Genomic DNA, 55,946 nt, shown 5'->3' with positions numbered 1-55,946 from the left:
CGCCGGGTCGCCGCCCAGGCCGTTGGCCACACCGACGAGGATGGGGGTGCCGACCGCCCCGAAGCTCACCGGGGTGCTCTGGATGATCAGTCCCACCATGACCGCCGCCATCGCCGGGAAGCCCATCGCCAGCAGCAGCGGGGCGACCACGGCGGCGGGGGTGCCGAAGCCGGAGGCCCCTTCGATGAAGGAGCCGAAGAGCCAGCCGATGATGATGGCCTGCACCCGCCGGTCGGCGGAGATGTTGTCGAAGCCGGCCCGGATGGTGGCCATGGCGCCGCCCACGGTGAGGGTCGAGAGCAGCAGGAGGGCGCCGAAGACGATGTAGAGGAGCGTCACGGCCACGATCAGGCCCTCGACGGTGGCCGCGAGGACGCCGGCGAAGCTCATCCGCCACACGAGCAGCGCCACCACGACGGCGACGACGTAGCCCACCGGCATGGCGTACTTCGCGGGCCACCGGAATCCGGCCAGGAGCACGCCGACCAGGAGGATGGGCGACAGAGCCAGGAGGCTCAGCACAGCGAGGTTGTCCACGGAGAGGTCCTTTCTGACCGGGGTGCGGGGTGCGGGGAGACGTGCGGCGGCCCGGGCCCCTGCGCGGGTCCGGGCCGCCGCGGCGTGGTCGGTCGGCGGTGGCCGGGGTCAGATGGCCTTGCCCGGGTTCAGGATGTTGTTCGGGTCGAAGGCGCGCTTGATGCGGTGCTGGAGGTCGCGCGAGACCTCCCCGACCTCGGCGGTGAACCAGTCCTGCTTGAGCAGCCCGACACCGTGCTCGCCGGTCAGGGTGCCGCCGAGACTCCGGGCGAGCTCGAACATCCGGCCGAGGGCGTCCTTCGGGGCGCCCTGGGTGATGGACTCGTGCTCGGCGACGACGATCATCGGGTGCAGGTTGCCGTCGGCGGCGTGGGCGACCGTGTAGATGTCGACGCCGGTGTCCTGCGAGATCTGCTGGATCCCGGTGACGATCTCGGCCAGTCGGTTGCGCGGCACGCCGACGTCCCCGATGGAGGTGCGGCCCAGCTTCTCCAGCGAGGGGATCGCGTCCCGGCGGGCCTGGACCAGGGCCTCGGCCTCCACCGGGTCCTCGGCGATCAGGACCGATTCCGCGAAGGGCTCGATGGCCCGCAGCACCACGTCGCGCTCGATCTCGGCGCCGAAGCCGTCGGTCTGCGCGAGCAGGAAGGCCTCGCCGCGGCGGCGGTGGTCGGTGCCGGTGGCGAGGTCGATGGCGCCCAGGGTCGGCCCGTCCACGAGTTCGAGGACCGACGGGGTGGCCCGGGCCGCGACCACCGCCGAGGCCGCCGCCGCCGCCGCCGCGACGTCCCGGAAGTACGCGGCCACGGTGGCGGTGGCCACCGGCGCCGGCCGCAGCCGCAGCGTGGCCTCGACCACGACGCCCAGCGTGCCCTCGGAGCCGATGAACAGGGCGTTCATGTCGTAGCCGGTCACGGCCTTGATGGTCTCCGTCCCGGTCACCAGCACCCGGCCGTCGGCGAGGACGACCGTGAGGCTGAGCACCGACTCGCGGGTCACGCCGTACTTGGCGCAGCGCATGCCGCCGGCGTTGGTCGCGATGTTGCCGCCGATGGAGCAGATGGCGGTGCTCGCGGGGTCCGGGGCGTAGAACAGGCCGTACTCGCCCGCGGCCGCGTTGAGGTCGGCGTTGAGCACTCCCGGCTCCACGACCGCGATCTGCTCGACCGGGTCGATCCGCAGGATCCGGTTCATCCGCCGCACGTCCAGGACGATCTCGCCGCGGCACGCCGAGGAACCGGCCGCGAGGCCGGTGCCCGCGCCGCGCGGCACCACGGGGATGCGGTGCTCGTTCGCCAGGGTGAGGGTCTGGACCACGTCCTGCACCGACTCGGCCTGGACGACGCCGTCCGGCAGGGTCGGGGGGACGTAGCCCGAACGATCCGTCCGGACGAGCTCGAGCTCGGCGGGGTCCTGCGTGAAGCGGGGCAGCCCGGCGAGCGCCTGGGAGAGATGCCCGGTGGAGGTGTTGCTGGTCATCGGTCGCCTCCTTGCGACGATCGGCGCGGCCGCCGCCCGGGGCGCCGTTCCCGCCGGAGTGCGCAGGGACGACAGGTGCGGGCGGGCACCCGGTCGTGCTCCGGGGCCGCGGGAGGAGTGCGGCGCAGCGCGAGGGGCAGAGGCCGGGTGGTCGCGCCGAGGACGCCGGACCGAGGATCGACCCGACATTTACCGCATCGTGGAAACCTGCTTCTAACTAATGAAAACGGTAGGGAAAAATGTGATCCAGGTCAATGACATGCGTCACATGACGGCGCGGTGCGGTGCACCGCCGGACGGGTCGGCCGCCCGTCGGCGGGAGGCGGCCTCCCCGGGCCGGGCCGCGGCGGTGCGGAAAACCCCACCCGTAACAGGTGGAGAACGTCGCAGTCGGGAGGAGCCGGCCGACCGTAGCGTGAGAGCCATGAGCACACCGCACGAGACCCGGCCCCTGCCGCCCGCACCGTGGAGCGGCGCCGGGCACACCTCCGACCCCGGGACGGCGGCCGACGGCGCCGCCCACCGCGCCGCTTCCGGGTCCCGGCCCGCCGTCCCCGCCGGCGGCACCGGCGGCCGCGAGTGGGGGCCGTGGTCCGCCAGGACCCTGTTCTTCGGCGGCACCGACCTGGTGGTCGACGCCGCCCTCGGCACCCTGTGGCTGACCGCCCTCGTGTCCCTGGTCACCGCGGGCCTCGCCTCGCTCGCCGCCCTCGTGGGCGTGGTGCTGCTGGTCGCCGCGATCTACGCCGTCCGCGGGATCGAGTGGGTCGAGCGCCGCCGGACGCAGGCGGCGTTCGGGCTGCACCTGCCGGCCCCGCACCGGCGCCGCTCCCCGCGCGCCGACGGGTGGCGGATCCCGCACCAGTGGTGGCTGGACGTCTCCGACCCCGCGTTCTGGACCGGCCTGCTGCACCTGCTCCTGACCACGGTCCTGGGCTGGGTGGCGGTCGGCGCCCTCGCCGGCACCGGCGCCGCCGTGGCGCTGGCCCTGGCCCCCCTCTACGCCGCGGAGTCCAACCCGGTCTGGCCCTCCGAGCTGGTCGGCACGTGGCCGGACTGGGCCGTGGCGCTGGCCGGGATCACGCTCGCGCTGCTCGGGGTGCTCCTGCTCGTGCTCTCCGTGGCCGCCCACCGGGGCCTGTCCCGGCTGCTGCTGCGCGTGGACGAGGCGGCGGAGCTGCGCCGGCGGGCCGCCGAGGCCGCGGCGGCCCGGGAGACCGCCGTCCGCGGGGCCCGGACCGAGCGCTCCCGGATCGAGCGCGACCTGCACGACGGCGTGCAGCCGCAGCTGGTGTCCGTGGCCATGAACCTGTCGATGGCCCAGCGGCGGATCGACCACGACCCCGCCGGGGCGAAGGACCTCATCGGCGAGGCGCACGCCACGACGAAGGCCGCGATCACGGAGCTGCGCCGCCTGGCCCGGGGCTTCCACCCGGCCGTGCTGGAGGACCGGGGCCTGGACGCGGCCCTGTCCGCGGTGGCCGCCCAGTCGCCCGTGCCGGTCGCCGTGGACGTGCGCGTGCCCCGCCTGGCCCCCGAGACCGAGGCGGCCGTGTACTTCGCGGTCTCCGAGGGCCTGGCCAACGTCGTCAAGCACTCCGGGGCGGACGCCGCCTCGGTGCGGGTCGGGCTCGAGTCCGACCCCGCCGGGGGCACCCGGGTGGTCGCCCGGATCGCCGACGACGGCCGCGGCGGTGCCGTGGTGGTCCCCGGCGGCGGGCTGTCCGGGATCGCGGACCGGATCCGCTCCGCGGGCGGGCACTTCTTCCTCGACTCGCCCGCGGGCGGGCCGACCGAGCTGACCGTGGAGCTGCCGGTCGCCCGGGGGGAGGGATCCTGATGCGCATCGTCATCGCCGAGGACGCCGTCCTCCTGCGCGCGGGCCTGGTCCGCCTGCTCACCGAGGCCGGGCACGAGGTGGTCGCCGACGTGGACACCGCGGAGGGCCTGCTGAAGGCCGTCGAGCAGCACGAGCCGGACTTCGCCCTGGTGGACGTGCGGCTGCCGCCGACCTTCACGGACGAGGGGATCCGCGCCGCCGTCCTCGTCCGCTCGCAGCACCCGCGGATCGCGGTGCTCGTGCTCTCCCAGTACGTCGAGGAGCGCTACGCCTCCGAGCTGATCGCCTCCCGCCGGGACGGGCTGGGCTACCTGCTCAAGGACCGGGTGGCCGACGTCGACCAGTTCCTCGAGTCCGTGGGAACGGTCGGTGCCGGCGGCACCGTCCTGGACCCGGAGGTGGTCTCCCAGCTGCTGGTGCGCTCGCGGCACCGGCAGGACCTGGAGCTGCTCTCCCCGCGGGAGCACGAGGTGCTCGGGCTGATGGCCCAGGGCCTGTCCAACGCCTCGATCGCCGCGAACCTGTTCCTCACCGAGTCCTCGGTGGAGAAGCACATCCGGTCCGTGTTCACCAAGCTCGGCCTCGCGCACGAGGACGGCGGCAACCGCCGCGTCCGCGCGGTCCTGCGCTACCTCGGCTACCCCGACCCCGGGCCCGGCCACCCCACGTCCGTCCACCCGCCCCACCAGGAGTTCCGGCCATGAGCACCCACCCCGAGCACCCCGTCCCCGGGCAGCCCGCCGCCCACGACGCCGCCCACGACACCCCCCACGACCTCCCGCAGCGCCCCGCCCCGGACGCCGTCGGGCCGAACGAGCGCACCGCCTGGCTCGTCCCCACCGCCGTGCTCGGCGGCCTGGGGGCCCTGTTGCTGCTCGCCGGCGGCGGGGCGGCCATGGCCGCGTCGCTGTCGATCGAGGAGCGGCGGGTGGACACGACCGTGACCGCGCCCGTGGACACCGTCGCCGTCGACGGCCGCTCCGCCGTGGTCGAGGTCGTGACCGCCGACGTGCCCGATCTGCGGGTCGAGGCCGTGTACGCCGGCATCGGCCTGGACCGGGCGCCCGAGCCGCTGGTGCAGGACGGGCGGCTGACCGTGACGGCTCCCCCGACCGGGTCCTGGATCGGCACCGGCGGCGGGATGCAGGTGCGGGTCACGGTCCCGGCCGACGACGACCCCGTGGACCTGCGGCTCTCCGGCGACGCCGGGACCCTCTCCGCCCGGGGCGACTTCGGCGACGTCCGGCTCGACACCGAGGCCGGCGTGGTGCAGATGGGCGGCAGCGCCCGGAGCCTGTGGGCGGCCTCGGAGGTGGGCACCGTCCTGGTCGACGGCGCCCGGGTGCGCGAGGACGTGGACGTGCACACGGAGGTGGGGGCCACCGAGGTGCGGATCCTCGGCGACGCCCCGCGGCGGGTGGCGATCACCACCGGCGCGGGCGCGATCGAGGCCTCGGTCCCGGACGCCGAGTGGTGGACCCCCGCGGTGGCCGGCGCCGACGAGCGCGACCCCGAGGAGCTGACGGCGGCGACGGTCTGCGCCACGGTCCCCGAGGACCGCCCGTGCCTGTACGTCTCCTCGGAGGTGGGCGCGGCGGAGGTCACCTCCGGGGACCGTTCCCTGCGCCCGGCCGCCGGGTAGACTGGGCACGTTCGTCCGGGTCGGGCGCACCGGGAGGGGGGACGGTGCGCACAGTCTTCGAGGACACCCGTGAACCCCCTGCACTCCCCCTCCGCCCCCGTCGGCACGACCTCCGAGGCCCCGGTGGGCCATCCCGCCGCCCGCCGTGCGACGGAGTCCCCTGCCACCGAGCAGCCCGCCACCGAGCAGCCCACCGCCGAGCAGCCCACCACCGTGCCGACCGCCACCGTGCCGACCGCCGCCGTGCCGACCGCCGCCGAGCAACCCGCCGCGGAACGGGCCGCCGAGCGGCGCCGCGGCACCGGCCGCCGGGCCGCGCGACGCTCCGGCGGCCGCTACGGGCGGCTCCTCGAGCTGGGCGGCCGGGGCTTCCTGCCGATCGCCTTCGTGGCCCGCCTGCCCCTGGCCATGATCACCGTCGGGGCCCTGACCCTCGCCACCGCCGTCACCGGCTCCTACGCCGTGGGCGGGGCGGCCGCCGGCGCCGTCGGGATCGGATCGGCCCTGGGCGGGCCCCTGATGGGCCACCTCGCCGACCGGGTGGGCCAGCGGGCGGTGCTGCTGGTCTCGGCCCTCGCCCACACGGTGGCCATCGGCGTGCTGCTGGTCACCGCCCACGCCGGCACGGACCCGGCCGGGCCGGCCGTGCCGCTGCTCGTGGCGGCGGCGCTGCTGGTGGGCGCCACCTGCCCCCAGGTGGGCCCGCTCGCCCGGGTCCGCTGGCGCGGGCTGACCGGGGGCGACCGGCAGGAGCTGGACACCGCGCTGTCCTACGAGTCCACCGCCGACGAGCTGACCTTCGTGCTCGGCCCCGCCCTCGTGGGCCTGCTGGCGTCCCTGCTCGCCCCGTGGACCCCCTTCGTCCTGGCCGCCGTGCTGACCCTCACCATGGTCTCGTGCTTCGCCGTGCACCCCACGCACCGCGCGGCGCCGGCCGCTCCTCGACCGCGGCGCCGGGCGGCGGCCGCGCCCGGTCCCGGCCGGGACCGGGTCCTCGTCCTGCTCCCCGTGCTCGGGATGGTGGCCATGGGCACGTTCTTCGGGGCCGTGCAGAACGCGCTGAGCGCCTTCGGCGGCGAGTTCGGCGCCCAGAGCGCTGCCGGGCTGCTCTACGCCGTGCTGGGCATCAGCTCCGCGGCCGCGGCCCTGTCCGTGGCCTGGTGGCCGCAGCGCTTCCGGCCCGCCGCCCGCTGGGTGGCCAGCGCGGGCGCCATGGCCGTCCTGAGCCTGCTGTTCCTCCTGCCCGGCGACATCGTGCCGATGCTCGCGGTGCTGCTGCTCGTCGGCCTGCCCGTGGGCCCCACCATGGTCACGATCTACACGATCGGCGGGGACGTCGCCCGCCCGGAGCGGCTGGGCACGGTCATGACGATGCTGGCGAGCGGGGTGGTGCTGGGCACGGCCGTGGGGGCGGCGCTGGCCGGGCTCGTGGCCGAGACCGCCGGGCACCGGGGCGCCTTCGCCGCCGCGATCGGCGCGGCCTGCGCCATGGTGCTGATCAGCGCGGCGCTGGCCCTGCTCCGGCGCCGGGATCACTGACGGGCAGGACCACCTCGTTGCGGCGCAGCGGCGCCGGGGTGGACGGCGGGTCGAACGTGGAACCGGACGCGGTCATCGCGAGCTTCCGGGATCCCCGCCGGGCCTACACCAGCGGCGACTTGGGACGGTGCTCCCGGTTGCCGAGGCCCTCGCGGCCGTCGAGGTGGTCGACGAGCTGCCGGAGCGCCTCGAGCGAGCTCACGGTCTCGGACCACCCCGTCACCTCGCGGATCCGCGTGGTGTCCATGACGGGCACGGCGTCGGCGAGGTCGATCCAGCCGGGATCGGTGGGCTGCAGCCGCAGCCGGTAGGTGATCGCCACCAGCGCCCGGACGAGGGCCGGCGGAACGGGCAGGACGCGCTTGGCGCCGAGCACCTGGGCCACGCCGTCGGGACCGAGCACGGGCTCGGCCGCGACGTTGAACGCCCCGCCGGCGCGGTGCTGGATGACCCGCCAGAACGCGTCCGCGACGTCGTCGGTGTGCAGGGTCTGGAAGCGGAACCTCTCCGGGAACGGCAGCACCGGCAGGCGCAGCCGGGCGATGAGACCCTTGGGCACGAGGGCGCCGAAGAAGTAGTCCCCGATCTCGGGGGCGGCGCCGGCCTGGAACAGGAAGCCGGGCCGCAGCCGGGTCACCACGACCCCGGGGTGGGCCTCCTCGAACCGGTTGAGCAGCGCCTCCGTCTCGGCCTTCTGGACGTTGTAGTGGGAGGTGTCCACCCCGCCCACGGGCCAGGACTCGTCCACGCGGCGGTCCTTGGGGCCGCGGCTGTAGGCGCCGAGGGAGGACGGATAGACGACCTGGGGCACGCCGGCCAGGACGACGGCGTCGAGCACGTGGACCAGTCCGTCGACGTTGGTGCGGTGCATGAGCGCGAAGTCCCGGTTGGGGCGGATCAGCCACACCAGGTGGACCACCGCGTCCGCCCCGCGCAGGATCTCCGCGAGCCGGCCGGTGGACTCCTTCTCGGCGACGTCGACGGTGTGCCACTCGACGCCGTCGTACGGCTCGCCGTCCCGCTCCGGGCCCTCCCGGGAGACCCCGACGATCTGCGTGACCTCGGGGGCGGCGTGCAGCCGCCGCAGCAGGGCGGTGCCCACGTTGCCGGTGGCGCCCAGGACGACGATCTTCACGGCGCTCTCCCTCCCCGCCCGGACCTACTGGTCCTGGACGCGCTTGCTGCGGTCCTGCAGGCGGTTGATGTGCTTGGAGGCCTCCGCCTTCGTGAGGTCCGCGGGCAGCTCCTCCCCGGCCTCGCGGGCCAGCGTGTCCAGATAGCTGCGCTGGGCGCTGGTCATGGGCTCCTCGCCCGTGGCCCACTCGTCCGGGTCGCGGTCGAGCCCGCTGCCCGGCTCGGGACTGGAGGCGCCGAGGGTCTCCTGCTCGTCGGGGTCCGGGGTGCCGTTCGGGTTCTCAGTCATGCGCCCATGATAGTCATACCGCTTATGATGTCGTGCTGCGGCGGCGGCCCCGGCGCTCCCGGCCCGGACCTCCTCCCGGCGCGGCGGCCCAGTCAGTACGCTGGAGGACCGGCCCCGGCCGGCGGGGCCCGGCGGCGGACGGCGCACCCGGGCCGCCCGCGCGGACCCGCAGGACGCATCCGCACCCGCACCCGTACACGCACGAGCAGACGCACCAGCAGATGCACCAGCAGACGCGCAGAGGACCAGAGGAGAAGCAGATGAGCGAGCAGGTCGAGACCGGCGGCACCGAGGGGGCACGGCTGCAGGGGGACAAGCTCGAGGCCTACATGCTCGGGCACTACATGGGCGCCCTGTCCGGGGTGCGGCTCTTCGACGAGGCGGCCCGCACCTGGGCCGGCACCTCCTACGAGGACCGGTTCGCCCGGTTCGTCCGGGAGATCCAGGACGACATCGGGCACCTCGAGGCGATGCTCGACCGGCTGGGCGCCACCCGGCGCAAGGTGGCCAAGGGGCTCGGCACGGCCACCGGCATCGCGTCCCGGCTCAACCCGCTGAGCCGGATCCGGGAACGGGCGGGGATCGCCGCCCACGGGGAGCTGGAGATGCTGCAGTCCCTGGTGGTGGCCAAGCGCAGCATGTGGGTCACCCTGCTCGAGCTCGCCCCGTCGGATCCGCGCCTGGACGCCGAGGAGCTGCGGGGCCTCGAGGCCGGCGCCGCCGACCAGTACCACCGGCTGCGGGCGATCGCCGGGGAGACCGCCCGGGACCGGTTCCTCACCCGGGGCTGAGCCCGTGACCGGGAGCCCCCGCCCGGCGGCAGGACCCCCCGCGGCCGGGGCCGCCGGGGCGTGGGAGCAGCTGCTGGCCGGCCGGGTGGACCCCTCGGCCGGGCCGGAGCTCGCCGAACGCTACGGGCCCCTCGTGGCGCACCGGGGGCCGCTGGTGATCGCCCAGCTCGGGCAGAGCCTGGACGGGTTCATCGCCTCGCGCACCGGGCACGCCGAGTACGTGACCGGCCCCGAGGACCGGGAGCACCTGCACCGGCTGCGCGCGCTCGTGGACGCCGTGGTCGTGGGGGTCGGGACGGTCGCCGCCGACGACTGCCGGCTGACCGTCCGGGCGGTGCCCGGACGCCATCCCACCCGGGTGGTCCTCGACCCCTCGGCGCGCGCCCCGGCCGGCTCGGCCGTGCTCACCGACGGCGTGGCCCCCACCGTGTGGGTCGTGGGCTCCGGCGCCGCCGTGCCGGCGGAGCTCGCCCCGCACGTCGTCGTGCTGCGCGTGCCGGCCGCACCTCGCCGGCTGGATCCGCAGGACGTGCTGGCCGCGCTCGCGGCCCGCGGCCTGGACCGGGTGCTCGTGGAGGGCGGGGGACGCACGGTCTCGGGTTTCCTCGAGGCCGGGACGCTGCACCGGCTCTACCTCACCACCGCGCCCATGCTCATCGGCGACGGCGTGCCCGGCATCAGGTTCCGCGGCGCGGACCACCTCTCCGGGGCGCTGCGGGCCCCGGTGCGCCGCTTCCAGCTCGGCGACGACCTCTGCACCGAGCTGACCTTCCGCGCCTGAGCGGGCGCCCTCGCGCCCGGTGGACCGCCGGCGGGAGGTCGCACCCGGCGGTCCCGCAGTGTGACAACGGCCAGCTCACCCTTGACTCCCTCTCGACTCCACCTTATGTTTCGTCATACGGAATTATTATTCCACATTACGAACTAGAAGGAGTCACCATGAACGCCAGCCCGGCCTCCGCCGCCCACGCGTCCTTCTTCAGCTACACCGGCGCCGACTGCGACCCCGATCTGGCCCTGCCCCCGCACCCCGCGGCCCGCACCACCCCGCTGTGGGTGCTGGCGGTGTCCTCCGCCTGCGTCGGGGCCGCCGTGGGCCGCCTCTCGGCCCGACTCCCGTAGCCCGCCGCGCCGCATCGACCACCATCCCCGGGAACACTCAGGAGCACCCATGGCACCGCAGATCCGGACCGGCCGGCAGGCCCCCGACTTCACGCTCACCGACCACGAGGGCCAGGAGGTGCGGCTGTCCGGGCTGCGGGGCCGGAAGGTGATCGTCTACTTCTACCCGAAGGCCTTCACCCCCGGCTGCACGTCCGAGGCGTGCGACTTCCGCGACAACCTCGCCTCCCTCGAGGCGCTGGGCTGCACCGTGCTGGGGATCTCGGGGGACGACCCCGAGACCCTGCGGCGCTTCGCGCAGGAGCACCGCCTTCCCTACCGGCTGCTCTCGGACCCGGACGCGGCCACCGCCCGCGCGTGGGGCGCCTGGGGGGAGAAGACGGTCGGCGGGGAGACCCGGATCGGCCCGCTCCGATCGACCTTCGTCATCGGTGAGGACGGCACCGTCGAATCGGCGGAGCACAACGTGCAGGCCGAGGGCCACGTGGCCGGGCTCCGGCGCCGACTGGCCGGCTGAACGGCCGCCCCACAGCCCGGAGGCCCCTCCGCACGGTCCGGAGGGGCCTCTCCGGGCGGCACGTCGAACAAGCCCCGCGCGGCCCGATGGGACTCTCGGCGCCCCGACCCCCTCCGCTCACCCGCGGCCGGCGAACGGCATCCCGGAGGCGGTGAGCACGAGCGAGTTCACCGTGGCGGCGGCGGGGAGCTCGGCCATCATCAGCACCGCACGCCCCACCTCCTCCACGGGGAAGCTGGGCTCCGGGCGGAGGGAGCCGTCGGCCTGCAGGGCGCCGCCGTCCGTCCCCAGGCCCGCGAGCAGCTCCGTGGCCGCGTTGCCGATGTCGATCTGCCCGCAGGTGATCCCGTACGGACGGCCGTCCAGGTCCAGGGACCGGGTGAGACCGGTGACGGCGTGCTTGCTCGCGGTGTAGGCCGCGGACAGCGGCCGGGGGGCGTGGGCGGAGATCGAGCCGTTGTTGATGATCCGCCCGCCGCCGGGGCGCTGCCGCTTCATGATCCGGAAGGCCTCGGCCGCGCACAGGTAGGTCCCGGTGAGGTTCACCTGCAGGGTGCGCTGCCACTCGAGGGGGTCGATCTCGTCCACCTCCCCGCGCGGCCCGAAGGTCCCCGCGTTGTTGAACAGCACGTCGATCCGCCCCGCGAGGCGGGAGATCTCCCGGAAGGCCTCGGACACGCTCTGCGCGTCGGCCACGTCCATCGGCACGATCCAGGCCCCGGGGGCGCCCTCGGCGGTCTCCTCCAGGGGCTCCCGGCGCCGCCCGCTCAGCACGACCGCCCATCCGGCGGCCAGGAAGCTGCGCGCCACCGCCCGGCCGATCCCGGAGCCGGCCCCGGTCACCACCAGCACCCTCGCGGCCCCGCCCGTCTCCCGACCGTTCCCCACTGCGCCCTGCCGGTCCATCCCGCACTCCTCCCCGCCCTGACGGCGTCGCCGCTCCGCGGTGAAACGAAAGTTTCGCCGCGGTCATCTTCCTGCAAGAACTTGGTAACACGTGGATGGAAGCATTGACTTGCACCGTGTGATCCAGTTCACTGGGCTCAATGAAATATTTATTTCACATTGCGGAATCATGGAAGGGCTGACGGCGCAGCAGATGCATCTCATCGAGTTCAACTCCCTCCCCCGGCCGGAAGCGGTCGAGGCGATCCGGCCGGCCCTCGACATCCCGCGCTGGCTGGAGGCCGTGGCGGACGCCCGCCCCTACTGGCACCATGATGCCCTGCTCGGCAGGGCCCGTGACGCGGCGAGGCCGTTCAGCGACGAGGAGATCGACCGGGCGCTGTCCCACCACCCCCGGATCGGCGAGCGCCCCCAGGGCGACAGCGCGGAGGCCGGCCTGTCCCGGGCGGAGCAGCCGGCCGTGGACCCCTCCGACACCGAGGTCCAGCGGCGCCTGCGGGAGGGCAACCGCGCCTACGAGGAGAAGTTCGGCCAGGTCTTCCTCATCCGCGCCGCCGGGCGCACCCCCGAGGAGATCCTGCAGCAGCTCTCCGAGCGCCTGCAGCACGACACCGGGACCGAGCGCACCGTGGTCGCCGACCAGCTGCGCGAGATCGCCCTCCTCCGACTCGAAGGACTCGTCACCCCATGAGCTACGTCACCGCCCACGTCCTCGACTCCGTCACCGGCACCCCCGCCCGGGGCGTCGCCGTGGCCCTCGAGGCCGCCGACGGCACCTCCATCGCGACCGCCGAGACCGACGAGGACGGCCGCGTGCCCGAACTGGGCCCAGAGACCCTGGAATCCGGCGACTACCGGATCACCTTCGCCACCGGGCAGTACTTCGCCGGCAGGAACCAGCCGACGTTCTACCCGTTCGTGACGGTGAACTTCACGGTGCAGGCCGAGGAGCGGCACTACCACGTGCCGCTCCTGCTGAGCCCGTTCGCCTTTTCCACCTACCGGGGCAGTTGACCCAGGAGTTGGCGGGCCCGCCCGTCTTCGACCGCCCCGATCAGCTGACACCAGATCGCCAGGAGGAACGTCATGACCGACGTCGTCACCGAGCAGCCCACGGACACCGTCGTCCTGGGCAGGAACCAGTACGGCAAGGCCGAGAACCACGTCGTGCGCATCAACCGCGACACCGACCGCCACGAGATCCGTGATCTCGTGGTCACCTCGCAGCTTCGCGGGGACCTCGAGGAGGTGCACACCCGCGGCGACAACGCCCACTGCGTGCCCACGGACACGCAGAAGCAGACCGTGTTCGCCTTCGCCCAGCAGTACGGCATCGACTCCCCCGAGCAGTTCCTGCTGCGGCTCGCCGGCCACTTCACCGGCGAGTTCGAGTGGATCACGGGCGGACGCTGGGCCGCCCAGGAGTACGCGTGGAACCGGATCGACGACCACGACCACTGCTTCGTGCAGCACAAGGACGAGGTGCGCACCGCGGTGGTCGTCGCCGAGGGCGAGGAGCGCACGGTGATCTCCGGGTTCAAGGACCTGACCGTCCTGAAGTCCACGCAGTCCGGCTTCACCGGCTACCCGAAGGACAGGTACACGGTCCTGCCCGAGACCGAGGACCGGATCATGTCCACCGACATCGCCACCCGGTGGCGCTACAACACCACGGAGGTGGACTTCGACGCCGTCTACGAGGACGTCAAGCGGATCATCCTCACCAAGTTCACCGACCACTACTCCAAGGCCCTCCAGGAGACCCTCTACCTGATGGGCAAGGCCGTCATCGAGGCCCACCCGGAGATCGACGAGATCAAGTTCTCCTGCCCGAACAAGCACCACTTCGTGTACGACCTCGGCTTCTGCGGCCTCGAGAACGACAAGGAGACCCACTGGGCGGCCGACCGCCCCTACGGGCTCATCGAGGCCACGATCCAGCGCAGGGGCGCCGCGGAGCACGAGGCCGCCTGGATGGGCATCGCCGGCTTCTGCTGAGCCGGCTCTCCCCGGCGCCGCCGTCGGCGGCGCCGGGTGCGGGGTCCGTCGTCGCCGTCCGCGCACGACGACGACGGACCCCCGCGTCCTCCTGCGGGCGGCGCACCGGCCGCCCGCACACCCCGGTGCCCCCGCGGCGCCCACCGCGCACCGCGGTCCTCTCCACCTCCTCGCTCCGCCCCGGTCCCGCCCCGACGCCGGCACCGGGCCTCTCCCGTCACCAGGATCCCTAGGAGAACACCATGGCCAGGTCACGCACCGCCGAGCCGCCCGCCACCACCCGCGCCCGCCCGGAGGACGAGCACCTCGGCGTGGGCAGGAGCCTCGGGTACGGGCTGCAGCACGTGCTCACCATGTACGGCGGCATCATCGCGCCGCCGCTCATCATCGGCGGCGTCGCCGGCATGACGCCCCAGGAGCAGGGTCTGCTCATCGCGGCCTCGCTCTTCGTGGGCGGCCTCGCCACGGTCCTGCAGTCGTGGGGCATCAGGTTCTTCGGCTCGCAGCTGCCGCTCGTGCAGGGCACCTCCTTCGCCGGCGTGGCCACCATGACGGCCATCGTCCAGGGCGGCGGCGGCATCCAGGCGGTCTTCGGCGCCGTCATCGCCGCCTCCGTGATCGGCTTCCTGATCACCCCGTTCTTCGTGAGCATCATCCGCTTCTTCCCGCCGGTCGTCACCGGCGTGGTGATCACCTCCATCGGTCTCACGCTGTTCCCGGTGGCCGCCCGCTGGGCCATGGGCGGCAACGCGCAGGCCCCCGGCTACGGCTCGATCGGCAACCTCGCGCTGGCGGGCCTGACCCTGCTGATCATCATGCTGCTCTCCAAGCTGGGCAGCGCCGCCGTCTCCCGGCTGTCCATCCTCATCGGCCTGGTGCTCGGCACCGCCGCGGCGGCGGCACTGGGCATGGCCGACTTCAGCCAGGTGCTCAGCGGTGACATCTTCGCCGTCCCGCAGCCGCTGGCCTTCGGTCCGCCCGTGTTCGAGGTGGCGGCCATCCTCTCGATGTTCATCGTCATCCTCGTGACCCTCACCGAGACCACCGCCGACATCATCGCGGTCGGCGAGATCGTGGACACGAAGGTCGGCAAGAAGCGCATCGCCGACGGCCTCCGCGCGGACATGGCCTCCTCGGCCCTGGCGCCGGTCTTCAACGGCTTCACCCAGAGCGCCTTCGCCCAGAACGTGGGGCTCGTGGCCATCACCGGCGTCAAGAGCCGCTTCGTGGTCACGGCCGGCGGCTTCATCCTCGTGACCCTGGGCCTGCTGCCCGTCCTCGGCCGGGTGGTCGCGGCGGTCCCGCCGCCCGTGCTCGGCGGGGCCGGCATCGTACTCTTCGGCAGCGTGGCCGCCTCCGGCATCCGGACCCTGGCGAAGGTGGACTTCGGCAACGGCGCCAACCTGATCATCGTCGCCACCTCCCTCGGGTTCGGCATGCTGCCCATCGCCGTGCCCGAGATCTACGCGAACTTCCCGGCCTGGTTCGAGACGATCTTCCACTCCGGGATCAGCTCGGCGGCCGTGATGGCGATCCTGCTGAACATCCTCTTCAACGAGATCCGCACCGGCAATCCGCCGCGGGGCACCGGGTCGGTCTTCGCCAACGCCCCGGTGCGCGCCGTCCGCTACGAGAGCCTCGAGCACCTCCAGGACCACCTCCAGGAGGGCGACACCATCCGGGACGGCAAGCTCGTGGACTGCGACGGCAACGAGGTCCCCGTGATCACCGCCGCCGGCGAGATCGTCGACGCCCGGGTCTGCCGGACCTCGGCCGACCCCGGCGGATCGGCCGCGCCCTGACTCCCCGGCGCGGGCCCGCCGTCGACTTCCTGCGGCGCCGGGGTCCCCGGCGCCGCAGGGAGCCCGCCGCCCGGGCTCCGGTGCGCCGGGGCCGCGGCTCAGGCCCTGACGGGCATGAGCTCCGCGGCGATCGCCTCGGCCGCCCGGCGCAGCACGGGCACGGCGCGGCGGCCGAAGTCCTCGTCCACCCGGGACACGGGCCCGGAGACGGAGATCGCCGTGGGCGTCGGCGCCCCGGGCACCGCCATCGCGTAGCAGCGCACGCCGAGCTCCTGCTCCTCGTCGTCGATCGCGTAGCCGCGCTCCCGGATCCGCTCGAGGTCGGCGAAGAGCTCCTCGAGGGTGCTGATGCTCCTGGGCGTGGGCGTCGCCATGCCGGTGGCGGTGACGATGGCCCGGACCCGGTCGTCGGGCAGCGTCGCGAGCATGGCCTTGCCCACACCGGTGTCGTGGGTGTCCGCGCGGCGGCCCACCTCGGTGAACATCCGCATCGAGCGCTGGGACTGCGCCTGGGCGATGTAGACGACCTCCTGGCCGTCGAGCACGGCCATGTTCGCCGACTCGCCGAGCTCGCGGACCAGCTCGTCGAGCCGGCCCCGGGCCGCGGAGCCGAACTGGCGCCCGGCGGCCTCCCCCAGCAGGATCAGCCGCGGCCCGAGCGCGTAGTTGCGGTTGGGCAGCTGGCGGACGTAGCCGGAGGGCACCAGGGTGCGCAGCAGCCGGTGGATCGTGGGCAGCGGCAGCTTCACGGCGGCGGAGAGCTCGCTCAGCGACATCTCGCCGCCCGCGGCGGTGATCACCTCGAGGAGCTCGAACACCCGCTCCACCGATTGGACGCCGCCCGATGCAGGTCGTGTGGTCATGGTTGCGTGGTCCTCCGTCGGTCGTGGGCGGCTCGCCGCCGCCTCCGCTCCTGCGGGGCGACGTACTGTGACACGAGTCACCGACGAGTCTTGCCATCACTACAAGTCTTCCATAATATCCATAATACGGAATTTTCATTCCATTATGTGGCTGAAATTCCCGTCCCGAACTTCCACGGAGGAACCATGGCAACGCCCAGTCCCGGATATTCGATGATCCTGCGCGTGCAGGCGCCCGCCGGCCTGACCGTCACCAGCGAGCTCGCCGTGGCGGCGGCCACCGCGGGCGCGGCGGTGACCGCCCTCGACGTCGTCGAGTCCCACGCCGACCACGTGGTGGTCGACGTGAGCTGCAACGTCTCCGACGCGTCCCACCGGGACGAGGTGCGCGACGCCCTGGAGGGGATCGAGGGCGTGCAGGTCCGCAAGATCAGCGACCGGACGTTCCTCATCCACCTCGGCGGGAAGATCGAGGTGACCCCCCGCGTCTCGCTGCGCAACCGCGACGACCTCTCCCGCGCCTACACCCCCGGTGTCGCCCGGGTGTGCACGGCGATCGCGGAGAACCCGGCCGACGCCCGGCGCCTGACCGTCAAGCGCAACACGGTGGCCGTGGTCACGGACGGCACCGCCGTCCTCGGCCTCGGCGACATCGGCCCGGCCGCGGCCCTGCCCGTGATGGAGGGCAAGGCCGCCCTCTTCAAGGCCTTCGGCGACGTCGACGCGTGGCCGGTCTGCCTCGACACCACGGACACCGACGAGATCGTGCGGATCGTCAAGGCGATCGCGCCCGTCTACGGCGGGGTCAACCTCGAGGACATCGCCGCTCCCCGCTGCTTCGAGATCGAGGCGCGGCTGCGCGAGGAGCTCGACATCCCGGTCTTCCACGACGACCAGCACGGCACCGCCGTCGTCGCTCTCGCCGCGCTGTACAACGCCCTGAAGGTCGTGGACAAGCGGCTCGAGGACGTCCGGATCGTCGTCTCCGGGGTGGGCGCGGCCGGCCACGCCATCATCCAGCTGCTGACGGCCAACGGCGCCGGCGACATCGTCGCCTGCTCCCGCAACGGCGCCATCCACCGCGGCGAGCGCTACCAGGACCCGCACCGGCAGTGGATCGCCCAGCACACCAACGAGCAGGGCTTCTCCGGCAGCCTCAAGGAGGCGATGGCCGGCGCGGACGTCTTCATCGGCGTCTCGGCGCCGAACCTGCTCGACGAGGCCGACATCGCCGCGATGAACGACCGCGCCATTGTCTTCGCCATGGCGAACCCCGATCCCGAGGTGGCCCCGGGGGCGGCCGCGGAGCACGCCGGGGTCGTGGCCACCGGTCGCTCCGACTTCCCGAACCAGATCAACAACGTGCTCGCCTTCCCGGGCCTGTTCCGCGGCCTGCTCGACGCCGGGGCCACGGACATCACCACCGGGATGCTGGTGGCCGCGGCCCGCGCCATCGCCGGCTGCGTGAGCGACGACGAGCTCAACGCCGGCTACATCGTCCCGAGCGTCTTCGACCCCGCGGTCGCCCCGGCCGTGGCGGCGTCCGTGCGCGCGAGCGCCGAGGCCGCCGTCGACGAGCCGGCCGCCGAGCCCGCGCGCGCCTGACCCGCTCCCCGTCCGTCCACCGACCCACCCGCACCAGGAGGAACTGCCATGACCACCACGAACACCGTCGAGCACACCGTGCCGGAGGGCCTCGAGCGCGCCGGCGAGATCCTCACCGAGGACGCCCTCCAGTTCGTCGCCGAGCTGCACCGCCGCTTCGCCCCCCGCCGCGCCGAGCTGCTCGGCGCCCGTGAGCAGAACCGGCGCCGCGCCGCGTCCGCCGGGACCCTCGACTTCCTGCCCGAGACCCGGGAGATCCGCGAGGGGGACTGGACGGTGGCACCGGCCCCGGAGGCCCTCCAGGACCGGCGCGTGGAGATGACCGGGCCCGCCTCGCCCGCCAAGATGGCGATCAACGCCCTGAACTCGGGGGCGAAGGTCTGGCTCGCCGACCTCGAGGACGCCTCGAGCCCCACCTGGCACAACCAGGTGGACGGCATCCTGAACCTGCGCGACGCCGCCCGCGGCACGCTCTCCTTCACCTCGCCCGACGGCAAGGAGTACGCGCTGCGCCAGGACGCCCCGCTGGCCGTCGTGGTCACCCGCCCCCGCGGCTGGCACCTGCCCGAGTACAACGTCACGGTGGACGGGCAGCCGGCCTCGGGCGCGCTCGTGGACTTCGGGCTGCACTTCTTCCACACCGCCCAGCAGCTGCTGGCCAACGGCCACGGACCGTACTACTACCTGCCCAAGATGGAGTCCCACCTCGAGGCGCGGCTGTGGAACGACGTGTTCACCTTCGCCGAGGAGCACCTCGGCATCGACCACGGCACCGTCCGGGCGACCGTGCTCATCGAGACGATCCCGGCCGCGTTCCAGATGGAGGAGATCCTCTACGAGCTGCGCGAGCACGCCTCCGGGCTCAACGCCGGGCGCTGGGACTACCTGTTCAGCATCATCAAGTACTTCCGGGACGCCGGTGAGCGCTTCGTGCTCGCCGACCGGTCGACGATCACCATGACGGCCCCGCTGATGCGCGCCTACACCGAGCTGCTCGTGAAGACCTGCCACCGCCGCGGGGCCTTCGCGATGGGCGGGATGGCCGCGGTCATCCCGAACCGGCGCGACCCCGAGGCCACGGAGGCCGCGTTCGCCAAGGTGCGGGCCGACAAGACGCGGGAGGCCGAGGACGGCTTCGACGGGTCCTGGGTGGCCCACCCCGACCTCGTGCCGACCTGCCGGGAGGTCTTCGACGACGTCCTGGGCGAGAAGCCCAACCAGGTCGACCGGCTCCGCGAGGAGGTGCAGGTCAGCGCCGAGCAGCTGCTCGACGTCCCCAGCGCCGGGCGCACCAGCACGCAGAAGGAGCTGGCCGCCAACCTCTACGTGGCGATCCGGTACACCGCCGTGTGGCTGTCGGGCAACGGGGCGGTGGCCATCCACAACCTCATGGAGGACGCCGCGACCGCCGAGATCTCCCGCTCCCAGGTCTGGCAGCAGATCCGCAACGGCGTGGTCTACGAGGACACCGGGAACACGGCCAGCCGCGAGCTGGTCGCCGAGGTGCTCGAGCAGCAGAAGGAGGTGCTGCGCGGGGAGGTCGCCCCGGAGCTCTTCGAGCGGCACTTCGAGCCCGCCGCCAGGCTCATCGCCGACCTCGTCCTGGGGGAGGAGTACGTCGACTTCCTGACCCTGCCGGCCTACGACCTCATCGAGGGCCGGTGAGCGGGACGCGCACGAGCCTGCCCGCCTCGTTCGCCCGCCGCGCCGACCAGCTGCTCGAGGGCACCGACGCGGACCTGGAGCACTGCTTCCCGGGCGACGACGGGTCACGGCAGCCGCTGCACACCTGCTACGTCCCCGCGGACCTCGTCACCCCGGCCACCGCCCGGGAGTGGGGGGAGGCCGCGCTCGCCGCGGCCGCGGAGGCCGGCGGGCTCACGGCCCTGGCCGAGCTGGCCGGGGTGGAGGAGCACCTGCGCGAGGAGGTCGTGACCCGCACCGGGCGCAAGCTGCGGGAGGAGCCGATCGAGGACCTGCGCCTGGACCTCGAGGACGGCTACGGCGAGCGGCCCGACGCCGAGGAGGACGAGGCCGCCGTCGGTGCCGCCCGCACCGTGGCCGCGATGGCGCTCGCCCGGCACCGCGCGGACTCGCCGCAGCCGGCGTTCGCCGGGATCCGCTTCAAGTGCCTGGAGGCCGGGACCCGGGAGCGCGGGCTGCGCTCCCTGGACCTGTTCGTGACCGCCCTCGTGCGCGAGGGCGGCCTGATGGAGGCCGGAGCGGCCGCGGACGGGCTGCCGGCCGGGCTGGTGCTGACCCTGCCGAAGGTCTCCACGGTGGAGCAGGTCCAGGTGATGACCGAGGCCTGCCGCGCGCTGGAGGACGCCCTGGGCCTGGCGCACGGCCGGCTGCGCTTCGAGATCCAGATGGAGACGGCCCCGATGATCCTGGGGCTCGACGGCACGTGCCCCATCCCGGCGATGCTGCGCGTCGCCGAGGGACGGGTCACGGCCCTGCACTACGGCACCTACGACTACTCCGCCTCCCTCGGGGTGGCCGCGGAGTTCCAGTCGATGGAGCACCCGGTGGCCGACCACGCGAAGCAGGTCATGCAGGTCGCCGTGGCCGGGACCGGCGTGCGGCTCTCCGACGGGTCCACCAACCGGCTGCCCGTGGGCGATCCCGCCCAGCGGCGCGAGGCCTGGGCGCTGCACGCCCGCCTGGTCCGCCGTTCCCTGGAGCGGGCCCTCTACCAGGGCTGGGACCTGCACGCCCACCAGCTGCCGACCCGCTTCCTGACGAACTATGCGTTCTACCGGGGCTCGTTCGACGCGTCCGCGCACCGGCTGCAGGTCTACCGCAACCGCTCGGTGCCCGGCATCGAGGCCGCGGACGTCGCCGACGAGCCCGCGACCGCCCGGGCCCTCGCCCGGTTCGTCCACCGCGGCCTGCTGTGCGGCGCGATCGGCGCGGAGGAGCTGGCAGCGGCGGCCGGGCTGGACCACCGGGAGCTGGCCGCCCTCGCCCACCCCCGGCCGGCCGCGGCCGTCCCCACCCCAGGAGGCAACTGACATGACCGACCGCACCTACCACGCCCCGCACGGGGGGCACCCGGACCAGTCCCAGCTGCTCACCGACCGGGCGATGTTCACGGAGGCCTACGCGGTGATCCCGCGCGGGACCATGCGGGACATCGTGACCAGCCGGCTCCCGTTCTGGGACGACACCAGGGTCTGGGTGCTCGCCCGGCCCCTGTCCGGGTTCGCGGAGACCTTCTCGCAGTACATCGTGGAGGTCGCCCCCGGCGGCGGCAGCGACCGCCCCGAGACGGAGTCCGGCGTCGAAGGCGTCCTGTTCCTCATGGAGGGCACCCTGACCCTGACCGTGGAGGGCGAGGAGCACGAGCTGACCCCGGGCGGCTACGCGTTCCTGCCGCCGGAGTGCGAGTGGACCGTGCGCGGCACCGGCGACGAGCCCGCCCGCTTCCACTGGATCCGCAAGGCCTACGAGTACGTCCAGGGCGTCGAGGTCCCCGAGCCGTTCGTGACCTCCGACCAGGAGGTCGACCCCACCCCCATGCCGGGCACCGACGGCACGTGGGCGACCACCCGCTTCGTGGACCCCGACGACGTCCGGCACGACATGCACGTGACGATCGTGACCTTCGAGCCCGGGGCGGTGATCCCGTTCGCCGAGACCCACGTGATGGAGCACGGCCTGTACGTCCTCGAGGGCAAGGCCGTCTACCGGCTCAACCAGGACTGGGTGGAGGTCGAGGCCGGCGACTTCATGTGGCTGCGGGCCTTCTGCCCGCAGGCCTGCTACGCCGGCGGCCCGGGCCGCTTCCGGTACCTGCTCTACAAGGACGTCAACCGGCAGATGAAGCTGCGCTGATCCCACGGGCCGGCGCCCCCGGACCCCGCACCGCCCCTTCGCCGTGGCGGTGCGGGGTCCTTCCACGTGCGGGACCGACCGACGACACGCTTCCTTCCGCATCATGGAAAGTAGTTTTCACCGGGGCGTTGACCTGGCCCACGACACGTCGTAGCCTTTTCGTAGAACAGAAATATATTTCCACCATACGAAAGACGTGCTCGTCGCGTCGCACTCCCGACCCAGGAGGACCTGATGTCGTACACCGTGAACTGCTCCATCCTGCTCACCGATCTGCCCCTGCTGGAGCGCCCTGCCGCGGCCAGGGCGGCCGGCTTCGACGCCGTCGAGTTCTGGTGGCCCTTCGCGAGCCCGGTCCCCGCGGACCGCGACGTGGACGCCTTCGTGGCGGCGATCCGGGACGCGGGCGTGCAGCTGAGCGGGCTGAACTTCGACGCCGGCGACATGCCCGGCGGGGACCGGGGTCTCGTGTCCTGGATCGGCCGCGAGGCGGAGTTCGCCGAGAACGTGGCCGTGGTCGCCGCCATCGGCGAGCGGACCGGCTGCACGGCCTTCAACGCCCTCTACGGCAACCGGCAGCCCGAGCACTCCCCCGCGGCGCAGGACGCCCTGGCCGTGCAGAACCTCGTGGCCGCCGCGCAGGGCGTCGCGCGCATCGGCGGCACGGTGCTGCTGGAGCCGGTCTCGGGCACGCCCGCCTACCCGCTGAAGACCGCCCAGGACGCCCTGGACGTCATCACGAAGGTCCGGCAGGCCGGTGCGGACAACATCAGGCTGCTCGCCGACTTCTACCACCTGGCCGTCAACGGCGACGACGTCGCCGCGGTCATCGAGCAGCACGCGGCCGAGTTCGGGCACATCCAGATCGCCGACGCGCCGGGCCGCCACGAGCCCGGAACGGGTGAGCTCCCGCTCCAGCAGTGGATCGACCGCAGCCGGGCGCTCGGCTACTCCGGCCGCGTGGGCCTGGAGTACAAGGCCTCCCAGGAGGATCCCTTCGCGTGGCTCTCCGCCCGGACCGCGTCCCGCACCGGCGCCTGAGCCCTTTCCTTCCCGACACCATCAGCACCTCGAGGAGCGCACCATGACCAGCACCGCGAACGCCGCCGCCACCGGCGGCACCGCCCCCGCCGCCATCCGCAGCGTCACCGTCATCGGCCTCGGCATCATGGGCCTGCCCATGGCCCGGAACCTCGTCGCCGCGGGCTTCGACGTCGTCGGCTTCAACCGCTCCCCGGACAAGGTCGACCGGCTCGTCGAGGCGGGCGGCCGGGGCGCCTCCAGCGTGGCCGAGTCCGTCCGGGACGCCGACGTCGTGATCACCATGGTCCCCGACTCCCCCGACGTGGAGGGGGTCGTCACCGGCGAGGACGGCGTCTTCGCCCGCGCGAAGCAGGGCACGATCTGGATCGACGCGAGCTCCATCCGCCCGGACGTCGCCGCCCGGCTCGCCGAGGAGGCCGCCCGGGCGGGCCTGCGCCCGCTGGACGCCCCGGTCTCCGGCGGCGAGCAGGGCGCGATCGACGCGGCGCTGTCGATCATGGTCGGGGGCGAGGCCGCGGACTTCGAGGCCGCCCGGCCGGTCCTCGAGGCCGTCGGCAGGACGATCGTGCACGTGGGCCCCGCCGGTTCCGGGCAGACCGTCAAGGCCGCCAACCAGCTCGTCGTGGCCGGCAACATCCAGCTCCTCGCCGAGGCCGTCGTCTTCCTCGAGGCCTACGGGGTGGACACGAGCGCCGCCCTGACCGTCCTCGGCGGCGGCCTGGCCGGCTCCAAGGTGCTGGACCAGAAGGGCCGGAAGATGCTCGAGCGCAACTTCGAGCCCGGCTTCCGGCTCCAGCTGCACCACAAGGACATGGGCATCGTGACCGCCGCCGCCCGCGAGGCCGGGGTCACCGTCCCGCTGGGCGCCCTCGTCGCCCAGCTCGTCGCCGCCACGGTGGCCCGCGGCGACGGCGGCCTGGACCACTCCGGCCTGTTCAAGCTCACCGAGGAGCTCTCCGGCCGCTCCGGCCGCTGACCCACCCAGCCCACCGCCTCCCGGCCCGATCCCGGGTCCTGCCTCCAAGGAGTTCACCATGGCCAGAATGCGCACGGTCGACGCCGTCGTCGCCATCCTCGAGAAGGAGGGCGCCACCGAGGCCTTCGGCCTGCCCGGCGCCGCCATCAACCCGTTCTACTCGGCGATGCGCGCCCACGGGGGCATCCGCCACACCCTCGCCCGGCACGTCGAGGGCGCCTCGCACATGGCCGACGGCTACACCCGGGCGGCCCCCGGCAACATCGGGATCTGCGTGGGCACCTCCGGACCCGCCGGCACCGACATGATCACCGGCCTCTACGCCGCCTGGGCCGACTCCGTGCCCATCCTGTGCATCACCGGACAGGCCCCCGTGGCCAAGCTGCACAAGGAGGACTTCCAGGCCGTGGACATCGCCGCCATCGCGGCGCCGGTGACCAAGATGGCGATGACCGTGCTGGAGCCCGGCCAGGTCCCCGGGGCGTTCCAGAAGGCCTTCCAGCTCATGCGCTCCGGCCGCCCCGGACCGGTCCTGCTGGACCTGCCCCTGGACGTCCAGCTCGCCGAGATCGAGTTCGACATCGAGGCCTACGAGCCGATGCGCCCCGAGCGCCCCGCGGCCACCCGGATCCAGGCCGAGAAGGCCCTCGATCTGATGTTCGCCGCGCAGCGCCCGCTGATCGTGGCCGGCGGCGGGATCATCAACGCCGACGCCTCGGAGCAGCTGGTGGAGCTGGCCGAGCTGCTCGACGTCCCCGTGATCCCCACCCTGATGGGCTGGGGCGTCATCCCCGACGACCACCCGCTGATGGCGGGCATGGTGGGCCTGCAGACCTCCCACCGCTACGGCAACGCCACGTTCCTGGAGTCGGACTTCGTGCTGGGCATCGGCAACCGGTGGGCCAACCGGCACACCGGCAGCCTGGACGTCTACACCGCCGGCCGCACGTTCGTGCACGTCGACATCGAGCCCACCCAGATCGGGCGCGTGTTCGCCCCGGACCTGGGCATCGTCTCGGACGCGGGAGCGGCCCTGGACGTCCTGCTCGAGGTCGCCCGCGAGCGCAAGGACCGTGGGCTGGTCCCGGACCGGGACCGGTGGGTGCTGGACTGCGCCCGACGCAAGGGCACCCTGCAGCGCAAGACGCACTTCACGCAGGTCCCGATCAAGCCGCAGCGCGTGTACGAGGAGATGAACACCGCCTTCGGCAAGGACGTCACCTACGTCTCCACGATCGGGCTCTCCCAGATCGCCGGCGGCCAGCTGCTGCACGTGTACGGACCGCGCCGGTGGATCAACGCCGGCCAGGCCGGCCCCCTGGGCTGGACAGCCCCCGCGGCCCTGGGCGTGGTGCGCGCCCAGCCGGAGCGCACCGTGGTGGCCCTCTCGGGGGACTACGACTTCCAGTTCATGGTCGAGGAGCTGGCCGTCGGGGCCCAGTTCAACCTGCCCTATCTGCACGTGGTCGTGAACAACTCCTACCTGGGCCTGATCCGCCAGTCCCAGCGCGGGTTCCAGATGGAGCAGAACGTGTCCCTGGCCTTCGAGAACATCAACTCCCCCGAGACCGCGGGATACGGTGTGGACCACGTGAAGGTGGCCGAGGGCCTCGGCTGCCGGGCCGTGCGGGTGACCGACCCGGAGCAGCTGCAGGAGTCCTTCGCCGAGGCCCACGAGCTGATGGAGCGGTTCCGGGTCCCGGTGGTCGTGGAGGTGATCCTGGAGAAGGTCACCAACATCTCCATGGGCACGGAGATCGACAACGTGGTGGAGTTCGAGCAGCTGGCCGAGTGCGGCGAGGACGCCCCCACCGCGATCGCCCTGCTCGACTGACCCGCCGGCACCGCGCCGGCACCGACCAGACAGGAGGACGGACGTGCGCATCGTCGTCGCCCCGGACAAGTTCAAGGGCTCCCTCGAGGCCCCCGACGTGGCCGCGGCCCTGGAGGAGGGGATCCGCTCGGTGGACCCTTCCGCCGAGGTGGTCCGCCTGCCCGTGGCCGACGGCGGGGAGGGCACCCTCGAGGCCGCCCTCGGCGCCGGGTTCGTCCCGTCGCCCGTCACCGTCACCGGTCCTGTCGGCGAGCCCGTCGAGGCGGAGTTCGCCCTGCGGGACCGCACCGCGGTGGTCGAGATGGCCCTCGCCTCCGGGCTGGCGGCCCTGCCCGTGGACGAGAACGGGCAGCCCGTCCTCGACGCCGGCGGCGCGACGAGCCGCGGCACCGGTGAGCTGGTCCGCGCCGCCCTCGACGCCGGGGCCGAGCGCGTGGTGCTCGGCGTCGGGGGCAGCGCCTGCACGGACGGCGGGGCCGGGCTGCTGCAGGCCCTGGGCGCCCGGCTGCTGGACGCCGCGGGCGAGGAGCTGGGCCGGGGCGGGGCCGCCCTGGCCGGTCTGGCCCGCGTGGACCTCACCGACCTCGACCCGCGCCTGGCGGGCACCGAGTTCGTGCTGGCCGCCGACGTCGACCACCCGCTGCTGGGCGAGCGCGGCGCCGCCGCGGTCTTCGGCCCGCAGAAGGGCGCGGACCCGGATCAGGTGCGGGCGCTCGACGCCGCCCTGACGGTCCTCCGGGACCGGCTCGCCGACGCCCTCGGGCACAGCGCCGCGCGCGCCGCCGAGGCACCCGGGGCCGGTGCCGCCGGCGGCGTGGGCTTCGCGGCCCTCGCCGTGCTCGGCGCCCGCCGCCGCCCTGGCGTCGCGGTGGTCCTCGAGTTCGTCGGCCTCGCGGACCGGCTCGCCGGCGCGGACCTCGTGGTCACCGGCGAGGGCAGCCTGGACGAGCAGTCCCTCGGCGGCAAGACGCCGCTGGGCGTGCTGGAGACGGCCCGGTCCGCGGGCGTGCCCGCGGTCGCGGTCTGCGGGCGGACCACCCTGGAGCCGCGCGTGCTGCGCGAAGCCGGCTTCCGGCGCACCTACGCTCTGACCGAGCTCGAGCCGGACCCCCGCACGTGCATGCGGGAGGCGCGGCGGCTGCTCGAACAGGTGGGCGCCCGCCTCGCCCGCGACCTCCCCGACCTGCTCGCCGGGACCCAGGCCAGCTGACCGGTCCGGCGGCCGGTGCGGACGCCGACGACACGAAGGAACCTCGATGACCGAGAAGAAGACGCCCCAGCAGCCGGAGATTCCCGTCCGGGCCGAGAATCGGGACGGCGATCAGGAGCCGCAGCAGACCCCCCGGCAGCCGCCCGCGGAGCACGGGGTGCGCGGGGACGGCACCGCAGACGCCACGGGCCGCCCGCCGCGGCTGCCCGGGGACCCCGCGGCGACCGCCCAGGAGGACTCCGCCCGTGCGGCCACCAAGCCCGCCGCCGCGCAGGAGGCCTTTCAGGCCGAGCAGGCCCACGAGCTCGAGGTCAGCGAGGACGTCAACGACCCCGAGCGCATCCGCCGCCTGATCGCCGACCACCGGCGCGAGCACGGGCTGCCCGACGACACCGGCGACGCCCCGCGCACGGGAGCGGACGACCAGGGGTCCGACGCCGGCGACCGGCGGGAGTTCGACCTCGTGGTGCGCGGGAGGCGCGTCTCGTGCGGGGACCGCTTCGCACCCCGGGAGATCGGGGTGCGCGGCGGGCGGATCGTGGCCGTCGAGCCCCTCGGGGCCGGTCTGTGCGGGCGCGAGGTCGTGGAGCTGGCCGAGGACGAGACCCTGCTGCCCGGGCTGGTGGACACCCACGTGCACATCAACGAGCCCGGCCGCACCGAGTGGGAGGGCTTCGCCTCCGCGACCCGGGCCGCCGCGGCCGGCGGCGTCACCACCGTCCTGGACATGCCGCTCAACTCGATCCCCGCCACGGTCAACGTGCCGGCCCTGGAGTACAAGCGGCTCTTCGCCCAGGGCAACGTCTTCGTGGACGTCGGCTTCTGGGGCGGGGCGATCCCCGGCAACAAGCCCCACCTGCGCGGGCTGCACGACGACGGCGTCTTCGGCTTCAAGTGCTTCCTGCTGCACTCCGGCGTGGACGAGTTCCCGCACCTCGAGGCCGACGAGCTGGAGGAGGACCTCGCCGAGATCAAGACCTTCGACTCCCTGATGATCGTGCATGCCGAGGACTCCCGCGCCATCGACCGCGCCCCGCGCCCCGAGGGCGACGTCTACGAGAACTTCCTGAGGTCCCGTCCCCGCGGCGCCGAGAACCTGGCGATCGCCGAGGTCATCGAGCGCACCCGGTGGACCGGGGCGCGCTCGCACATCCTGCACCTGTCCTCCTCGGACGCGCTGCCCATGCTGGCCACCGCCAAGCGGGACGGCCTGGACATCACGGTGGAGACCTGCCCGCACTACCTGACGCTGCTCGCCGAGGAGGTGCCCAACGGCGCCACCGCGTTCAAGTGCTGCCCGCCCGTGCGGGAGGTCGGCAACCGCGAGCTGCTGTGGGAGGGGCTGATCGACGGGACCATCGACTTCATCGTCTCCGACCACTCCCCCTCGACCCTGGACCTCAAGGACCTGGACAACGGCGACTTCGGCGTGGCCTGGGGCGGGGTCTCCTCCCTGCAGCTGGGACTGTCGCTGATCTGGACCGAGGCCCGGCGCCGCGGGATCGACCTGGGACGCGTGGTGGAGTGGATGTCCACCAGGCCCGCCCAGCGGGCCGGCCTGCGGTCCAAGGGCAAGCTGGCCCTGGGCTACGACGCGGACCTGGTGGTCTTCGCGCCCGACGACGCGTTCGTGGTCGACGCCGGACGGCTGCACCACAAGAACCCGATCACCCCCTACCAGGGCAAGGCGCTGTCCGGGAAGGTGCGCAGGACCTTCCTGCGGGGCACCGCCGTGGACTTCGAGACACCGCGCGGCCGGCTCGTCCGGCGCGGGGAGAGCTGACCCGGAGCCCGGCCCGCGGTGACGCGGCCCGGGGCAGGACGGTGCGCCCCGGGCCGTCCTCCGCGCCGGAGCCGGCCCCGCCGAGGGACCCTGGGCGGTCAGGGACCGAGCAGGATCGCGGCGACCGGACAGGCCACTGCGGCCTGGCGGACGGCGTGGTGCACCGCCTCCGGTGGTGTGGCATCGAGCAGGACGACGACGCCGTCGTCCTCCCCCTGGTCGAACACCGCCGGCGCCAGGGCGGCGCACTGCCCGGAGCCGGCACACCTGGTCCGGTCCACGCTGACTCGCACGTCCGCCTCCTCGCCCGGCCGGACCCGGGAACGCCCGTGCCGTGTCGCGGATCGCCCGGTCCCGTCCGGTGCCGAACGTACCAGCGGTCCCCGGCCGGCCGCTTCCCTGTTCGTCCGTCGCCGCTGGTCATGACGCATATGGACGGGTTTCCGGCGGCTCTGTAGCGTGGATCACCACGGAAGACGTCACGCCTACGGCCACCAGGACGGGGTGCACCATGGCCTCCACCGAACCCGTCGCCCTGCCGCTCACCCGGCAGTGCCCCTACGCCCCACCGCCCGAGCACCTGCGGCTGCGCGACGAGCATCCGATCGCCCGGGTCAGACTCCCCTCCGGGATGACCGTGTGGGCGCTGACCCGCCACGAGGACATCCGGGCCATGCTGACCGATCCGCGGTTCAGCTCCGACCGCAACCGTCCCGGGTTCCCGGCGTTCACGCACGACCCGGTCCCGGTCTCCCTGAGCCTGCTCGGCATGGACCCGCCCGAGCACGGCCCGGCCCGCCGGGCGGTGATGGGAGAGTTCACGCTCAAGCGGATCACCGCCCTGCGCCCGCGCATCCAGCAGATCGTGGACGACCGCGTCGATGCCCTCCTGGCCGGGCCCCGCCCGGCGGACCTGGTGCAGGCGCTGTCCCTGCCGGTGCCCTCGCTGGTGACCTGCGAACTGCTCGGCGTGCCCTACGCCGAGCACGACTTCTTCCAGAGCCGCTCGGCCACGCTGCTCTCCCGGGGGGTCTCCGTGCAGCAGATCCAGCAGGCGCTGCAGGACCTGCTGTCCTACCTCGACCGGCTGATCACCGCGAAGGAGCAGGCGCCCACCGACGACCTGCTGGGCCGTCAGGTCCGCAGGCAGCAGGAGCAGGGCACGGTGGACCACGAGGCGCTGGTCAGCCTGGCCTTCCTGCTGCTGGTGGCCGGCCACGAGACCACCGCGAACATGATCTCCCTGGGCGTGCTGGCACTGGTCGACCACCCCGAGGACCTGGCCGTGATCCGCCGGGATCCCAGCCGGACCCCGGACGCCGTGGAGGAGCTGCTGCGCTGGTTCACGATCGCCGAGCTGGGCACCTCGCGCGTGGCCCTGGAGGACGTGGAGATCGGCGGGGTGCTCATCCGCGCCGGGGAAGGCGTCCTCGGCCTGTCCAACACCGCCAACCGCGATCCGGAGGTGTTTGCCGACCCGGACTCCTTCGACATCGACCGCGGCGGGCGCCACCACCTCGCCTTCGGCTACGGCCCGCACCAGTGCCTGGGCCAGAACCTCGCCCGCCTGGAGCTGCAGATCGTCCTCGACACCCTGTTCCGGCGCATTCCGCGCCTCCGGTGCACCGTCCCCGTCGACGAGCTGCCCTTCAAGAACGACGCCGACATCTACGGCCTGCACGAGCTCCCCGTCACCTGGTGACCCCCGACCACGGGAATGCACCGACCGCGGCCTATTGACATTCGATAGATATAGACCGACACTCGATGCATGATCGGTGAACATCGGGCGGTCGCCGCCCTCCGGGTCTTCCTCGCACTGCTGTTCGGGATCCTGGTGCTGTTCCAGGTCATGTCCCTGCCCGGGCAGTTCGCGCACATGGCCCAGGAGAACCCCGAGATGGCGTACCTGAGATGGCCGGCCACCGCCGTGACGGTGTTCTGGGTGCTGTGCGCCCAGGTGGTGATCGTGTGCACCTGGAAGCTGCTCACCCTGGTCAAGAAGGACCGCATCTTCAGCGCGGCCTCCCTGGGGTGGGTGGACGCGATCGTGTGGGCCGTCGCCGCGGCGTGGGCGGTGCTGCTGGGCGTGTTTCTCTTCGTCGGCTTCAACGCCGACGACCCCGGCCTGCCGCTGCTGCTGTTCCTGATGCTGACCGGGCTCACCGTGCTGGGGCTGCTCATGGTGGTGATGCGGGCGCTGCTGCGCCGGGCCACGATCCTGCGCACCGACATGGAAGCGGTGATCTGATGCCGATCATCGTGCGCCTCGACGTGGAGCTGGCCAGGCGGAAGATGAGCGTCGGCGAGTTCGCCGAACGGGTCGGGCTCACCCCCGCCAATGTCGCCGTGCTGAAGAACGGCCGGGCCAAGGCGGTGCGCTTCGCCACCCTGGACGCCATGTGCCGGGTGCTCGAGTGCCAGCCCGGGGATCTGCTCGAGTGGGTCGAGGACTGAACCGCCCCAGCCGCCAGCACCGCCGGCGACTCCTCCCCCGGGCAGGAGACCCAGGGCAGGAGACCCATCGCAACAGGCCCAACGCAAGAAACATCGCCCAAGGCAATCCGTGCCGGAGAGTCCCTGAAAGGAAGCCCGTGAAACACGTCCTCCCCGTCCTGATCGTCGCCGTCGGCCTCGCGACCGGTGCCGCCGGCATCGTCTACGGAGAAGCCGACGACTCCCCGGGCCTCCAGGCGCTGGGCGTCCTGCTGGTGCTCGCCGCCGTGGTGTACGGCGTGCGCACCGCCCGGCGCAGCCGCTGACCGCCGACGCCGCAGGCGCGGCGCCTTTCAGCTCCGCGGCGGCTCGCACACGCCCGTCCCCGCAGCTGCCGGCACGCCCGACCCGGGACACCCGGTCGCGGTGCCACCGGCGGTCGGGTGGTCACACTCGAGCCGACCCGTTCGTCCAGCAGGAGAAGTCCGACATGGAACGTCCGGCATGGGACGTCCGACAGGAGGCCGGGCGAACGGTGGAGAATGGGAAGGGTGAGCACGGTGGAGCGCACGGAGATCTTCGAGGCGGAGCGGCCGCGTCTGCTGCGCCTCGCGGTCGGCGTGCTGGCCGACCACGCCGAGGCCGAGGACGTCGTGCAGCAGGCCTGGCTGCGGCTGCACGGGACGGAGGCCGAGATCGAGAACCCGCCCGCCTGGCTGACCACGGTGACCACCCGGCTGTGCCTGGACCGGCTGAAGGCGCGGACCCCGGTCCCCGCGCCCGGGCTCGGGCCGCCGGGGACCGCCCCGGACCCGGCCGACGAGGTCGTGCTCGCCGATGCCGTCGGCGTCGCCCTCCAGCTGGTGCTCGACCGGCTCTCACCCCAGCAGCGTGTCGCGTTCGTGCTGCACGAGAGCTTCGGTGTCGAGTTCGCCACGATCGCCACGATCCTCGGCACCACGCCGGTGGCCGCGCGCAAGCTGGCCTCCCGCGCCCGGGCCAGGGTCGGCGGGTCCGCTCCCGAGGGCCGGGCGGCCGACGGGGCGGTCGTCGACGCCTTCATGGCCGCCGCGCGGCAGGGCGACCTCCAGCGCCTGCTGCGCCTCCTGGCGCCCGACGTCGCCGTGACGGCCGACGACGCCGCGATCCTGGCCGGCGCCCCGCAGCGGATCGACGGCCGGGAGGAGGTGGCGGCGTTCTTCGACGGCAGCGCCCACGCCGCGCTCCCGGTGTCCGTCGGCGGCCGCCCCGCCGCCGCGTGGTTCCACCGCGGCCGGGCCAGGGTCCTCTTCGACATCACCGTCGTCGACGGCCTCGTGGCGCGCATCACCTTCCGCGCCGCACCCGAGGTGCTGGCGCAGGTGGTCCGGCGCGACGGCCAGGGCCGGCGCACCTGATCCCGGCGGTGGTCACATTCCTCACCCGCCGATCGTCGGGACGTCGAACACCAGCACACCGACCCGAACACCCGATCAGAGGAAGGGAACCGACGATGAAGACCATGACCTGCCGCCAGCTGGGAGGGCCCTGCGACCTCGAGCACCGCGGCGAGACGGCCGACGACGTCATCGCCGCCCAGGACCGCCACCTCAAGGAAGCGGTGCAGGCCGGGGGCGCCGACCACCAGGAGGCGCGCGACGCCATGAAGGGCCGCTGGCGGCACCCGAAGCAGTCGCTGGGCTGGTACCGCGACATGAAGCAGGCCTTCGCCGACCTCCCCGAGCAGTGACGCGGGAGAACCGGGTCAGGAGGGGTCCACCTTCCGCGCGAGGCGCTCCATGATGGCGTGCAGCCGCTGCGCGTCGTCGCCCTCCAGGACGTCGAGGAACAGCTCCTCGACGTCGCGGGCGTGGGCGGGCCGGAGGCGGCGGAAGGCGGCCAGCCCCTCGTCGGTGAGCTCGGCCTCGAGCCCGCGCCTGTCCTCCGGGCACGGCCGGCGCCGCACCCACCCGCGCTTCTCCAGCACTCCGATCTGGTAGCTGAGCCGGCTCGGGGAGAAGACCAGCCGCTGGGCGAGCTCCCCCATCCGGAGGCGGTGGTGGTCCGCGTCGCGCAGCAGCAGGAGCACCTGGTAGTCCATCAGCGAGCAGCCGTGCTCCTTCAGCCGGGTCTCCAGCTCGGTGGTGAGCCGGGCGGAGGTCTCGAAGAACAGCTGCCACACGTCCCACGGGCGCCCGGCCGCGCCCCGGTCGGGCGCGGCCGGGTCGCTCACCGGCGGGTCGCTGACCGCCCGGTCGCTGACTGCCCGGTCACTCACTGTCCGGTCCGGGCGAGCAGGTCGGCGAAGTCCGGGACGTCGGCGAACACGTCGTCCCGCAGCGGTTGCGCTTGCCCGGCCGGCGTGTCCCCGGCGCCCGGGGCGCGGCCGGGTGCGAGCTGCGCCGCCAGGTGCGCGCCGGCGCGCCGGATGCGCGCCGGGAGCTCCTCCCCGGCCCAGTCCTCGGTGGCCGCGTAGACCCCCAGGGGCAGCACGAGCGCCTTGAGGTAGGCGAAGAGAGGGCGCAGGGCGGTGTCGAGCATCAGCGAGTGCCGCGCGGTGCCCCCGGTGGCGGCCACCAGCACCGGCAGGCCCTCCAGCGCGTCGTCCTCGACGAGGTCGAAGAAGGACTTGAACAGCCCGGCGTAGGAGGCCTTGAAGGTCGGGGTGGCCGCGATCAGCGCGTCCGCACCGGAGACCGCCTCCAGCGCCTCCCGCAGGTCCGGGGCGGGGAAGCCGGTCAGCAGGTGGTCGGTGATGGCGTGGGCCAGCGGGCGCAGGTCCACGCGGGTGATCCGCACCGGTGCCGGGCCCAGCGCGTCGCGGGTCGCCTCCGTGAGCCGGTCGGCCAGCAGCCGGGTCGAGGAGGCGTCGGACATCCCGGCCGAGACCACGACCAGGTGGACCGGGCGGGCCGCTCCGGGAGTCGAGCCCGCCCGTGGCGGCGTGTGCGTGCTCATCGACGGGCCTCCTGTCCGGCGCGGTCGTCCTGTCCGGCGCGGGCCCGTCCGGCGGGCGAGTCCGCGGCACCGCCGGGCACCGGGTCCTGACCGGCGCGGTGGCGGGCCACCAGCGAGGCGTGGGTCGGCGCCTCGGGCACGTGGGCCGGCTTGAGCGCGGCGAACTCCCGGCGCAGCACCGGCACGACCTCCTCGCCCAGCAGGTCGATCTGCTCCAGGACGGTCTTCAGGGGCAGGCCCGCGTGGTCGATGAGGAACAGCTGGCGCTGGTAGTCGCCGGCGTAGTCACGGAAGGAGAGGGTCTTCTCGACCACCTGCTCCGGGGTGCCGACGGTCAGCGGCGTCTGGGCCGTGAAGTCCTCCAGGGAGGGACCGTGGCCGTAGACCGGGGCGTTGTCGAAGTAGGGCCGGAACTCCCGCACCGCGTCCTGGGAGTTCCGCCGCATGAACACCTGCCCGCCCAGCCCCACGATCGCCTGGTCGTAGGAGCCGTGGCCGTAGTGCTCGTAGCGCTGCCGGTAGAAGTCGACCATCCGCCGGGTGTGCTCGACGGGCCAGAAGATGTTGTTGTGGAAGAACCCGTCACCGTAGTAGGCGGCCTGCTCGGGGATCTCGGGCGAGCGGATCGACCCGTGCCAGACGAAGGGGGCCACGTCGTCGAGCGGGCGCGGGGTCGAGGTGAAGCCCTGCAGGGCAGAACGGAACTTCCCGTGCCAGTCGACCACGTCCTCCCGCCACAGCCGGTGGAGCAGGTTGTAGTTCTCGACCGCCAGGGGGATGCCCTGGCGGATGTCCTTGCCGAACCACGGGTACACGGGGCCCGTGTTGCCGCGGCCCATCGTCAGGTCCACCCGCCCGTCGGACAGGTGCTGGAGGTAGGCGTAGTCCTCGGCGATGCGCACCGGGTCGGTCGTGGTGATGAGCGTCGTGGCCGTGGACAGCAGCAGCCGCTCGGTCTGCGCCGCGACGGCGGCCAGCAGGATGGGCGGGTTCGCCGGGGCCACGAACGGCGGGTTGTGGTGCTGGCCGGTGGCGAAGACGTCCAGCCCCACCTCCTCGGCCTTCTTGGCGATCTGGACCGTGGCCCTGATCCGCTCGTGCTCGGTGGGGACGCGCCCCGTGGTGGGGTCCTCGGTGACGTCCCCGATGGTGAAGATGCCGAACTGCATGTCGCCCTCCTGGTCTCCCGCGGCACCCGTGTCGGTGAGCACCGCAGGTTCTACAAATTTGAACCATCCGGTACAAGCCGGGGCCGCGCGAGGTTATTCCCCGGTCCGGGTCCCTGACGGAGACCGCCCCGGGATCCGGTTGGCCGAGGTCGATCTCCGCCCTGGTGAGCGCAGCCCGCGGCAGCCCGCCCTGCCCGGCACTCACGTCCGGTGGGAGCGGTGGAGCACGGCCCGGCGGGTCGCCTGCACGCTCGCGTCGACCACCTGCTCCAGCGGGCCCCGGCCCCGCGCCCGGTGCCAGCGCAGGGCGACCAGCGCCGTGACCACCAGGTGCACGAGGTACCAGAGGGAGGACTGGTCGTCGCGAGCCTCGAAGGACAGCGCCACCAGGTGGGCGGTGTACAGGGTCAGGCCCACCGCGCCCATCGCCGCCAGCGCCGGCAACCATGCCCCGGACGTCCTGGAGATCAGCAGGCAGCCCCCCAGCACCAGCAGGCCCACGCCCAGGCCCGGCACGATCGCCCACAGCGGGCCGGCGTGCGAGGTGGCGACCGCCGGCCACCACACGGAGTCGGTGGGCCAGGCGACCAGAGGCCACATCGGCATCCTGCCCAGTGGGTCCTCGCCCATCCCCCGGGTCGCCGGTCCCTGGCCGTACCCGCCGGCAGCGTGGAGCAGGAAGGCAGTGGTGCGGTCGACGAGCACCACCCCCGCCCCCACCGCCAGCAGACGGACCTGGATTCCTCTGTCGCGCAGGCGCACCCGCCCCAGGCCCAGCCCGACCAGCAGACAGGTGAGGTGCGGCAGGGCCGGATAGGTGCCGGTCAGCAGGAGCTGTGCGAACGTCCCCGCGGGTCCGTCCGCCACGCCGGCGAACGCGGACCCGGAGGACGTGTCCGCCGGCAGGAGCGCCGTCAGCGCCTGCACCGGCAGCGGAGCCACGACCCAGCAGACCGCCGCGCCGGCGAACAGTGCCGTCGCGGACAGGTGCAGGAACGGGATCGCCAGCAGGCAGAGCAGCCCGTAGTAGACCAGGACGTCGCCCGCCGGGACGTCTTCGGGCAGCAGCGCCCCGACCCCCAGGCCCAGCCCGGCGACCAGCACCGCCCGCACGGCCGCCCCCACCCGGTCGGCGGCCAGCCACCGGCCCGCGTGCGGGAACCGGCCCCCGGAGCCGAGCGCCAGTCCCACACCGGCCAGCAGGGCGACCAGTGCCGCCGCAGGCCCCGGGTGGAGGAGGGACGACCAGGCCGGCCCCGGGAGTCCGTCGTCGCCGGGCAGCATCGGTCCCGACACCAGCCCGATCAGCACCAGCCCGCGGGCCGCGTCGAGACCGGCCACCCACCCCGGGGACCTGTGGGCACTGCCCGTGGCACCCGCCGGGGCGGATCCTTCCGTTCTGGCCGTCCAGCTCATGGGTCCCCCGATCTCCCTGGCCCGCCCCGCTGTCCCGAGGGGCCGGATCCGGGCCGTGTCCGGGGCCCCCGCCCCGGGACCATGGTGTGCTCAGGATTCCCGCCGCACTTTGCGCCCGGGTTGCGCAATTCTCAAGATTCCATGAAGACCTGCGCGCCCCGCCTGCACGGCGCCACCACCGCAGCCACCTGCTTGTCGGGCAGCGCGCACCGGTGTTAAGGTCGCCGGGACTGCAGGAGCGGTCTCCTGGATCAGCAGACAGGACCTCACTGAGCTGGCGGCGCCGCGTGCCGCCCTCGGAAGGACCCGGGGCCACGGCGCCGGGAACGAGACCCTGCGACCGATCGGAGCACCCCGTGCACCCCCACACCACCGACCCCGGCTCCCGCCTGCTGTGGCTGCGCGACCCCCTGGCCCTGTACACCGGCGAGGACGCCGGCGAGGACACCACCGAGCGGACGGCCGGCGGCGTCGTGGTGGACACCGCCTCCGGCACCGTGGTGGAGCTGGTCCCCGCCGGCGGCGTCCCGGCCGCGCCGTGCGCGGTCCTCGACGCCCGGGAGCACGTGGTGGTGCCCGGGCTGATCAACACGCACCACCACTTCTACCAGACGCTCACCCGGGCCTGGGCGCCCGTGGTCAGCGTCCCCCTGTTCCCGTGGCTGCGGGACCTCTACCCGGTCTGGGCGCGGCTGCGCCCCCGCGACCTGCGGCTGGCGACCACGGTGGCGATGGCGGAGCTGCTGCTGTCGGGCTGCACCACGGCCGCCGACCACCACTACCTGTTCCCCGGCGGCATGGAGGACTCGATCGACGTGCAGGTCGAGGCCGCGCGCAGCCTCGGCATGCGGGCCGTGCTCTCCCGCGGGTCCATGAGCCTGGGCGAGCGCGACGGCGGACTGCCCCCGCAGCACACGGTGCAGGAGGCGGAGGTCATCCTCGCCGACAGCGCCCGGCTGGTGGACGCCTACCACGAGCGCGGCGACGGCGCCCGGACCCAGATCGCCCTGGCCCCGTGCTCCCCCTTCTCGGTCACGCGGGAGATCATGCGGGACACCGCCGTGCTGGCCGGCGAGCTCGACGTGCGGCTGCACACCCACCTGGCCGAGACCGTCGACGAGGAGGACTTCTGCCGGGAGCGCTTCGGGCTGCGCACGGTCGACTACCTCGAGTCCGCGGGATGGCTCACCGACCGGACCTGGCTGGCCCACGGCATCCACTTCGACGACGCCGAGCTGGCCCGTCTGGGCGCGGCCGGGGTGGGCGTGGCCCACTGCCCCACGTCCAACATGCGCCTGGCCTCCGGGATCTGCCGGGCCGTGGAGCTCGAGGACGCGGGCTCCCCCGTGGGTCTCGGCGTGGACGGGTCGGCCTCCAACGACGCCTCCAACCTGGTGCTGGAGGCCCGTCAGGCCCTGTACGTGCAGCGGCTGCGCTACGGGGCCGAGGCCGTGACCCCGCAGCGCGCGCTCGGCTGGGCCACGGCCGGCTCCGCGCGCCTGCTCGGCCGCCCTGACCTCGGCGCGCTGCGCCCGGGCGCCCAGGCGGACCTCGCGATGTTCCGGCTCGACGGGCTGCGCTTCTCCGGGGCCCACGACCCGCTCTCCGCGCTGCTGCTGTGCGGTGCCGAGCGGGCGGACCGGGTCATGGTGGGCGGGCGCTGGCTCGTGGAGGACGGCGCGATCACCGGCCTGGACGTGGAGGCGCTCACGGCCGAGCACACCGCGGCGGCCCGCCGTCTGGTGCATGCCTGAGACTCCCGGCGCGCGGTGCCGGCGAGGACGGGTCGCCGGCCCGGTGACGGCGGGCTGATCGGGCGCGGACCGGCCCGGGCGCCGTCACCGCAGTGTTCCGCCCCCGACCGGCGGCGTGCCGGGCGGGGGCGGAACACCCCGGGCCGGGGCCCCGGGAGGCCGGTGCCGACCGGCGGTGCTCAGGCCGTCGCGTCCTTCGCCGCGAGGATCGTCCGGATCTGGCCCGTGTGGGTGATCTCCCCGTCGTCGATCATTCTCCGGACGTCGTCGAAGTGGTGCTCCGCCACGACCGCCACCTCGGTCCCGTCGCTGTCCACCACGGCGCCGTTCTGGATCCGGTCGCCCTCCCGCAGGTGCGCCAGGGTGTCCGCCCGGACGACCCGGACCGGTGCCGCCGCGACGGCGGACTGGTGCTCGGAGTTGCCGGCAGCCAGTTCGTTGAACAGGAGGTTGAGCGCGATGGCCACGACCGCCGCGGCGCTGATCCCCGAGCCGAGGATGGTCTGGGTCCAGGAGGGGAAGCCGGCGTAGAACTGGGGCGCCGCCACCGGGATGAGACCGAAGGCGAAGGCGACCGCCACGATGACGAGGTTCATGGAGTGGTTGAAGTCCACCTTGGCCAGTGTGCGGACCCCGGACGAGGCCACCGTGCCGAAGAGCACGATCGACGCCCCGCCCAGCACCGGCGTCGGGACGGCCGCGACGACCTCCCCGATGACGGGGAACATGCTCAGCCCGACCATGATGATCCCCGCCGCCGTGACCACGAAGCGGCTGCGGATGCCCGTCACCGCGACGAGGCCGACGTTGGCGGCGAAGGCCGTCTGGGTGAACGAGTTGAGCAGCGGCGCCCCGGCGGAGGAGAGCATGTCCGCCCGCAGGCCGTTGGCCACCCGCCGGGAGTCCACCTCGGCCCCGGTGATCTCGCCCACGGCCAGGATGTCCGCCGTGGTCTCGGTCATCGTCACCAGCACCACGATGAGCATCGAGATGATCGAGGCGATCTCGAAGCTCGGCGGGCCGAAGGCCAGCGGCGTCGGGAAGGTGACGATCCCGCCCTGCCCCACGCCGGAGAAGTCGACCATCCCCATCGCGGCGGCGATCGCCGTGCCCAGCACGAAGGAGAGCAGGATGGACAGGCGCGAGATCATCCCCACGCCCACCTTGGAGAGCACCAGCACGATGAGCAGGGTGATGCCGGCCAGCGCCAGGCTGCGGGGGTCGGCGGCGCCGCCCTCTCCGCCGCCGGCGGCCCAGGTGATCGCCACCGGCAGCAGGGAGATGCCGATGACCGTGATGACCGTGCCCGTGACCACCGGCGGGAACAGCCGCAGGACGCGGGAGAACGCACCGGCGAGCAGGAAGCCCACCACCGAGGAGACGAGGACGGCCCCGAAGATCGTGGTCAGGTCGCTGCCCCCGGCGAGGATGGCGAGCATGGGGGCCACCCCGGCGAAGGAGACCCCCTGGACCAGCGGCAGCCGGGAGCCGAGATAGGGGGCCCCGAAGCTCTGCAGGATCGTGGCGATCCCGCCCATGAGCAGGCAGGAGCTGATGAGCAGGGCGATCTGCTCGCCGGAGACGCCGGCGGCCTGCCCGATGATGAGGGGAACGGCGACGATGGCCCCGTACATGGTGAGGACGTGCTGGAAGCCGTAGGCGGTGGTGCGCCCCAGCGGGAGCTTCTCGTCCTCGGGGCCGGGTGCCGGTCGCGCCGGGCGGTCGCGGCGGATCCGGTGGTCGTGGTCCTGGTGGCCAGATGCGGTCGATGACATGGCAGGAGCCTCCTTCAGCGCGCAGGCGTCGGCACTGCGGCGCAAGGTCCGGCGATCCTCTGTTTTTCCCGGGCCGCCCGTGGCGGGCGGATTCCCCGTGAAGTGTCCAGATCTGATGGTCCCGGTGGGAGCCGACCGGGGCGGCGGGGTGCTCGGCTCAGTACGCGGTGCGCCGGTCGTTGCCGGCCCAGGCCTCGAACGGTTCCGTGCGCGTGGCGAGGGCGACGTGGCGGACGGGCAGGGCCCGGTCCCGCTCCTGCGCGCCCTGGGCGAAGAACTCGTGGAACTGCGCGTCGTCGAAGCCGCCGGCCGCCGCGTCGTGGCGGTCGGCGGCGAAGTACACCGCGTCCAGCCGGGCCCACAGGGACGCCGACAGGCACAGCGGGCAGGGCTCGCAGCTGCTGTAGAGCACGGCGCCGCTGAGGTCGAAGGTGCTCAGCTCGCGGCAGGCGCGGCGGATGGCCATGACCTCCGCGTGCGCCGTGGGGTCGTGCTCCGCGGTCACGCGGTTGACGGCGGGGAACTCCCGCCCGTCGGCGGTCACGACGACGGCGCCGAACGGCCCGCCGTCGCCTGCGGCGCTCTCGGCCGCGAGATCGACGGCCCGTTCCAGGTGGGTCCAGGTGCGCGGAGCGGCTTCGTGGATGGTCGACATGATGCTCAGGTCCTCACGGATCGTGGGTGGACCCGTGCCACGGCTTGTCCGTCGGCGGGCCCGCCCGGCTGTCAGATCATGCCCGGTAGATAGCCCCGGTCGACCGGGGCCCGCCATTGGCTGAGGCCAACGTAGAGCAGCTCGACGTGATCTACAACACATCGTGGAAGAATTCTTCCATGTTCGTGCATGACTCCGTGCGGCGGACAGGCTGTTGCGGCCGCACGGCGCCGTGATTATGGTGTGAGACAGCCCACGGCGGGTCCTCAACGGACTATCTACCGGGCGAGCAACCACGAATCGCACTGGCCCGCCGCCAGAGAGCTCCCGGTACCCCAGGGGAACCACCTGACTCCACGTCGCGGCCAGTGGCCCGCATCGAGGAGTTCACCGCCATGATCGACACCGCGCCGCCGCCCGGTCACCACGGCCCCGTCCGGAGGTGGCCGGCAGACCGGCGCCCGGCGTGGGCGGACACCGGCCGGGCCGGCATCGACGCCCCTCACCGGCACCCTGTCCCCGGGTCTGCGGACCCGCGCGCCGCGAGGAGCACCTCGCCGGCACCGATGGGTTCCCGCCGGGCCGCGTCGTCGAGCGGGTCGCCCGTCGCCGCCGTGGCCCTCGCCGGTCCCGCGACCCCCGGTGTGCCCGTGGTCCTCGGTGTGCCCGTGGTCCCCGCGCGGACCGAGGCCGCCGTCACCCGGTCCGCCGCCGCCCGGTCGCCCCGGACGCCGGCCGCCCGGCCGCCCGTCCTGCCGGCGCAGGCCCCGCAGCACCCGAGCGCCGAGGGGCGGCCGTCCCGTGCCCGCCGGCAGAACCCTTTCCGCGAAGGCATGGAGGAGCACGAGGCATGAGTGAGATCCGAGTGACGGTCAACGGTCGGACCCGGGACGGTGCCGGGGTCGGCCCGCACACCCGGCTGCTGGACTGGCTGCGCGGCGAGGGGCTGACCGGCGCCAAGGAGGGCTGCGCCGAGGGCGAGTGCGGTGCCTGCGCGGTGCTCGTCGCCCGCCCGGACGGCGAAGGCAGCCGGTGGACCTCGGTCAACGCGTGCCTGCCCCCCGCCGCCGCCTTCGACGGCCAGGAGGTCGTCACCGCCGAAGGGCTCGGCGCCGCGGGCGGCACCGGCACGCCGGCCGCTCTGCACCCCGTCCAGCAGGAGATGGCCGTCCGGGGAGGCTCCCAGTGCGGCTACTGCACCCCCGGCTTCGTCTGCTCCATGGCCGCCGAGTACTACCGCCCCGAGCGCGAGGCGCCCGGCGCGTCCGCCGAGGCCCGGACCGGCACCGAGGTCACCGGCGAGGAGCACGCGGCCGGCCACGAGTGCGGGCCCAACGGCTTCGACCTGCACGCCCTCAGCGGCAACCTCTGCCGCTGCACCGGCTACCGGCCCATTCGCGACGCCGCCTACGCGCTGGGCGCCCCCGCCGAGGCCGACCCGCTGCTGCGGCGCCAGGACCGGCCCGCGCAGCCGGCCCCGCCCACCCGGGTGGAGGCCGGCGGCGCACGGTTCGTCCGCCCCGGCTCCCTGGAGGAGCTCTTCGAGCACCTCGAGGACACCCCGGAGGCCCAGCTGGTCGCCGGTTCCACGGACGCGGGCGTGGGCGTCAACATCCAGCACGCCCGCCCGCCGCTGACCCTGGCGGTGGACCGGCTCGAGGAGCTGCGCACGCTCGAGGTGGGGCCGGAGCGGGTCGAGATCGGGGCGGCCCTGAGCCTGTCCGAGGTCGAGCGCGGCCTCGCCGGGCGGGTGCCGCTGCTGGGCCAGCTCTTCCCGCAGTTCGCCTCCCGCCTGATCCGCAACGCCGCGACGTTCGGCGGCAACCTCGGGACCGGCTCGCCCATCGGGGACTCGGCCCCGGCGCTGCTGGCCCTGGGCGCGTCCGTGGTGCTCGCCTCCACCGGGGGCGAGCGCGAGGTGCCCCTGGACGAGTACTACACCGGATACCGGCAGAGCGTCCGCCGCCCCGGGGAGATCATCCGCGCCGTGCGGATCCCGCTGCCGCAGGCCCGGCACAGCGCGTTCCACAAGATCGCCAAGCGGCGCTTCGACGACATCTCCAGCGTGGCCGTCGGCATCGCCGTGCACGTGGAGGCCGGCACGGTCACCTCCGCGCGGATCGGCCTGGGCGGCGTGGCCGCCACCCCGATCCGCGCGCACGGCCCGGAGCGCATCCTCGGCGGCGCGCCGTGGAACCGCGACACGGTCCTGGCCGCGGCGGCCGCGCTGGCCGGCGAGGGCACCCCGATCGACGACCACCGGGCCAGCGCCCGCTACCGCTCCGCCATGCTCGAGCAGGCCCTGCTCAAGTTCTGGGCGCAGAACGTGCCCGCTCCCGACCTGGAGGTGTCCCGATGACGTCCCTCGCCGACCGCCCCGTCAACCCCGTGGTGGGGGTGCCCGTCGCGCACGAGAGCGCCGCCCAGCACGTCACGGGCACGGCCCTGTACACGGACGACCTGATCGTGCGCCACCAGGACGTGCTGCACGCCTGGCCGGTGCAGGCCCCGCACGCCCACGCCCTCGTGCGGCACCTGCGCCCGGCACCGGCCCTGGCGGTCCCCGGCGTGGTCCGGGTGCTCACCGCCGCGGACGTGCCCGGGGTCAACGATTCCGGCACCAAGCACGACGAGCCGCTGTTCCCCTCCGAGGTCATGTTCCACGGGCACGCGGTGTGCTGGGTGCTGGGCGAGACGCTGGAGGCCGCCCGGCTGGGCGCCGAGGCCGTCGAGGTCGACTACGAGCCGCTGCCGTCGCTGGTCACCGTGGCGGAGGCCGTCGAGGCCGGAAGCTTCCAGGGCGGGCAGCCCACCGTCAGCCGCGGGGACACCGCCACGGCGCTGGCCGCCGCCGCCCACCGCTTCAGCGGGGAGCTCGAGTTCGGCGGCCAGGAGCACTTCTACCTCGAGACCCACGCCTCCTTCGCCTACGTCGACGAGGGCGGGCAGGTCCTGGTGCACTGCAGCACCCAGCACCCCACCGAGACCCAGGAGATCGTCGCCCACGTCCTGGGCCTGCACAGCCACGAGGTCACCGTGCAGTGCCTGCGCATGGGCGGCGGGTTCGGCGGCAAGGAGATGCAGCCGCACGGCTACGCCGCCGTCGCCGCCCTCGGGTCGGTGCTCACGGGACGGCCGGTCCGGCTGCGGCTCAACCGCACCCAGGACATCACCCTGTCCGGCAAGCGCCACCCGTACCACGCCCGGTGGGAGGCCGGTTTCGACGAGGGCGGTCGCCTGCAGGCCCTCGAGGCCACCGTCACCAGCGACGGCGGGTGGAGCCTGGACCTCTCCGAGCCCGTGCTGCAGCGCACGCTGTGCCACATCGACAACGCCTACTGGATCCCCAACGTGCAGGTCCACGGGCGGATCGCGAAGACCCACAAGACCTCCCAGACCGCGTTCCGCGGCTTCGGCGGGCCCCAGGGCATGCTGGTGATCGAGGAGGTGATGGGCCGCTGCGCCCCGCTGCTCGGGGTGGACCCCACGGAGCTGCGCCACCGCAACCTCTACGTCCCCGGCCAGTCCACCCCCTACGGCCAGCCCGTCCGGCACGCCGAGCGGCTGCGCACCATCTGGACGCAGCTGCTCGGCCGGGCCGAGGTCGAGCGCCGACGCGAGGGAATCGCGGCGTTCAACGCCGCCCACCCCGACACCAAGCGGGCGCTCGCGGTCACCCCCGTGAAGTTCGGCATCTCGTTCAACCTCACGGCCTTCAACCAGGCCGGCGCCCTCGTGCACGTCTACAAGGACGGGTCCGTGCTGATCAACCACGGCGGCACCGAGATGGGGCAGGGCCTGCACACCAAGATGCGCCAGGTCGCGGCCACGGCCCTGGGCGTGCCCCTGGAGACGGTCCGGCTCGCGCCCACCCGCACCGACAAGGTGCCCAACACCTCCGCGACGGCCGCCAGCTCCGGGGCGGACCTCAACGGCGGGGCCGTGAAGAACGCCTGCGAGCAGATCCGCGGCCGGCTGGCCGAGGTCGCCGCCCGCAAGTTCGACATCCACCCCGACGACGTCCGGTTCGTGGACGGCACGGTGACCGGCATCGGCTTCCACGACCGGCAGATGTCCTTCGCCGAGCTCGCGCACGACGCCTACTTCCAGCGGATCTCGCTGTGGGCGGCCGGCTACTACCGCACCGAGGGGCTGCACTGGGACGGCGCCCGGATGCAGGGCGAGCCGTTCAAGTACTTCTCCTACGGCGCCTCCGTCTCCGAGGTGGAGGTCGACGGGTTCACCGGCGCCTACCGGCTGCTGCGCACCGACATCGTGCACGACGTCGGGGACAGCCTCTCCCCGCTGATCGACGTCGGGCAGATCGAGGGCGGCTTCGTGCAGGGGGCCGGCTGGCTCACGCTCGAGGACCTGCGCTGGGACGTCTCCGACGGCCCGCACCGGGGCCGTCTGGCCACGCAGGCGGCGAGCACCTACAAGCTGCCGAGCTTCTCGGAGATGCCCGAGGAGTTCAACGTGCACCTCTTCGAGCAGGCCACCGAGAGCGGGGTCGTCTACGGGTCCAAGGCCGTGGGGGAACCGCCCCTCATGCTGGCCTTCAGCGTGCGCGAGGCGCTGCGGGAGGCGGCGGCCGCCTTCGGTCCCGGCGGCCGGAGCGTCGGGCTCGCCAGCCCGGCCACCCCGGAGGCGGTGTTCTGGGCGGTCCAGGAGGGGCGCCGTGCCCTGACCGTCGACGCGGAGAGGCCTCCGGCGCCGGCCACCACGGCGGCGCGCTGACGTGGACTGGCTGGACGCGCTGCAGCACCTGCGCGCGGCGGGCGCGCCGGGGGTGCTCGCCACCGTGACGGAGGTGCGCGGGCACGCCCCCCGGGAGGCCGGGGCCAAGATGGTCGTGGCCGGGACCGCCACGTGGGACAGCGTGGGCGGGGGCAACCTCGAGGCCACCGTGGTCGAGCGGGCGCGCGTCCTCCTCGCCACCGGGGCCACGGTCCCGGAGACGCTGACCTTCTCGCTCAACGAGCACGCCGCCGTCGAGCACGGACGGCAGTGCTGCGGGGGCGTGGTCACCGTCCTGCTCGAGCCCCAGGGCTCCCGGCCCGCGGTGGCGGTGTTCGGCATGGGACACGTGGGGCACGAGCTCGCCCGGGTGCTGTCCCGGCTGCCCCTGCACCTGCACCTGGTGGACAGCCGGGAAGGCCAGCTGGACGCCGCCCGGCTCGCCGACGTCACCGACGGGACCGCGCAGGTCCACCTCCACCACAGCCCCGTCCCGGAGAACGTCCTGGCCGGGCTGCCGGCCGGAGCGCACGTGCTGATCATGAGCCACGACCACGCCGAGGACTTCGTGCTGTGCGACGCGGCGCTGCGCCGGGGCGACCTGGGCACCGTGGGCCTGATCGGCTCCCGGGCCAAGTGGGCCCGCTTCCGACAGCGCCTGCGCGCGGAGGGGCACCCGGAGAGCACCGTGGACCGCATCACCTGCCCCATCGGGCTCCCCGGCGTCCCCGGCAAGGCCCCCGCGGTGATCGCGATCAGCGTCGCCGCGAGCCTGCTCCGGGACCTCACCGGCGCACCGGCGGCAGCGCCCGCGGGCCTCAGCGGGCCGGGCGCGACCACCGAGGCGGTGACATGAGCGTTTCCCTGGGCATTCCGCAGGTCCGCAGTGCGGGACCGGCGCCCAGTCCCGCCCCGCCCCGGGCGGGACTGGTGGACCGGCACGGGCGGCGGGCCACCGATCTGCGGCTGTCGGTGATCGACAAGTGCAACCTGCGCTGCACCTACTGCATGCCCGCCGACGGGCTGCCCTGGCTGCCGGCCTCCCAGCTGATGAGCCCGGCCGAGATCACCCGGATCGTCACCGTGGGGGTGGACCGGCTGGGGATCACCGAGCTGCGCCTGACCGGTGGGGAACCCCTGGTGCGCGGTGACCTGGAGGAGATCATCGCCGCGGTGCGCGCCACCCACCCGGACCTGCCGATCTCGCTGACCACCAACGGCATCGGCCTCACCACCCGCGCGCCCGCCCTGGCGGCGGCCGGGCTGAGCCGGATCAACATCTCCTTGGACTCCCTGGACGCGGCCACCTTCCGCGCCCTGGCCCGCCGGGACCGGCTGGCCCAGGTGCTGGCCGGGGCCGAGGCCGCCGCGGCGGCCGGGCTGACCCCGGTGAAGATCAACGCGGTGCTGATGGCCGGGATCAACGACCACGAAGCCCCCGGCCTGCTGGCCTGGGCGCTGGAGCGCGGCTTCGCGCTGCGCTTCATCGAGCAGATGCCCCTGGACGCCGACCACGGCTGGACGCGGGAGGAGATGGTCACCGCCGCCCAGATCCGGGCCCGGCTGGCCACCCGGTTCCGGCTGAGCCCGCACCCGGGGGCCCGCGACGGCGCCCCGGCCCAGCTGTGGGACGTCCACCCCGGCCCCGCGACCTCCACCGGGGCCGGGACCACCGGGACCGGCGCGGCCCCCGGCGGGACCACCGGGACCGGGGACGACGCCGGGGGCGGGGCCGGGAGCGGGCCGCTGGGCACGGTGGGGATCATCGCCTCGGTCACCGAGCCCTTCTGCGCCGACTGCACCCGCACCCGGATCACCGCCGAGGGGAGGATCCGCTCCTGCCTGTTCTCCCACCAGGAGGTCGACCTGCTGGAGCTGCTGCGCGCCGGGGCCACCGACGCGCAGCTGGCCGAGCGGTGGCAGGCGGCGATGTGGGTCAAACCCGCCGCGCACGGGATGGACCGCCCCGGCCTGGACTCTCCCGACTACGTCCAGCCGGCCCGCTCGATGAGCGCGATCGGCGGCTGAGCGGGGGTGCTGATCCGCTACTTCGCCGCCGCCCGGGCCGCCGCCGGCACCGACACCGAGGTCCTGGACCTGGGTCCGGGCGCCCTGTCGCGCCGGGAGGTCGAGCAGCGTCTGGTGCTGCGCCACCCCGACCCTCCGCCCGGGCAGCCCCCGCTGGCCCAGGTGCTGGCCCGCTCCAGCTTCCTGCTCGACGGGGTGGCCTGCCCCGACCCGGCCACCGTGCTCACCGACACGTCCGTGCTCGACGTCCTGCCGCCCTTCTCCGGCGGATGACCCCCACGACCACCCCGGAACCGGGCCCGGCGACGACCGGTCACCGCGGAGGCCGGGAGCCCGCACGGATCGCCAGCGCGATCAGGGACCGCCCCAGCGCAACGGTCGCCGCCGGGGTGTACTCGCTCGAGCCGATGAGGACGTAGGGACCGTCCTCCGCGCCGCTGTCCGGGTCGACGGACAGGCACAGCTGCGCGGTGACGCCCTCGGCGACGGTCAGCGGTTCGCCGACGTGGACCCAGTCCTCCTCCCCGAGCTGCTCGCCGTGCCGAGCGACGCACCAGCCCGGGCAGAGCCGGCCGGGGCTGCGCCGGTCGTCGTCCGTGCGCTCCATCTCGACACCCTGGTGCACGGGACCCTCCTTCCGCGCTGCTCGGGCGTGGCCTCCGGCGCCGGCGGGTCGCGGATCGGACGATCCGCGACCCGCCGGCGCCGGCCTGCCGGACGCCCCGGTGGGCGGGCGGTCAGGCGGCGCAGCCGCCGAGTGCGATCGTGCCGTCGATGGCCTTGATCTGCTGCTGCACCTTCCCCAGCTGTGTCGCCAGATCGTTCACGACGGCCGTCTGGGCGGCGATCGCGTCCTTGTTCTGCTTCTTCACGGCCTCCAGGTCGCGGAGCTTCTTCTGCGCCGCGGTGACCTGCCCGTCCAGCGTCACGGCCTGCGCCTGCAGCGTCTTCAGCTGCGTCTCCGCCGCGGTGACCGCCTCGTCCGTCCTCTGCAGCTCGGCCAGGAGCGGAGCCACGCGGCCCTGCAGGCCGAGGACCTCGGTCTCCTTCGCCGTGATCTGCGTGTTCAGCGCGGTCACCTGGGCCACGAGGGCGTCCATCTCCGTGGTGAGCGCGGTGATCTCGCCCTGCTTGGTGGCCACCGCCCCGGCGGCGTCCTCGGCGGCCGCCTTCAGGGCGGGCAGCTCTGCCCGGAGTTCCTGGAGCTTTGCCTCCTGGGCTGCCACGGCCGCTTCTGCGGCCTCGAGCGCTCCCGCGGCCGCGGCCAGGTCGTCCTGCAGGCCGGCCAGCACCGTCTTCTGGTCGGTGATCTCCTGCTGGGCGGCCTCGACGTCCTGCGTGAGACCCGGCAGGGCGGCCTGGAGGCCCGCGACGAGCTCCTCCTGCTCCGTGACCGCTGTGGTCGCGGCGGCGACCGCGTCCTGCAGCCCCGGGAGCTCCTCCTCCAGCCCGGTCAGCTCGGCCTCCTCGGCCGCCACCGCTGCGCCGGCGTCGGTCACGGCGGTCCGGAGCCCGGGCAGCTGTCCCTGCAGGGTGGTGAGCTCGGCCTGCTTCGTGGCCACCGCGGTGTCGGCGGCGGTCAGCGTGGCCTGCAGCGGGGCGACCTGCCGCTGCAGGGCGGCGCTCTCCCCCTGCTTCGCCGTCAGCTGCAGGGACAGGGTGTCCACCTGCTTCTGCAGGGTGGTCAGATCTCCCTGCAGACCGGAGATCAGCGTGTTCTTGTCGCTGATCTGCACGGTCAGGGTGCTCACCTCGGTCCGGTACTGGGCGATGAGGGCCTCCCGTTCCTTCCTGGTCTGACCCTCACCCTTGATCTCCTCCAAGCGGGCGATCTCCCGGTCCAGGAACGTCTTCCGCTCCTGCAGCGTCGTGAGCTCGTTCCGGGCCTGCGTCAGCTTGGCCTGGGTGGCGGTGACGGCGCTGCCGGTGGTGTCGAGCTGCTGCTGGAGCGCGGTGATCTCGGCGCCGGTCGCCGCGAGCTTCGCGTCGTTGGCGGCGGCGGCGTCCGCGGCGGCCTTCGCGGTGGCCCCCAGGGCGGCCAGCGCGGCCTCAGCCTCGGCGATCTCCGCCTGCTGGGCGGCCAGCGCGTCCGCGGCGCCCTGCGCGGTGGCCTGCGCCGCGGCCAGGGCGTCCTTCGCCCCGGCGATCTCCGCCTCCTGGGCGGCCAGCGCGTCCGCGGCGCTCTGCGCGGTGACCTGTGCTGCGGCCAGGGCGTCCTTCGCCTCGGTGATCCGGCCCTGCTGGGCGGCGAGCGAGTCCTGGGCGGCGGCGCCGCCGGCCTCCAGCCGCTGGAGCTCCGCCTCGGCCTCGGCGACGGCAGCGCTCGCCCCGTCCACGGCGGTGGCGGCCTCCGCGGCGCCCGTGCCCAGTGCGGCCAGCCGCCCTTCGGCGTCGTCGACCTCCCGGTTCGCGGTGGAGAGGGCGGCGTCGGCCTGCTCGGCGGCCTCCTCCAGCGTCCCCAGTTCGGCCTGGGCGGCGTCGATCTGCTTCTGCTGCCCCGCGGCCTCCGCGGTCGCGCCGGCGGACTGCTCCACCAGGGCGTCGAGCGCCCGCTGACCGGCCTCCAGGTCCGCCTCCAGGGGTGCCAGCCGCTCCTGCAGGGAGGTGCGCTGCTGCTGCAGCTCCGCGAGGGCCTCCTCGGCGGCGGCCACGGCCGCCGCCGCCTCGGCCTGCGCCGTGACCAGGGCGGCGTGCTCGTCCTCGGCCTTCTTGATGTCGCCGTCGATCTGCGCGTCCCGGACGTCGAGCTCGGCCAGGCCCTTCTCCTGCGCGGCGATCTTGGCGGTGAGCTCATCGGCGGTCCTCACCAGTGCCGCCTTCTCCGCCTGCAGCGTGGCGATCCGCTCCGCGTTCTGCTTCGCGGCCGCCTTCAGCAGGCCCTGCTGGACCGTGCCCCGGTGCGCCGCCTGGTTGACGACGCCGTTGCACACCCCGCCCGTGCTGGACGACGGCGCGGCGTGCGCCGGGGCGGCCACGGCGATGCCGCCGAACACGGCGGAGATCGCCAGGGCCGCCACGCCGCCTGGTTGACGACGCCGTTGCACACCCCGCCCGTGCTGGACGACGGCGCGGCCGGCTCCACGCCGGAAGGCCGTAGCGGACGGAGCAGCAGGAGTACGTGCGAAAGACATGGTGGATCCCCCGGATTCTTCGGCCCGCTCCCCCTGAGCGGGTCCCCGCGAGAAGTCTGCGGCACGTCGAGCGCGCTGCGACCGACGTCCGCGTTCAAATGCATAAACACCAGGCCGAGGAGAGCCGATCTCGCGTTCAAATGCCTGAACGTCGGCGACCGGCCACCGGACCGCTTCCCACGGGAGAACGGTGCCCGGGGACGGGCCCTACTCGCCCTTGAGCACCCGGAACGCGCTCTCGCGGTCCTTCACCCGGAGCTTGCGCAGGACCGTGGACACGTGGACCCGCACCGTGGTCGGGGACACGAACAGCTTGCCCGCGACCTGCTCGGTGGACCGTCCTTCGGCGAGCAGCTCCATGACCTCCCACTCGCGCGGAGTCAGCTTGGCCGCGGCCTCGGATCTCCGCCGGAGGACCCGGCGGCCCGGCGCGCGGAACTCGTCGAGCACGCGCGCCACGAGCGCGGCGGGCATCGCGGCCTCACCGTTGAGCACGCCCCGCAGGGCACCGGGCAGGGTCGCGGGGTCGGCGTCCTTGAGCAGGTACCCGGAGGCGCCCGCCCGCAAGGAGTCGAAGAGGTCCTCGTCCTCACGGGACTGGGTGAGCATCACGATGCCGGTGCGGGGAGCGCTGCGGGCGATCTGCTGGGCGGCCCGGATGCCGCTCCCGGGCATGTGGATGTCGAGCAGGACCGCGTCGGGCCCGTGCTCGGCGACGAGCCGGACGGCGTCCTCGGCGCTGGCGCCCTCTCCGGGCACCTCGCAGCCGCCCGCCTCCAGCGCCTCGCGGATCCTCGCCCGCATCCGCGCGTGGTCGTCGGCGATGACCACCCGCATCCGGTCGTCGTCTACCACGTCACCGTCACCGTGCTTCCTCCGCCGGGTTCCGAGTCGATCTCCAGGGATCCGGGCAGCCCCCGCGCCCGGTCCCGCATGCTGATCAGGCCGTAGCCCGCAGGGGCCCCGGTCGCGCGGAGGACGTCGAACCCGTCGCCGTCGTCCCGGACGACGAGGCGGCGGCGGTCGCCGTCCCGGCTCAGCCGCAGGCACAGCCTGCCGGCGTGCCCGTGGCGCACCGCGTTGGAGACCGCTTCCCGGGTGATGCGCAGGATCGCGTGGCGCTGAGCGCCGTCGGCGTCGACGGAGTCGTCGACGTCCACCTCCAGCTCCACCCGGTACCTCCGGGCCAGCTCCCTCGCGGTCCGGTGCAGGGTGGACCCGAGTGCTTCGTCCTCGTCGTGCCCCAGGGCGTGGACGGCGGCGCGCGCCTCGTCCAGACCCCGGTCCGAGGCGGCCATGATGCGGTTCCTCGAGGGGTGCTCCTGCGGCAGGGCGTGGCTCTCCATCCGGATCAGCGACAGTTCCTGCACGACGCCGTCGTGCAGCTCGCGGGCGAGCCGCCGCCGGTCCTCCAGCACGGCGGCCCGGGAGGCCGCGGTCCAGTACTCCCGGATCTCCCGGCCGGCGCCCACCAGCAGGAAGAGGTAGAAACCGGTCCGGAACACGTCACCGGCATAGAGCCAGTCCGTGTACAGCGAAGGGAACAGGACGTAGTTGACGCGGGCGAACGCGGCGAGCGCGCACGCCGGGCCCAGCCAGCGCAGCAGGGAGTCCTCGTGCTCCGCGGCCTGCGCCGTGAAGACGAGGGAGGCCACGAAGAAGCACAGCGCCGCCACGCCCTGCCCGGCCAGCAGGAGGGGGTGGCCGGTGAGGATCGCCTGCGGCGTCTCCGCGAGGGCCCCGGGCCGGTCCAGGGCCACAGGCAGCGAGGACCTGACGGCCCACAGCGCGGAGAAGGTCGCCGTGGCGAGCACCAGGGGCACGCCCACCACCCACAGCTCGGAGCTGAACGGGGCGTCCCGCCGGGGCCCCACCAGGGCGGCCGCTGCGACGAGCGCCGCCCCCAGAAGACGCAGCGCCAGCGGCAGCCAGACGTCCAGGGTCCCGGCCGGACCGAGCCCGCTCGCCTCGACCGTCCAGGCCAGGCCGATGCCGGCGATCACCAGGAGCACGAGCCCCTGGGCGAGCAGCAGGTCCTGCCACTGCCGTCGGCGCACGAACCGCCCGTGCAGGAGATACGCGACGAGAAGGGCGACACAGGCATCGACCGAGTCCAGCACCAGGTGCGCGGAAGGACTGTGGTAGCCGAACAGGACGTCCGGGCTCCAGACCACGAGTCCGGTCCCCACGATGCCGGCGGCCCACCCGGCGATCGTCGGCCCTGCGGCGCGCCGCAGACGGGTGTCCCCGGAGCGGGCAGCGGGGAGCACGGTGGGGGGGCGCATGGGTCGGATTGTAGGCGGCGTCCAGGCACCGGCCGGGGGTCGAGCAGCGCGTGTCGCCACCTGCGGCCTCGAGGAGCTCCTAGGCCGGGATGCGTGGGACCGGCAGGAGCCAGCGGGCCAGGACCACGGCCCCCGGCAGGGCGGAGATCAGGGCGAGCAGGCCGTAGCCGAGGGAGATCGCGAAGCCCGTCGCGGCGGGCAGACCGTGGGCCATCGCGGCCAGGGTCGTGATCCCCTCGCGCGGGCCCCAGCCGCCCACGCCCACGGGCACCGACATGCCGGCCAGGCCGAGCACCGTGGTTCCCCACAGGTCCGGCAGGGGCGCCTGCGGAGCGGTGCGCAGGGCCGCCAGCAGGAACAGCCCCTGGTAGCAGGCCCACGCCAGCACGGACAGGCACCACACGGCGGCCCGGTCCCGGGCCGGGGACCCGCTCGTGGCGCGCCAGGCGATCGCCCCCACGGCGAGGGCTCCGGCGCCGAAGGCCGCGGCCACCCAGGGCCCGACCGCCAGGGCCGGGACGACGCCGGCCGCGAGGAGCACGGAAGTCCCGGCCAGCCGCTCGCCCACCACGGAGCCCCCGGCCCCGGGCCAGGTGTCCCCGCGCCGGCGCCGGCGCAGCACCCGCACCGCGTCCCCGGTCACGCCGCCGGGCAGCAGGAGGTTGACGAGTCCGGCCGCCCAGCACTCGCCCAGGGCCTCGCGGAAACCGATCCGTGCTCCGCGGCTGCGGGCCACGAGCCGCCACCGCTGGGCCTGGGCCGCGGTGGCCACGAGCCCGGCGAGCAGCGCCAGGACCACGGTGAGGGGGCTGAGCACGCCCACGGCGCTGCGGGCGGACTCCGTGCCGAGGGTCCGGAAGAGCACCGCCAGCAGGACGAGCCCGGTCACCGCCTGCGCGACCGCCAGCAGGATCCGGCGCAGGGGACCTCGCCCGCGGCGCGGGGGTGCGGTCTCGGCGGGCATGGGCGCAGTCTAGCCACCGCCTGGGGCGCCCGGATTGACGGGGCGGGCGCTCCCGCCCAGGATGAAGACCCCGACCCGGGAGGCGACCGCATGCCGCTGGCCCGCTCCACCGCGTCCGGCCCCTCGGCCCGCCGGGACGGCCTCCTGGCCTTCGCGGGACTCGGGGCCGGACTCGTCGCGCTCGGTGCGGCCACGCAGGCGCCGGCCGCCGTGCTGGGGGTCTCCGCCCTGCTGGGCCTGGCGGTGCTGGGTGCGGTGGTGCGCAGCACGCTGCGCCGCCGCGCCGAGCCCTACGGGCCCGCCGACCGCATCACGGTGGCGCGCTCGGTGCTGGTCGCCCTGTGCGCGGCGCTGCTGCCGGTGGGACTGACGCCCGTGCTCGCGGGTCCGGCGCAGGGTCCCGCCGAGGCCTGGTGCTGGGCCGTGGTCGCCGTCGCCCTGCCCGCCTGGCTGCTCGACGGGATCGACGGCCGCGTGGCCCGCCGCACCGGCACCACCACCCGTGCCGGGGCGCGGTTCGACCAGGAGGTCGACGCCGCGCTGCTGCTCGTCCTCGCCCTGGCCGTGGCCGCCCGGCTCGGCCTGCCCGGGGCGTGGTGGGTGCTGCTGATCGGCGCGCTGCGCTACCTGTTCCTGCTGGGCCTGCGGGCCCGGCCCGCCTGGCGCCGCCCGCTGCCCTTCTCGTCCTACCGCCGGGTGGTGGCCGGGATCCAGGGCGGGGTGCTGCTCGGCGCCCTGGTCCCGCTGATCCCCCTGCCGCTCGCCGCCGCGGCCACGGCGGCGGCCCTGGCCCTGCTCCTGGTGTCCTTCGGGCGGGACGTGCTGTGGCTGGAACGGAACGCCCGCGGACTCAGCTGACGGACGGCAGGGCGAGCACGTCCGCGTGCCCGACCGTGGCCCGCAGCCGTCCCCGGGCACAGTCCACCAGGCGGGTCCGCAGCCAGGCGTGCGCCTCGGCGGTGAGGTCGGGCCGGTGCTCCACGGCGGCGTCCGCACGGTCGGTGAGGAACCGCTCCAGGAGGGGCCGGGCCCACGGCTGGTCGGAGATCCACCAGGGGGTGGGGGTCACGTCCACGACCATGCCGTGCTCGCGCAGGGCCTCCGCGGCCAGCCGCACGGCCTCCGTGCCGGCGAGCTCGCCGCGGTGCTGGTGGTCCTCGAAGGCCCCCAGCACCGAGGGGTCCAGGTGGTGGGGCGGGTCGATCAGGACCTCGCCGTCGACGGTCAGGGCGAGCAGCGCCGGGACCGACTCCTCGGCCAGCACCCGGGCCAGCTCCCGCACCTGCTCCCGGGTCAGCAGGTCGAGCAGGGCGGAGCACGTCACGAGTCGCCGGGCCGCCGGATGCTCCGAGAGCACCCGGCCGAGCTCCTCGATCCCGGCGAGGACGGGCACGACGTCGGCCCCCTCCTCCCGGGCGGCGGCCACGGCCTGCTCGAGCAGCTCGCGGTCGTGGTCGAGCAGGACCCAGCGCTGGGGGCTGGGGAGGTGGCGGGCCAGCCAGGCCCGGTTCGCGCCCGTCCCGGCGCCGAGGTCCACGACCACGACGGTCTCGGTGCCCGCGGCGCCGGGGTCACCGCCCGGCGGCAGCTCCTCCCAGTGCCGGACGAGACGGGCGATCAGGGGCAGGGAGTCCTCGCGGGCCGCGGCGTCGGCGGGCTCGCGCAGGGCCAGCCAGTCGCCGGCGACGGGCCGGTGGGGTGCGGAGTGGTTCGTCATGACGGTCTCCTGGTTCGGTGGGTGGCAGTGTCGTGGCCGGCGGCGTGGCCGGCGTCGTGGCCGGGGGCGTGCTCGGCGGCGTGGCCGACGGTGTGCTCGGCGGCGTCCGGCCGGGCGAGGGGACGCCCGATCGCCGTGAGGACGTCGCGGGCGGTGTCCTCCCAGCGGCGCAGGCGCTCGCGGCGGGCCAGCGC

At 74.1% G+C, this 55,946-nt stretch carries 55 protein-coding genes (1 of these 55 cut by a window edge); 35 read left to right on the top strand and 20 right to left on the bottom strand.

Annotated features, from left to right (window positions below; all coding sequences use genetic code 11):
• On the bottom strand, positions 1-537 hold the beginning of the coding sequence (locus AYX06_RS13190; protein ID WP_062736163.1) for an L-lactate permease. Its footprint begins 1,260 nt before the window's first position; the window shows 537 of its 1,797 coding nt (coding positions 1-537); it begins with the start codon at positions 535-537; the stop codon falls past the left edge of the window.
• Between the two features lie 108 nt (positions 538-645).
• A complete protein-coding gene (locus tag AYX06_RS13185) occupies positions 646-2,016 on the bottom strand; it encodes an FAD-binding oxidoreductase (protein ID WP_062736162.1) in 1,371 nt (456 codons plus the stop codon).
• A 424-nt stretch (positions 2,017-2,440) separates the two neighbouring features.
• Here AYX06_RS13185 and AYX06_RS13180 point away from each other — a divergent pair, with 424 nt between their 5' ends.
• From AYX06_RS13180 to AYX06_RS13165, 4 genes are all read left to right on the top strand, one after another.
• A complete protein-coding gene (locus AYX06_RS13180) occupies positions 2,441-3,856 on the top strand; it encodes a sensor histidine kinase (RefSeq protein WP_062736161.1) in 1,416 nt (471 codons plus the stop codon).
• Complete coding sequence (locus AYX06_RS13175) at positions 3,856-4,560, top strand: response regulator transcription factor (RefSeq protein ID WP_062736160.1); 705 nt, start codon at positions 3,856-3,858, stop codon at positions 4,558-4,560. Before AYX06_RS13180 ends, AYX06_RS13175 begins: the two co-directional genes overlap by 1 nt.
• The gene (locus AYX06_RS19870) at positions 4,557-5,498 is read left to right on the top strand and encodes a DUF4097 family beta strand repeat-containing protein (RefSeq protein ID WP_062736159.1); all 942 of its coding nucleotides are present in this window, start codon (positions 4,557-4,559) and stop codon (positions 5,496-5,498) included. The genes AYX06_RS13175 and AYX06_RS19870 overlap by 4 nt, the downstream gene beginning before the upstream one ends.
• Positions 5,499-5,711: 213 nt before the next feature.
• Positions 5,712-7,037, top strand: a complete 1,326-nt coding sequence (locus AYX06_RS13165; RefSeq protein WP_371860070.1) for an MFS transporter — start codon at positions 5,712-5,714, stop codon at positions 7,035-7,037.
• A 103-nt stretch (positions 7,038-7,140) separates the two neighbouring features.
• On the opposite strand, the gene AYX06_RS13160 is transcribed toward AYX06_RS13165, so the two are convergent.
• Positions 7,141-8,172 (bottom strand): NAD-dependent epimerase/dehydratase family protein, encoded by a 1,032-nt coding sequence (locus AYX06_RS13160; RefSeq protein ID WP_062736158.1) that lies wholly within the window; start codon positions 8,170-8,172, stop codon positions 7,141-7,143.
• A gap of 24 nt (positions 8,173-8,196) precedes the next feature.
• Positions 8,197-8,460, bottom strand: coding sequence for a DUF3072 domain-containing protein (locus AYX06_RS13155; protein WP_062736157.1), 264 nt, complete (start codon positions 8,458-8,460; stop codon positions 8,197-8,199).
• 260 nt (positions 8,461-8,720) lie between these two features.
• On the opposite strand from AYX06_RS13155, the gene AYX06_RS13150 reads away from it, so the two are divergent.
• From AYX06_RS13150 to bcp, 4 genes are all read left to right on the top strand, one after another.
• Positions 8,721-9,251, top strand: coding sequence for a hypothetical protein (locus AYX06_RS13150; protein ID WP_062736156.1), 531 nt, complete (start codon positions 8,721-8,723; stop codon positions 9,249-9,251).
• A gap of 4 nt (positions 9,252-9,255) precedes the next feature.
• Positions 9,256-10,032 carry a RibD family protein gene (locus AYX06_RS13145; RefSeq protein ID WP_062736155.1) on the top strand — a complete coding sequence of 259 codons (777 nt, stop codon included), beginning with the start codon at positions 9,256-9,258 and terminating at the stop codon, positions 10,030-10,032.
• 158 nt (positions 10,033-10,190) lie between these two features.
• Entirely contained in the window at positions 10,191-10,373 is a 183-nt protein-coding gene (locus AYX06_RS13140; protein WP_062736154.1) for a hypothetical protein, read from the top strand.
• A 49-nt stretch (positions 10,374-10,422) separates the two neighbouring features.
• Complete coding sequence (gene bcp / locus AYX06_RS13135) at positions 10,423-10,890, top strand: thioredoxin-dependent thiol peroxidase (RefSeq protein ID WP_062736153.1); 468 nt, start codon at positions 10,423-10,425, stop codon at positions 10,888-10,890.
• A gap of 117 nt (positions 10,891-11,007) precedes the next feature.
• On the opposite strand, the gene AYX06_RS13130 is transcribed toward bcp, so the two are convergent.
• A complete protein-coding gene (locus AYX06_RS13130; RefSeq protein ID WP_062736152.1) occupies positions 11,008-11,796 on the bottom strand; it encodes an SDR family oxidoreductase in 789 nt (262 codons plus the stop codon).
• Positions 11,797-11,989: 193 nt separating this feature from the next.
• Between AYX06_RS13130 and uraD the strand changes: the two genes are divergently transcribed.
• From uraD to AYX06_RS13110, 4 genes are all read left to right on the top strand, one after another.
• The gene (gene uraD / locus AYX06_RS13125; RefSeq protein ID WP_062737063.1) at positions 11,990-12,487 is read left to right on the top strand and encodes a 2-oxo-4-hydroxy-4-carboxy-5-ureidoimidazoline decarboxylase; all 498 of its coding nucleotides are present in this window, start codon (positions 11,990-11,992) and stop codon (positions 12,485-12,487) included.
• Positions 12,484-12,810 carry a hydroxyisourate hydrolase gene (gene uraH / locus AYX06_RS13120; RefSeq protein ID WP_062736151.1) on the top strand — a complete coding sequence of 109 codons (327 nt, stop codon included), beginning with the start codon at positions 12,484-12,486 and terminating at the stop codon, positions 12,808-12,810. The genes uraD and uraH overlap by 4 nt, the downstream gene beginning before the upstream one ends.
• A gap of 72 nt (positions 12,811-12,882) precedes the next feature.
• On the top strand, positions 12,883-13,794 hold the full coding sequence (pucL, locus tag AYX06_RS13115; protein WP_062736150.1) for a factor-independent urate hydroxylase: 912 nt from the start codon (positions 12,883-12,885) through the stop codon (positions 13,792-13,794).
• A 242-nt stretch (positions 13,795-14,036) separates the two neighbouring features.
• A complete protein-coding gene (locus AYX06_RS13110; protein ID WP_062736149.1) occupies positions 14,037-15,596 on the top strand; it encodes a nucleobase:cation symporter-2 family protein in 1,560 nt (519 codons plus the stop codon).
• 98 nt (positions 15,597-15,694) lie between these two features.
• Here the strand turns inward: AYX06_RS13110 and AYX06_RS13105 are convergent, their stop codons facing one another.
• Complete coding sequence (locus AYX06_RS13105) at positions 15,695-16,459, bottom strand: IclR family transcriptional regulator (protein ID WP_062736148.1); 765 nt, start codon at positions 16,457-16,459, stop codon at positions 15,695-15,697.
• 186 nt (positions 16,460-16,645) lie between these two features.
• Between AYX06_RS13105 and AYX06_RS13100 the strand changes: the two genes are divergently transcribed.
• The 9 genes from AYX06_RS13100 (at position 16,646) to allB (ending at position 28,748) form a co-directional block, all read left to right on the top strand.
• A complete protein-coding gene (locus AYX06_RS13100) occupies positions 16,646-18,064 on the top strand; it encodes an NAD(P)-dependent malic enzyme (protein WP_062736147.1) in 1,419 nt (472 codons plus the stop codon).
• A gap of 48 nt (positions 18,065-18,112) precedes the next feature.
• A complete protein-coding gene (gene aceB, locus AYX06_RS13095; protein WP_062736146.1) occupies positions 18,113-19,729 on the top strand; it encodes a malate synthase A in 1,617 nt (538 codons plus the stop codon).
• A complete protein-coding gene (locus tag AYX06_RS13090) occupies positions 19,726-21,078 on the top strand; it encodes a DUF6986 family protein (protein WP_147017631.1) in 1,353 nt (450 codons plus the stop codon). Before aceB ends, AYX06_RS13090 begins: the two co-directional genes overlap by 4 nt.
• A 1-nt stretch (position 21,079) precedes the next feature.
• Positions 21,080-21,901: a bifunctional allantoicase/(S)-ureidoglycine aminohydrolase gene (locus AYX06_RS13085; protein ID WP_062736145.1), complete on the top strand. Its 822-nt coding sequence runs from the start codon at positions 21,080-21,082 to the stop codon at positions 21,899-21,901.
• Between the two features lie 234 nt (positions 21,902-22,135).
• Positions 22,136-22,942: a hydroxypyruvate isomerase family protein gene (locus AYX06_RS13080; RefSeq protein WP_062736144.1), complete on the top strand. Its 807-nt coding sequence runs from the start codon at positions 22,136-22,138 to the stop codon at positions 22,940-22,942.
• Between the two features lie 94 nt (positions 22,943-23,036).
• Positions 23,037-23,921 (top strand): 2-hydroxy-3-oxopropionate reductase, encoded by an 885-nt coding sequence (locus AYX06_RS13075; protein WP_062737061.1) that lies wholly within the window; start codon positions 23,037-23,039, stop codon positions 23,919-23,921.
• 58 nt (positions 23,922-23,979) lie between these two features.
• Positions 23,980-25,755, top strand: coding sequence for a glyoxylate carboligase (gene gcl, locus AYX06_RS13070; protein WP_062736143.1), 1,776 nt, complete (start codon positions 23,980-23,982; stop codon positions 25,753-25,755).
• Between the two features lie 43 nt (positions 25,756-25,798).
• Positions 25,799-26,965, top strand: coding sequence for a glycerate kinase (locus tag AYX06_RS13065; protein ID WP_062736142.1), 1,167 nt, complete (start codon positions 25,799-25,801; stop codon positions 26,963-26,965).
• Positions 26,966-27,428: 463 nt separating this feature from the next.
• Complete coding sequence (allB, locus tag AYX06_RS13060) at positions 27,429-28,748, top strand: allantoinase AllB (RefSeq protein ID WP_062737060.1); 1,320 nt, start codon at positions 27,429-27,431, stop codon at positions 28,746-28,748.
• A gap of 98 nt (positions 28,749-28,846) precedes the next feature.
• Here the strand turns inward: allB and AYX06_RS13055 are convergent, their stop codons facing one another.
• On the bottom strand, positions 28,847-29,041 hold the full coding sequence (locus AYX06_RS13055) for a ferredoxin (RefSeq protein WP_062736141.1): 195 nt from the start codon (positions 29,039-29,041) through the stop codon (positions 28,847-28,849).
• A gap of 218 nt (positions 29,042-29,259) precedes the next feature.
• On the opposite strand from AYX06_RS13055, the gene AYX06_RS13050 reads away from it, so the two are divergent.
• From AYX06_RS13050 to AYX06_RS13030, 6 genes are all read left to right on the top strand, one after another.
• Positions 29,260-30,450 (top strand): cytochrome P450, encoded by a 1,191-nt coding sequence (locus AYX06_RS13050; protein ID WP_062736140.1) that lies wholly within the window; start codon positions 29,260-29,262, stop codon positions 30,448-30,450.
• 69 nt (positions 30,451-30,519) lie between these two features.
• Positions 30,520-30,999, top strand: a complete 480-nt coding sequence (locus tag AYX06_RS13045; RefSeq protein ID WP_062736139.1) for a DUF2975 domain-containing protein — start codon at positions 30,520-30,522, stop codon at positions 30,997-30,999.
• Positions 30,999-31,205, top strand: a complete 207-nt coding sequence (locus AYX06_RS13040; RefSeq protein ID WP_062736138.1) for a helix-turn-helix domain-containing protein — start codon at positions 30,999-31,001, stop codon at positions 31,203-31,205. The genes AYX06_RS13045 and AYX06_RS13040 overlap by 1 nt, the downstream gene beginning before the upstream one ends.
• A 137-nt stretch (positions 31,206-31,342) precedes the next feature.
• Complete coding sequence (locus AYX06_RS19865) at positions 31,343-31,510, top strand: hypothetical protein (protein ID WP_157093465.1); 168 nt, start codon at positions 31,343-31,345, stop codon at positions 31,508-31,510.
• Between the two features lie 225 nt (positions 31,511-31,735).
• Positions 31,736-32,581, top strand: coding sequence for a sigma factor (locus tag AYX06_RS13035; RefSeq protein ID WP_232319311.1), 846 nt, complete (start codon positions 31,736-31,738; stop codon positions 32,579-32,581).
• Positions 32,582-32,676: 95 nt separating this feature from the next.
• Positions 32,677-32,913, top strand: coding sequence for a DUF1059 domain-containing protein (locus AYX06_RS13030; RefSeq protein ID WP_062736137.1), 237 nt, complete (start codon positions 32,677-32,679; stop codon positions 32,911-32,913).
• A gap of 15 nt (positions 32,914-32,928) precedes the next feature.
• On the opposite strand, the gene AYX06_RS13025 is transcribed toward AYX06_RS13030, so the two are convergent.
• The 4 genes from AYX06_RS13025 to AYX06_RS13010 form a co-directional block, all read right to left on the bottom strand.
• Positions 32,929-33,441: a MarR family winged helix-turn-helix transcriptional regulator gene (locus AYX06_RS13025; protein ID WP_307725499.1), complete on the bottom strand. Its 513-nt coding sequence runs from the start codon at positions 33,439-33,441 to the stop codon at positions 32,929-32,931.
• Positions 33,438-34,121 carry an FMN reductase gene (locus AYX06_RS13020; RefSeq protein WP_062736136.1) on the bottom strand — a complete coding sequence of 228 codons (684 nt, stop codon included), beginning with the start codon at positions 34,119-34,121 and terminating at the stop codon, positions 33,438-33,440. Before AYX06_RS13020 ends, AYX06_RS13025 begins: the two co-directional genes overlap by 4 nt.
• A complete protein-coding gene (locus tag AYX06_RS13015; RefSeq protein ID WP_062736135.1) occupies positions 34,118-35,290 on the bottom strand; it encodes an LLM class flavin-dependent oxidoreductase in 1,173 nt (390 codons plus the stop codon). Before AYX06_RS13015 ends, AYX06_RS13020 begins: the two co-directional genes overlap by 4 nt.
• 201 nt (positions 35,291-35,491) lie before the next feature.
• On the bottom strand, positions 35,492-36,631 hold the full coding sequence (locus AYX06_RS13010) for a DUF418 domain-containing protein (RefSeq protein ID WP_062736134.1): 1,140 nt from the start codon (positions 36,629-36,631) through the stop codon (positions 35,492-35,494).
• Between the two features lie 431 nt (positions 36,632-37,062).
• Between AYX06_RS13010 and AYX06_RS13005 the strand changes: the two genes are divergently transcribed.
• Positions 37,063-38,460, top strand: coding sequence for an 8-oxoguanine deaminase (locus AYX06_RS13005; RefSeq protein WP_084271770.1), 1,398 nt, complete (start codon positions 37,063-37,065; stop codon positions 38,458-38,460).
• A 179-nt stretch (positions 38,461-38,639) separates the two neighbouring features.
• On the opposite strand, the gene AYX06_RS13000 is transcribed toward AYX06_RS13005, so the two are convergent.
• Positions 38,640-40,235 (bottom strand): nucleobase:cation symporter-2 family protein, encoded by a 1,596-nt coding sequence (locus tag AYX06_RS13000; RefSeq protein ID WP_062736133.1) that lies wholly within the window; start codon positions 40,233-40,235, stop codon positions 38,640-38,642.
• A 157-nt stretch (positions 40,236-40,392) separates the two neighbouring features.
• Positions 40,393-40,890: a nucleoside deaminase gene (locus tag AYX06_RS12995; RefSeq protein ID WP_062736132.1), complete on the bottom strand. Its 498-nt coding sequence runs from the start codon at positions 40,888-40,890 to the stop codon at positions 40,393-40,395.
• 566 nt (positions 40,891-41,456) lie between these two features.
• Here AYX06_RS12995 and AYX06_RS12990 point away from each other — a divergent pair.
• Genes AYX06_RS12990 through AYX06_RS12965 form a run of 6 tightly spaced genes read left to right on the top strand, consistent with a single transcriptional unit; the run spans position 41,457 to position 47,928 of the window.
• A complete protein-coding gene (locus AYX06_RS12990) occupies positions 41,457-41,744 on the top strand; it encodes a hypothetical protein (RefSeq protein WP_062736131.1) in 288 nt (95 codons plus the stop codon).
• The gene (locus tag AYX06_RS12985) at positions 41,741-43,249 is read left to right on the top strand and encodes a xanthine dehydrogenase small subunit (RefSeq protein ID WP_062736130.1); all 1,509 of its coding nucleotides are present in this window, start codon (positions 41,741-41,743) and stop codon (positions 43,247-43,249) included. The genes AYX06_RS12990 and AYX06_RS12985 overlap by 4 nt, the downstream gene beginning before the upstream one ends.
• Positions 43,246-45,627, top strand: coding sequence for a xanthine dehydrogenase molybdopterin binding subunit (xdhB, locus tag AYX06_RS12980; protein WP_062736129.1), 2,382 nt, complete (start codon positions 43,246-43,248; stop codon positions 45,625-45,627). Before AYX06_RS12985 ends, xdhB begins: the two co-directional genes overlap by 4 nt.
• A 1-nt stretch (position 45,628) precedes the next feature.
• Entirely contained in the window at positions 45,629-46,483 is an 855-nt protein-coding gene (gene xdhC, locus AYX06_RS12975) for a xanthine dehydrogenase accessory protein XdhC (protein ID WP_062736128.1), read from the top strand.
• Entirely contained in the window at positions 46,480-47,655 is a 1,176-nt protein-coding gene (locus AYX06_RS12970; protein ID WP_062736127.1) for a GTP 3',8-cyclase MoaA, read from the top strand. The genes xdhC and AYX06_RS12970 overlap by 4 nt, the downstream gene beginning before the upstream one ends.
• A gap of 6 nt (positions 47,656-47,661) precedes the next feature.
• Positions 47,662-47,928, top strand: a complete 267-nt coding sequence (locus AYX06_RS12965) for a MoaD/ThiS family protein (RefSeq protein WP_062736126.1) — start codon at positions 47,662-47,664, stop codon at positions 47,926-47,928.
• 40 nt (positions 47,929-47,968) lie between these two features.
• Here the strand turns inward: AYX06_RS12965 and AYX06_RS12960 are convergent, their stop codons facing one another.
• The 5 genes from AYX06_RS12960 to AYX06_RS12940 all read right to left on the bottom strand — a co-directional run bounded on the left by AYX06_RS12960 (position 47,969) and on the right by AYX06_RS12940 (position 54,035).
• Positions 47,969-48,280, bottom strand: coding sequence for a DUF6907 domain-containing protein (locus tag AYX06_RS12960; RefSeq protein ID WP_062736125.1), 312 nt, complete (start codon positions 48,278-48,280; stop codon positions 47,969-47,971).
• A 112-nt stretch (positions 48,281-48,392) separates the two neighbouring features.
• Entirely contained in the window at positions 48,393-50,672 is a 2,280-nt protein-coding gene (locus AYX06_RS19860; protein ID WP_062736124.1) for a coiled-coil domain-containing protein, read from the bottom strand.
• Positions 50,673-50,993: 321 nt separating this feature from the next.
• Positions 50,994-51,641 (bottom strand): response regulator, encoded by a 648-nt coding sequence (locus AYX06_RS12950; protein WP_084271617.1) that lies wholly within the window; start codon positions 51,639-51,641, stop codon positions 50,994-50,996.
• Positions 51,635-53,071: a sensor histidine kinase gene (locus AYX06_RS12945; protein WP_062736122.1), complete on the bottom strand. Its 1,437-nt coding sequence runs from the start codon at positions 53,069-53,071 to the stop codon at positions 51,635-51,637. Before AYX06_RS12945 ends, AYX06_RS12950 begins: the two co-directional genes overlap by 7 nt.
• A 79-nt stretch (positions 53,072-53,150) precedes the next feature.
• The gene (locus AYX06_RS12940) at positions 53,151-54,035 is read right to left on the bottom strand and encodes a lysylphosphatidylglycerol synthase domain-containing protein (RefSeq protein ID WP_062736121.1); all 885 of its coding nucleotides are present in this window, start codon (positions 54,033-54,035) and stop codon (positions 53,151-53,153) included.
• A gap of 90 nt (positions 54,036-54,125) precedes the next feature.
• Between AYX06_RS12940 and AYX06_RS12935 the strand changes: the two genes are divergently transcribed.
• On the top strand, positions 54,126-54,893 hold the full coding sequence (locus tag AYX06_RS12935) for a CDP-alcohol phosphatidyltransferase family protein (RefSeq protein WP_062736120.1): 768 nt from the start codon (positions 54,126-54,128) through the stop codon (positions 54,891-54,893).
• Here AYX06_RS12935 and AYX06_RS20245 read toward each other — a convergent pair.
• Together AYX06_RS20245 and AYX06_RS20240 are read right to left on the bottom strand one after the other, a co-directional pair.
• On the bottom strand, positions 54,886-55,752 hold the full coding sequence (locus AYX06_RS20245) for a class I SAM-dependent methyltransferase (RefSeq protein WP_147017670.1): 867 nt from the start codon (positions 55,750-55,752) through the stop codon (positions 54,886-54,888). The genes AYX06_RS12935 and AYX06_RS20245 overlap by 8 nt on opposite strands.
• Positions 55,749-55,946, bottom strand: a 198-nt coding sequence (locus AYX06_RS20240; protein ID WP_198161402.1) for a hypothetical protein, incomplete at its 5' end; no start/stop codon positions are given. The genes AYX06_RS20245 and AYX06_RS20240, both read right to left, overlap by 4 nt.

It is taken from the genome of Kocuria turfanensis (genome assembly GCF_001580365.1).
Taxonomy (GTDB): domain Bacteria; phylum Actinomycetota; class Actinomycetes; order Actinomycetales; family Micrococcaceae; genus Kocuria; species Kocuria turfanensis.
Note: the sequence above shows the minus strand (reverse complement) of the source record. Positions and strands in the feature narration are given on the sequence as shown.

Coding starts and splice junctions, on each gene's coding strand:
- aceB (WP_062736146.1), top strand. CDS start 18,113: ATGACCACCACGAACACCGTCGAGCACACCGTGCCGGAGGGCCTCGAG.
- AYX06_RS12945 (WP_062736122.1), bottom strand. CDS start 53,071: ATGCGCCCCCCCACCGTGCTCCCCGCTGCCCGCTCCGGGGACACCCGT.
- uraH (WP_062736151.1), top strand. CDS start 12,484: ATGAGCTACGTCACCGCCCACGTCCTCGACTCCGTCACCGGCACCCCC.
- AYX06_RS19870 (WP_062736159.1), top strand. CDS start 4,557: ATGAGCACCCACCCCGAGCACCCCGTCCCCGGGCAGCCCGCCGCCCAC.
- AYX06_RS13050 (WP_062736140.1), top strand. CDS start 29,260: ATGGCCTCCACCGAACCCGTCGCCCTGCCGCTCACCCGGCAGTGCCCC.
- AYX06_RS13085 (WP_062736145.1), top strand. CDS start 21,080: ATGACCGACCGCACCTACCACGCCCCGCACGGGGGGCACCCGGACCAG.
- AYX06_RS13155 (WP_062736157.1), bottom strand. CDS start 8,460: ATGACTGAGAACCCGAACGGCACCCCGGACCCCGACGAGCAGGAGACC.
- pucL (WP_062736150.1), top strand. CDS start 12,883: ATGACCGACGTCGTCACCGAGCAGCCCACGGACACCGTCGTCCTGGGC.
- AYX06_RS12985 (WP_062736130.1), top strand. CDS start 41,741: ATGAGTGAGATCCGAGTGACGGTCAACGGTCGGACCCGGGACGGTGCC.
- AYX06_RS12935 (WP_062736120.1), top strand. CDS start 54,126: ATGCCGCTGGCCCGCTCCACCGCGTCCGGCCCCTCGGCCCGCCGGGAC.
- AYX06_RS12970 (WP_062736127.1), top strand. CDS start 46,480: ATGAGCGTTTCCCTGGGCATTCCGCAGGTCCGCAGTGCGGGACCGGCG.
- xdhB (WP_062736129.1), top strand. CDS start 43,246: ATGACGTCCCTCGCCGACCGCCCCGTCAACCCCGTGGTGGGGGTGCCC.
- AYX06_RS13185 (WP_062736162.1), bottom strand. CDS start 2,016: ATGACCAGCAACACCTCCACCGGGCATCTCTCCCAGGCGCTCGCCGGG.
- bcp (WP_062736153.1), top strand. CDS start 10,423: ATGGCACCGCAGATCCGGACCGGCCGGCAGGCCCCCGACTTCACGCTC.
- AYX06_RS13015 (WP_062736135.1), bottom strand. CDS start 35,290: ATGCAGTTCGGCATCTTCACCATCGGGGACGTCACCGAGGACCCCACC.
- AYX06_RS12995 (WP_062736132.1), bottom strand. CDS start 40,890: ATGTCGACCATCCACGAAGCCGCTCCGCGCACCTGGACCCACCTGGAA.
- AYX06_RS13080 (WP_062736144.1), top strand. CDS start 22,136: ATGTCGTACACCGTGAACTGCTCCATCCTGCTCACCGATCTGCCCCTG.
- AYX06_RS13040 (WP_062736138.1), top strand. CDS start 30,999: ATGCCGATCATCGTGCGCCTCGACGTGGAGCTGGCCAGGCGGAAGATG.
- AYX06_RS12990 (WP_062736131.1), top strand. CDS start 41,457: ATGGGTTCCCGCCGGGCCGCGTCGTCGAGCGGGTCGCCCGTCGCCGCC.
- AYX06_RS12940 (WP_062736121.1), bottom strand. CDS start 54,035: ATGCCCGCCGAGACCGCACCCCCGCGCCGCGGGCGAGGTCCCCTGCGC.
- AYX06_RS13030 (WP_062736137.1), top strand. CDS start 32,677: ATGAAGACCATGACCTGCCGCCAGCTGGGAGGGCCCTGCGACCTCGAG.
- AYX06_RS13140 (WP_062736154.1), top strand. CDS start 10,191: ATGAACGCCAGCCCGGCCTCCGCCGCCCACGCGTCCTTCTTCAGCTAC.
- AYX06_RS13020 (WP_062736136.1), bottom strand. CDS start 34,121: ATGAGCACGCACACGCCGCCACGGGCGGGCTCGACTCCCGGAGCGGCC.
- AYX06_RS13100 (WP_062736147.1), top strand. CDS start 16,646: ATGGCAACGCCCAGTCCCGGATATTCGATGATCCTGCGCGTGCAGGCG.
- gcl (WP_062736143.1), top strand. CDS start 23,980: ATGGCCAGAATGCGCACGGTCGACGCCGTCGTCGCCATCCTCGAGAAG.
- AYX06_RS13175 (WP_062736160.1), top strand. CDS start 3,856: ATGCGCATCGTCATCGCCGAGGACGCCGTCCTCCTGCGCGCGGGCCTG.
- AYX06_RS13150 (WP_062736156.1), top strand. CDS start 8,721: ATGAGCGAGCAGGTCGAGACCGGCGGCACCGAGGGGGCACGGCTGCAG.
- AYX06_RS13105 (WP_062736148.1), bottom strand. CDS start 16,459: ATGACCACACGACCTGCATCGGGCGGCGTCCAATCGGTGGAGCGGGTG.
- uraD (WP_062737063.1), top strand. CDS start 11,990: ATGCATCTCATCGAGTTCAACTCCCTCCCCCGGCCGGAAGCGGTCGAG.
- AYX06_RS13110 (WP_062736149.1), top strand. CDS start 14,037: ATGGCCAGGTCACGCACCGCCGAGCCGCCCGCCACCACCCGCGCCCGC.
- AYX06_RS13130 (WP_062736152.1), bottom strand. CDS start 11,796: ATGGACCGGCAGGGCGCAGTGGGGAACGGTCGGGAGACGGGCGGGGCC.
- AYX06_RS20245 (WP_147017670.1), bottom strand. CDS start 55,752: ATGACGAACCACTCCGCACCCCACCGGCCCGTCGCCGGCGACTGGCTG.
- AYX06_RS13045 (WP_062736139.1), top strand. CDS start 30,520: ATGATCGGTGAACATCGGGCGGTCGCCGCCCTCCGGGTCTTCCTCGCA.
- AYX06_RS13180 (WP_062736161.1), top strand. CDS start 2,441: ATGAGCACACCGCACGAGACCCGGCCCCTGCCGCCCGCACCGTGGAGC.
- AYX06_RS13000 (WP_062736133.1), bottom strand. CDS start 40,235: ATGTCATCGACCGCATCTGGCCACCAGGACCACGACCACCGGATCCGC.